50 protein-coding genes (1 of these 50 running past the window's edge) are annotated in these 57,671 nt (G+C 71.6%); 31 read left to right on the top strand and 19 right to left on the bottom strand.

Annotated features, from left to right (window positions below):
- Both hrpB and ABD269_RS19905 read right to left on the bottom strand, forming a co-directional pair.
- Window positions 1–1,989, bottom strand: the 5' portion of a protein-coding gene (gene hrpB / locus ABD269_RS19910; protein ID WP_344119594.1) for an ATP-dependent helicase HrpB. 582 nt of this gene lie to the left of the window's left edge; the window shows 1,989 of its 2,571 coding nt (coding positions 1–1,989); it begins with the start codon at window positions 1,987–1,989; the stop codon falls past the left edge of the window.
- 61 nt (window positions 1,990–2,050) lie between these two features.
- Complete coding sequence (locus ABD269_RS19905) at window positions 2,051–2,854, bottom strand: class I SAM-dependent methyltransferase (protein ID WP_301888184.1); 804 nt, start codon at window positions 2,852–2,854, stop codon at window positions 2,051–2,053.
- Between the two features lie 439 nt (window positions 2,855–3,293).
- Between ABD269_RS19905 and rpsA the strand changes: the two genes are divergently transcribed.
- The 6 genes from rpsA (at window position 3,294) to ABD269_RS19875 (ending at window position 8,107) form a co-directional block, all read left to right on the top strand.
- Window positions 3,294–4,802 (top strand): 30S ribosomal protein S1, encoded by a 1,509-nt coding sequence (rpsA, locus tag ABD269_RS19900; RefSeq protein ID WP_116211170.1) that lies wholly within the window; start codon window positions 3,294–3,296, stop codon window positions 4,800–4,802.
- 192 nt (window positions 4,803–4,994) lie between these two features.
- Entirely contained in the window at window positions 4,995–5,939 is a 945-nt protein-coding gene (locus ABD269_RS19895; RefSeq protein ID WP_301888185.1) for a PAC2 family protein, read from the top strand.
- A gap of 25 nt (window positions 5,940–5,964) precedes the next feature.
- Window positions 5,965–6,573, top strand: coding sequence for a dephospho-CoA kinase (gene coaE, locus ABD269_RS19890; RefSeq protein ID WP_344119591.1), 609 nt, complete (start codon window positions 5,965–5,967; stop codon window positions 6,571–6,573).
- Window positions 6,574–6,694: 121 nt separating this feature from the next.
- Window positions 6,695–7,009, top strand: coding sequence for a hypothetical protein (locus tag ABD269_RS19885; RefSeq protein WP_344119590.1), 315 nt, complete (start codon window positions 6,695–6,697; stop codon window positions 7,007–7,009).
- Window positions 7,006–7,779: a hypothetical protein gene (locus ABD269_RS19880; protein WP_344119589.1), complete on the top strand. Its 774-nt coding sequence runs from the start codon at window positions 7,006–7,008 to the stop codon at window positions 7,777–7,779. The genes ABD269_RS19885 and ABD269_RS19880 overlap by 4 nt, the downstream gene beginning before the upstream one ends.
- Window positions 7,772–8,107, top strand: a complete 336-nt coding sequence (locus ABD269_RS19875) for a hypothetical protein (RefSeq protein ID WP_344119588.1) — start codon at window positions 7,772–7,774, stop codon at window positions 8,105–8,107. The genes ABD269_RS19880 and ABD269_RS19875 overlap by 8 nt, the downstream gene beginning before the upstream one ends.
- A gap of 38 nt (window positions 8,108–8,145) precedes the next feature.
- Here ABD269_RS19875 and ABD269_RS19870 read toward each other — a convergent pair whose 3' ends face one another.
- The 4 genes from ABD269_RS19870 to ABD269_RS19855 form a co-directional block, all read right to left on the bottom strand.
- Entirely contained in the window at window positions 8,146–8,427 is a 282-nt protein-coding gene (locus ABD269_RS19870; protein ID WP_344119586.1) for a DUF6343 family protein, read from the bottom strand.
- A 55-nt stretch (window positions 8,428–8,482) separates the two neighbouring features.
- Entirely contained in the window at window positions 8,483–9,913 is a 1,431-nt protein-coding gene (locus ABD269_RS19865; RefSeq protein WP_344119585.1) for a WGR domain-containing protein, read from the bottom strand.
- Window positions 9,914–10,034: 121 nt separating this feature from the next.
- Window positions 10,035–10,601 carry a methylated-DNA--[protein]-cysteine S-methyltransferase gene (locus tag ABD269_RS19860; RefSeq protein ID WP_425572938.1) on the bottom strand — a complete coding sequence of 189 codons (567 nt, stop codon included), beginning with the start codon at window positions 10,599–10,601 and terminating at the stop codon, window positions 10,035–10,037.
- Window positions 10,602–10,724: 123 nt separating this feature from the next.
- Window positions 10,725–11,654, bottom strand: a complete 930-nt coding sequence (locus ABD269_RS19855; RefSeq protein WP_344119584.1) for a glycerophosphodiester phosphodiesterase — start codon at window positions 11,652–11,654, stop codon at window positions 10,725–10,727.
- A gap of 79 nt (window positions 11,655–11,733) precedes the next feature.
- On the opposite strand from ABD269_RS19855, the gene uvrB reads away from it, so the two are divergent.
- The 4 genes from uvrB to ABD269_RS19835 all read left to right on the top strand — a co-directional run bounded on the left by uvrB (window position 11,734) and on the right by ABD269_RS19835 (window position 17,739).
- A complete protein-coding gene (gene uvrB / locus ABD269_RS19850; protein ID WP_344119583.1) occupies window positions 11,734–13,857 on the top strand; it encodes an excinuclease ABC subunit UvrB in 2,124 nt (707 codons plus the stop codon).
- Window positions 13,858–14,003: 146 nt separating this feature from the next.
- Window positions 14,004–14,582 (top strand): TerD family protein, encoded by a 579-nt coding sequence (locus ABD269_RS19845; protein ID WP_116211158.1) that lies wholly within the window; start codon window positions 14,004–14,006, stop codon window positions 14,580–14,582.
- Between the two features lie 131 nt (window positions 14,583–14,713).
- A complete protein-coding gene (locus ABD269_RS19840; RefSeq protein WP_344119581.1) occupies window positions 14,714–16,585 on the top strand; it encodes a TerD family protein in 1,872 nt (623 codons plus the stop codon).
- Window positions 16,586–16,752: 167 nt separating this feature from the next.
- Entirely contained in the window at window positions 16,753–17,739 is a 987-nt protein-coding gene (locus tag ABD269_RS19835; protein WP_301888202.1) for a TerC family protein, read from the top strand.
- Window positions 17,740–17,757: 18 nt separating this feature from the next.
- Here ABD269_RS19835 and ABD269_RS19830 read toward each other — a convergent pair whose 3' ends face one another.
- The 3 genes from ABD269_RS19830 to ABD269_RS19820 all read right to left on the bottom strand — a co-directional run bounded on the left by ABD269_RS19830 (window position 17,758) and on the right by ABD269_RS19820 (window position 20,629).
- Entirely contained in the window at window positions 17,758–19,041 is a 1,284-nt protein-coding gene (locus tag ABD269_RS19830; protein WP_344119748.1) for an MFS transporter, read from the bottom strand.
- A 232-nt stretch (window positions 19,042–19,273) separates the two neighbouring features.
- Window positions 19,274–19,930, bottom strand: coding sequence for an MBL fold metallo-hydrolase (locus tag ABD269_RS19825; RefSeq protein ID WP_344119578.1), 657 nt, complete (start codon window positions 19,928–19,930; stop codon window positions 19,274–19,276).
- A 9-nt stretch (window positions 19,931–19,939) separates the two neighbouring features.
- Complete coding sequence (locus ABD269_RS19820) at window positions 19,940–20,629, bottom strand: maleylpyruvate isomerase family mycothiol-dependent enzyme (protein WP_344119576.1); 690 nt, start codon at window positions 20,627–20,629, stop codon at window positions 19,940–19,942.
- Between the two features lie 177 nt (window positions 20,630–20,806).
- On the opposite strand from ABD269_RS19820, the gene uvrA reads away from it, so the two are divergent.
- Window positions 20,807–23,788 carry an excinuclease ABC subunit UvrA gene (gene uvrA / locus ABD269_RS19815; protein WP_344119574.1) on the top strand — a complete coding sequence of 994 codons (2,982 nt, stop codon included), beginning with the start codon at window positions 20,807–20,809 and terminating at the stop codon, window positions 23,786–23,788.
- 135 nt (window positions 23,789–23,923) lie between these two features.
- On the opposite strand, the gene ABD269_RS19810 is transcribed toward uvrA, so the two are convergent.
- The gene (locus ABD269_RS19810; protein ID WP_344119572.1) at window positions 23,924–24,859 is read right to left on the bottom strand and encodes a carbohydrate kinase family protein; all 936 of its coding nucleotides are present in this window, start codon (window positions 24,857–24,859) and stop codon (window positions 23,924–23,926) included.
- Between the two features lie 136 nt (window positions 24,860–24,995).
- On the opposite strand from ABD269_RS19810, the gene ABD269_RS19805 reads away from it, so the two are divergent.
- On the top strand, window positions 24,996–25,448 hold the full coding sequence (locus ABD269_RS19805) for a Rieske (2Fe-2S) protein (protein WP_344119569.1): 453 nt from the start codon (window positions 24,996–24,998) through the stop codon (window positions 25,446–25,448).
- Window positions 25,449–25,474: 26 nt separating this feature from the next.
- On the opposite strand, the gene ABD269_RS19800 is transcribed toward ABD269_RS19805, so the two are convergent.
- Entirely contained in the window at window positions 25,475–26,422 is a 948-nt protein-coding gene (locus ABD269_RS19800; RefSeq protein ID WP_301888210.1) for a hypothetical protein, read from the bottom strand.
- Between the two features lie 230 nt (window positions 26,423–26,652).
- On the opposite strand from ABD269_RS19800, the gene ABD269_RS19795 reads away from it, so the two are divergent.
- The 14 genes from ABD269_RS19795 to pgi all read left to right on the top strand — a co-directional run bounded on the left by ABD269_RS19795 (window position 26,653) and on the right by pgi (window position 43,753).
- On the top strand, window positions 26,653–27,282 hold the full coding sequence (locus tag ABD269_RS19795) for a papain-like cysteine protease family protein (RefSeq protein WP_301888212.1): 630 nt from the start codon (window positions 26,653–26,655) through the stop codon (window positions 27,280–27,282).
- A 4-nt stretch (window positions 27,283–27,286) separates the two neighbouring features.
- A complete protein-coding gene (locus ABD269_RS19790) occupies window positions 27,287–28,138 on the top strand; it encodes a hypothetical protein (protein ID WP_344119565.1) in 852 nt (283 codons plus the stop codon).
- 198 nt (window positions 28,139–28,336) lie between these two features.
- The gene (gene uvrC / locus ABD269_RS19785) at window positions 28,337–30,322 is read left to right on the top strand and encodes an excinuclease ABC subunit UvrC (protein WP_344119563.1); all 1,986 of its coding nucleotides are present in this window, start codon (window positions 28,337–28,339) and stop codon (window positions 30,320–30,322) included.
- Between the two features lie 139 nt (window positions 30,323–30,461).
- The gene (rapZ, locus tag ABD269_RS19780; protein WP_344119561.1) at window positions 30,462–31,394 is read left to right on the top strand and encodes an RNase adapter RapZ; all 933 of its coding nucleotides are present in this window, start codon (window positions 30,462–30,464) and stop codon (window positions 31,392–31,394) included.
- The gene (locus ABD269_RS19775) at window positions 31,391–32,431 is read left to right on the top strand and encodes a gluconeogenesis factor YvcK family protein (protein WP_301888217.1); all 1,041 of its coding nucleotides are present in this window, start codon (window positions 31,391–31,393) and stop codon (window positions 32,429–32,431) included. The genes rapZ and ABD269_RS19775 overlap by 4 nt, the downstream gene beginning before the upstream one ends.
- A complete protein-coding gene (gene whiA / locus ABD269_RS19770; protein ID WP_116211143.1) occupies window positions 32,422–33,429 on the top strand; it encodes a DNA-binding protein WhiA in 1,008 nt (335 codons plus the stop codon). Before ABD269_RS19775 ends, whiA begins: the two co-directional genes overlap by 10 nt.
- Window positions 33,430–33,588: 159 nt before the next feature.
- Window positions 33,589–36,549 (top strand): M14 family metallopeptidase, encoded by a 2,961-nt coding sequence (locus ABD269_RS19765; RefSeq protein ID WP_344119557.1) that lies wholly within the window; start codon window positions 33,589–33,591, stop codon window positions 36,547–36,549.
- Between the two features lie 121 nt (window positions 36,550–36,670).
- A complete protein-coding gene (gene gap / locus ABD269_RS19760; RefSeq protein WP_301888219.1) occupies window positions 36,671–37,675 on the top strand; it encodes a type I glyceraldehyde-3-phosphate dehydrogenase in 1,005 nt (334 codons plus the stop codon).
- A gap of 124 nt (window positions 37,676–37,799) precedes the next feature.
- The gene (locus ABD269_RS19755) at window positions 37,800–39,011 is read left to right on the top strand and encodes a phosphoglycerate kinase (protein WP_344119554.1); all 1,212 of its coding nucleotides are present in this window, start codon (window positions 37,800–37,802) and stop codon (window positions 39,009–39,011) included.
- 6 nt (window positions 39,012–39,017) lie between these two features.
- The gene (gene tpiA / locus ABD269_RS19750; protein WP_301888221.1) at window positions 39,018–39,794 is read left to right on the top strand and encodes a triose-phosphate isomerase; all 777 of its coding nucleotides are present in this window, start codon (window positions 39,018–39,020) and stop codon (window positions 39,792–39,794) included.
- Between the two features lie 114 nt (window positions 39,795–39,908).
- On the top strand, window positions 39,909–40,139 hold the full coding sequence (gene secG, locus ABD269_RS19745; RefSeq protein ID WP_301888223.1) for a preprotein translocase subunit SecG: 231 nt from the start codon (window positions 39,909–39,911) through the stop codon (window positions 40,137–40,139).
- Window positions 40,140–40,323: 184 nt separating this feature from the next.
- Complete coding sequence (locus ABD269_RS19740) at window positions 40,324–40,659, top strand: RNA polymerase-binding protein RbpA (protein WP_079110552.1); 336 nt, start codon at window positions 40,324–40,326, stop codon at window positions 40,657–40,659.
- Between the two features lie 146 nt (window positions 40,660–40,805).
- Window positions 40,806–42,044, top strand: a complete 1,239-nt coding sequence (locus ABD269_RS19735; RefSeq protein ID WP_344119746.1) for an MFS transporter — start codon at window positions 40,806–40,808, stop codon at window positions 42,042–42,044.
- A 56-nt stretch (window positions 42,045–42,100) separates the two neighbouring features.
- Window positions 42,101–43,753 (top strand): glucose-6-phosphate isomerase, encoded by a 1,653-nt coding sequence (gene pgi / locus ABD269_RS19730; RefSeq protein ID WP_301894526.1) that lies wholly within the window; start codon window positions 42,101–42,103, stop codon window positions 43,751–43,753.
- 97 nt (window positions 43,754–43,850) lie between these two features.
- Here pgi and pgl read toward each other — a convergent pair whose 3' ends face one another.
- The 5 genes from pgl to tkt are packed head-to-tail and all read right to left on the bottom strand — an operon-like array spanning window position 43,851 to window position 50,455.
- Entirely contained in the window at window positions 43,851–44,633 is a 783-nt protein-coding gene (pgl, locus tag ABD269_RS19725; RefSeq protein WP_301888228.1) for a 6-phosphogluconolactonase, read from the bottom strand.
- Complete coding sequence (gene opcA, locus ABD269_RS19720) at window positions 44,630–45,688, bottom strand: glucose-6-phosphate dehydrogenase assembly protein OpcA (RefSeq protein WP_344119550.1); 1,059 nt, start codon at window positions 45,686–45,688, stop codon at window positions 44,630–44,632. The genes pgl and opcA overlap by 4 nt, the downstream gene beginning before the upstream one ends.
- A complete protein-coding gene (gene zwf, locus ABD269_RS19715) occupies window positions 45,685–47,214 on the bottom strand; it encodes a glucose-6-phosphate dehydrogenase (protein WP_301888231.1) in 1,530 nt (509 codons plus the stop codon). The genes opcA and zwf overlap by 4 nt, the downstream gene beginning before the upstream one ends.
- A gap of 1 nt (window position 47,215) precedes the next feature.
- Window positions 47,216–48,331 (bottom strand): transaldolase, encoded by a 1,116-nt coding sequence (gene tal, locus ABD269_RS19710; protein WP_301888232.1) that lies wholly within the window; start codon window positions 48,329–48,331, stop codon window positions 47,216–47,218.
- A 36-nt stretch (window positions 48,332–48,367) separates the two neighbouring features.
- Window positions 48,368–50,455 (bottom strand): transketolase, encoded by a 2,088-nt coding sequence (gene tkt / locus ABD269_RS19705; protein ID WP_344119546.1) that lies wholly within the window; start codon window positions 50,453–50,455, stop codon window positions 48,368–48,370.
- Between the two features lie 441 nt (window positions 50,456–50,896).
- Between tkt and ABD269_RS19700 the strand changes: the two genes are divergently transcribed.
- The 3 genes from ABD269_RS19700 (at window position 50,897) to ABD269_RS19690 (ending at window position 53,343) form a co-directional block, all read left to right on the top strand.
- Window positions 50,897–51,838, top strand: coding sequence for a heme o synthase (locus ABD269_RS19700; RefSeq protein ID WP_301888235.1), 942 nt, complete (start codon window positions 50,897–50,899; stop codon window positions 51,836–51,838).
- A 23-nt stretch (window positions 51,839–51,861) separates the two neighbouring features.
- Window positions 51,862–52,212 (top strand): hypothetical protein, encoded by a 351-nt coding sequence (locus tag ABD269_RS19695; protein WP_344119543.1) that lies wholly within the window; start codon window positions 51,862–51,864, stop codon window positions 52,210–52,212.
- An 84-nt stretch (window positions 52,213–52,296) separates the two neighbouring features.
- Window positions 52,297–53,343 (top strand): amidohydrolase, encoded by a 1,047-nt coding sequence (locus ABD269_RS19690; protein WP_344119541.1) that lies wholly within the window; start codon window positions 52,297–52,299, stop codon window positions 53,341–53,343.
- Here ABD269_RS19690 and ABD269_RS19685 read toward each other — a convergent pair.
- From ABD269_RS19685 to ABD269_RS19675, 3 genes are all read right to left on the bottom strand, one after another.
- Window positions 53,316–54,305 carry a COX15/CtaA family protein gene (locus ABD269_RS19685; RefSeq protein WP_344119539.1) on the bottom strand — a complete coding sequence of 330 codons (990 nt, stop codon included), beginning with the start codon at window positions 54,303–54,305 and terminating at the stop codon, window positions 53,316–53,318. The genes ABD269_RS19690 and ABD269_RS19685 overlap by 28 nt on opposite strands.
- A 65-nt stretch (window positions 54,306–54,370) precedes the next feature.
- The gene (locus tag ABD269_RS19680) at window positions 54,371–55,162 is read right to left on the bottom strand and encodes an ABC transporter permease (RefSeq protein ID WP_344119537.1); all 792 of its coding nucleotides are present in this window, start codon (window positions 55,160–55,162) and stop codon (window positions 54,371–54,373) included.
- Window positions 55,159–56,130 (bottom strand): ABC transporter ATP-binding protein, encoded by a 972-nt coding sequence (locus ABD269_RS19675; RefSeq protein ID WP_344119534.1) that lies wholly within the window; start codon window positions 56,128–56,130, stop codon window positions 55,159–55,161. Before ABD269_RS19675 ends, ABD269_RS19680 begins: the two co-directional genes overlap by 4 nt.
- A gap of 198 nt (window positions 56,131–56,328) precedes the next feature.
- On the opposite strand from ABD269_RS19675, the gene ABD269_RS19670 reads away from it, so the two are divergent.
- Complete coding sequence (locus ABD269_RS19670; protein WP_301888244.1) at window positions 56,329–57,147, top strand: helix-turn-helix transcriptional regulator; 819 nt, start codon at window positions 56,329–56,331, stop codon at window positions 57,145–57,147.
- The coding region (locus ABD269_RS19665) for a Fe-S cluster assembly protein SufB (RefSeq protein ID WP_486387810.1) at window positions 57,144–57,671 on the top strand (528 nt) is incomplete at its 3' end. The genes ABD269_RS19670 and ABD269_RS19665, both read left to right, overlap by 4 nt.

Below are 57,671 nucleotides of genomic sequence, written 5' to 3'. Positions count from 1 at the left end.
CAGTCCTTCGAGCAGGGCCTCCCGTACGAGCGAGGGGTCCGGGGCGGGCAGCGGGCGGGCGGTCAGTTCCACCGCCCCCAGGCGTTCGACCGACCGCGCGACCACGTCGCGCCGCTCCTCGGACCAGCCGACCTCCTCGCCCTGCCGGAAGAGGGCCCCGGCCGCCTCCCGGGCGGTGTCCTCGTCGATCAGAGCGCCCAGCGTCACCCGCGCCGACGCGGCCGTCACGGGCCGGTCGGCCACGGCGATCGCCAGCCACTGCCCGCTGCGCAGCCGCGACCCGGCACCCAGCTCGGCGCCCGTGCCCGACACCATCAGATACGCGCCCTCGCCGCGCGCCCGCGCCACCCGCTCGGGAAACGCGAGCGCGGCGACGAGCCCGGCGACGGCGTCGTCACCCGGCGCCGCGCCGCCGCTGCGGTCCCCGCCGCCCTGTGCGGAAGGCCGCGGCGAGGACTGACCGGCTTCCCCGGCCGCACCCCGTGCCGCGGTCTCCAGGCGGCGGGCTTCCGCGCGCCAGCGGGCCGCGTACGCGTCGCCGCCGCGGCGGGCCGTGCGCCAGGCGGCCGCGAGGTCGTCGCCGTACTCGCGCGGCGGCTCCTCGCTCAGCAGGGCCACCACCTCGGCCGCGCGGCGCGCGCCCACCTCGCGCGCCCCGTCCAGCAGGGCGCGCGCCAGCCGGGGGTGGAGGCCCAGCCGGGCCATGCGGCGGCCGCGGTCCGTGGGCCTGCCGTCGGCGGTGACCGCTCCCGTGGCCGTCAGCACGTCGCGCGCCGCGGCCATCGCCCCGGCCGGCGGAGGGTCGAGGAGCGCGAGGCCGGACGCGTCGGGGTCGCCCCAGCACGCCGCCTGGAGGGCGAACGCCGTCAGGTCCGCGACCGTGATCTCCGCCGCCGGGAACCGCGGCAGCCGCGCGTCGTCGGCCTCCGTCCAGCAGCGGTACACCGCGCCCGGCGCCTCGCGCCCGGCCCGGCCCGCGCGCTGCCGGGCGGCGGCCCGGGACGCCCGTACGGTCGTGAGAGCGCTCAGCCCCCGCGCGTGGTCCACGCGCGGCTCGCGCGCCAGGCCCGCGTCCACCACGACGCGTACGCCCGGGACGGTCAGGCTGGACTCGGCCACCGAGGTCGCCAGCACCACCCGGCGGCCCCCCGAACCGCCCGCGAGGACCGCGTCCTGCACGGCGGCCGGGGCCCGCCCGTGCACCTGGAGAACCTCGGCGCCCAGCGCCTCGGGCCCGCCGAGCCGCCCGGCCACCCGCGCGATCTCGCCGACGCCGGGCAGGAAGCACAGCACGTCACCCGGCCGTTCCCGCAGGGCCCGGCGCACCACGCCCGCGACGTGCTCCAGCAGGGCGGGGTCCACCCGCATCCCGTGCGGCGGCCGTACGGGGCGCTCCGGCGGTGCCCACACCACCTCCACCGGGTGCGAGATCCCTTGCGCCTCCACCACGGGGGCGTCGCCCAGCAGCCGGGACCAGCCCTCGGCGTCGGTGGTGGCGGAGGCCGCGACCAGCCGCAGTTCGGGCCGGAGGGCATCCCGTACGTCCAGGAGGAACGCGGCGGCCGTGTCGGCGTCCAAGTGCCGCTCGTGGCACTCGTCGAGGATCACGGTGTCGACGCCCGCGAGTTCGGGGTCGCGCTGGAGGCGTTGCAGGAGGACGCCGGTGGTGACGACCTCGACCACGGTCCGCGGGCTCACCCGCCGCTCGCCGCGCACCGTGAAGCCGACCCGGTCGCCGACGGCCTCGCCCAGCAGCCAGGCCATGCGCCGGGCGGCGGCGCGGGCCGCGATCCGGCGGGGCTCGGCGACGACGACGCGCCGGTGCGGGCCGCCGGCCGGCAGCCCGGCGAGGACCAGCGGCACCAGCGTCGTCTTGCCCGTGCCGGGAGGCGCGCACAGCACGGCCACCCCGCGCTCGTCGAGCGCGCGGGCGAGGTGGGGCAGGGCGGTGCGTACGGGCAGCCGGCCGAGGGCGTCGGTGTGGATCACACGCCCCAGTCTCGCCCAGGCCCGCGCGCCCCCGGAAAACGCGGCACCCGCGAGCGCCCGCTCAGTCGCGCTCGCACACGAAGATCGCCGTGCCCGGGATCAGATGGCCGCGCAGCGGGGACCAGCCGCCCCACTCCTGTGTGTTCCACGCGGGCCACTCCGGCTCCACGAGGTCCACCAGGCGGAAGCCGCCGGCGACCACGTCCCGCACCCGGTCGCCGATCGTGCGGTGGTGCTCGACGTAGACGGCGCGGCCGGACTCGTCCTGCTCCACATAAGGGGTGCGGTCGAAGTAGGAGGCGGCCACCGAGAGCCCCTCGGGCCCCGGTTCGTCCGGGAACGCCCAGCGGACGGGGTGGGTGACGGAGAAGACCCAGCGCCCGCCGGGCCGCAGCACCCTGCGCACCTCGCGCATCACCCGCACCGGGTCGGCGACGAAGGGCACGGCGCCGTAGGCCGAGCACGCCAGGTCGAAGGAGCCGTCGGCGAAGGGGAGGGCGGTCGCGTCGGCCTCCACCAGCGGCACGCCGCCGCCGATGCGCAGGGCGTGCTGGAGCTGGCGGTGCGAGAGGTCGAGGGCCACGGGCCGCGCGCCCTGTGCCGCCAGCCAGCGCGAGCACTGGGCCGCGCCCGCGCCGATCTCCAGGACGTCGAGCCCTTCGAGCCCGCTCGCCGGTCCCAGCAGCGCCGCGTCGGCCTCGTCGAGGCCCTCCGGCCCCCAGACGAAACGGTCGTCGCCGAGGAAGGCGCCGTGCTCGGTCTGGTATTCGTCGGCGTTGCGGTCCCACCAGCCACGGCTGGCCCGGCTGCTCTCCGCCTCGCCGGTGGCCCGCCGGGTCGCTTCCGGCTCGTACTCATGGATCATTTGGACGGCTGTGTCCTTGGCGATAGTGGTTCGTCGAGGTTTGTCGTATCTTCTATGCGCCTGGTCGGCGCCTGAGCGTAAAGCTACGGGGTGCGGCAGGCCCCGCGTGGCCTCGCGAAACATAAGTTGTGCCCGATGTGGGCGTTTCGTCCCGGGTGTGCGTCTTCGCGCATTGACCGTGCCTCGTCGCCCCCGTATGCTACAAGTTGCGCTGCGGGCCTGCGCGCCTCAGACATAGCAGGTCGCGCTCGCACTTGTTGTATGTCCCCTCGGTTGTCGAGGCGCTTTCGACCTTCCTCGAGAGCCTTCGGGAGATCTTCGGATCCCCCGAGGTCTCCGGATGGTGCGCCTCCAAGGCTGTCCGGCTTCGGCGGTGCGATACGGGTTCTCGGCGTAGCAGTACCTACGACTCACTGTCCGTACCGGAGCCTTTACCCACATGACGAGCAGCACCGAGACCACCGCCACCACCCCGCAGGTTGCGGTCAACGACATCGGTAACGAGGAAGCCTTCCTCGCCGCGATCGACGAGACGATCAAGTACTTCAACGACGGCGACATCGTCGACGGCGTCATCGTGAAGGTCGACCGGGACGAGGTCCTGCTCGACATCGGTTACAAGACCGAGGGTGTCATCCCCTCCCGCGAGCTCTCGATCAAGCACGACGTCGACCCGAACGAGGTCGTCAAGGTCGGCGACGAGATCGAGGCCCTGGTTCTCCAGAAGGAGGACAAGGAAGGCCGCCTGATCCTCTCGAAGAAGCGCGCCCAGTACGAGCGCGCCTGGGGCACCATCGAGAAGATCAAGGAAGAGGACGGGATCGTCACCGGTACCGTCATCGAGGTCGTCAAGGGTGGTCTCATCCTCGACATCGGCCTCCGCGGCTTCCTCCCGGCCTCCCTGGTCGAGATGCGTCGCGTCCGCGACCTCCAGCCCTACGTGGGCAAGGAGCTCGAGGCCAAGATCATCGAGCTGGACAAGAACCGCAACAACGTGGTCCTGTCCCGCCGTGCCTGGCTGGAGCAGACCCAGAGCGAGGTCCGCCAGACCTTCCTCACCACCCTGCAGAAGGGTCAGGTGCGCTCCGGCGTCGTCTCCTCCATCGTCAACTTCGGTGCCTTCGTGGACCTGGGCGGCGTCGACGGTCTCGTCCACGTCTCCGAGCTGTCCTGGAAGCACATCGACCACCCGTCCGAGGTTGTCGAGGTCGGCCAGGAAGTCACCGTCGAGGTCCTCGACGTCGACATGGACCGCGAGCGCGTCTCCCTGTCGCTCAAGGCGACGCAGGAAGACCCGTGGCAGCAGTTCGCCCGGACCCACCAGATCGGTCAGGTCGTCCCGGGTAAGGTCACCAAGCTCGTTCCGTTCGGTGCGTTCGTCCGCGTCGACGAGGGCATCGAGGGCCTGGTCCACATCTCCGAGCTGGCCGAGCGCCACGTGGAGATCCCGGAGCAGGTCGTCCAGGTCAACGACGAGATCTTCGTCAAGGTCATCGACATCGACCTCGAGCGCCGCCGCATCAGCCTCTCGCTGAAGCAGGCCAACGAGTCCTTCGGTGCCGACCCGTCCGTGGTCGAGTTCGACCCGACCCTGTACGGCATGGCCGCGTCCTACGACGACCAGGGCAACTACATCTACCCCGAGGGCTTCGACCCCGAGGCCAACGACTGGCTCGAGGGCTACGAGAAGCAGCGCGAGGAGTGGGAGCGCCAGTACGCCGAGGCGCAGCAGCGCTTCGAGCAGCACCAGGCGCAGGTCATCAAGTCCCGCGAGGCCGACGAGCAGGCCGCCGCGGAGGGTGCTGCCGCTCCGGCCGCCGCCTCCACCGGTGGCAGCAGCGTCTCCGGCGGTTCGTACTCCTCGGAGTCGGCCGACAACTCCGGCGCCCTGGCGTCGGACGAGGCGCTCGCCGCGCTCCGCGAGAAGCTGGCCGGCGGCCAGAGCTGAGGCTCCGACCGACAGCTGACAGCTGACTGAACAAGGCCCGTTCCCCCTGGGGAGCGGGCCTTGCTCATGCCCTCGTCCATGTCCTCGCGGCCCCGCGGAGTGTGTCCGCACTGTGTCGTCATCCGGCCGCCGGGAATGGGCCGGGCCTCCACGGGCGTTCCCCCGTACGGAACATGAGGAGGAGCGGTCACTGTGTTGGATCCGCAGGGTTTGTACGAATGGGAGCCCAAGGGGCTCGCCGTAGCCGACCTGGCCTTGGCCCAGGACACGGCCGGCCTGGTCATGCTCTACCACTTCGACGGTTACATCGACGCGGGGGAGACCGGCGAACTGATCGTCGACCGGCTGCTGGACGGCCTGCCGCACCAGGTGGTCGCCCGCTTCGATCACGACCGGCTCGTCGACTACCGCGCCCGCCGCCCCCTGCTGACCTTCCAGCGCGACCGCTGGAGCGCCTACGAGGCCCCGAAGATCGAGCTGCACCTGGTGCAGGACGCCACCGGCGCGCCCTTCCTGCTGCTCGCGGGCCCGGAGCCGGATGTGGAGTGGGAGCGCTTCGCGGCCGCGGTGGGGCAGTTGGTGGAGCGGCTCGGCGTGCGGCTGTCCGTCAACTTCCACGGCATCCCCATGGGCGTGCCGCACACCCGCCCGGTCGGCATCACCCCGCACGGCAACCGCACCGACCTGATGCGCGGCCACCGCAGCTTCTTCGACCAGGCGCAGGTGCCCGGCAGCGCCGAGTCGCTCGTCGAGTTCCGGCTCGCGGAGGCGGGCCACGACGTCCTCGGTGTCGCCGCGCACGTGCCGCACTACGTCGCCCGCTCGCCCTACCCCGATGCCGCGCTGACCGCCCTCGAAGCGGTCACCGCCGCCACGGGCCTGGTGCTGCCGAACGCCGCGCACGCGCTGCGCACCGAGGCGCTGCGGACGCAGGAGGAGATCGAGCGTCAGATCGGCGAGGGCGACGAGGAACTGGTCGCCCTGGTCCGGGGCCTTGAGCACCAGTACGACGCGGTGGCCGGCTCCGAGACGCGCGGCAATCTCGTCGCCGAGCCCGTCGAGCTGCCGTCCGCCGATGAGCTGGGCGCCGAGTTCGAGCGTTTCCTGGCCGACCGGGAGGGCGACGGCGGTCACTGAACCGCCGCCCGCTACCGTAGGGCCCATGCTGACGGTGGGTCTCACGGGTGGAATCGGCGCGGGCAAGAGCGAGGTGTCACGGCTGCTCGCCTCCTACGGGGCGGTGGTCGTGGACTCCGACAAGATCGCGCGTGAGGTGGTCGAGCCGGGCACGCCGGGACTCGCCGCCGTCGTCGCCGAGTTCGGGCCGGAGGTCCTGACCGCCGAGGGCGCCCTGGACCGCGCCCGGCTGGGTACGGTCGTCTTCGCCGACCCGGAGCGGCTGGCCGCCCTGAACGCCATCGTCCACCCCCTCGTGCGGGCGCGCTCCGCCGAGCTGTCGGCGGCGGCCGCGCCCGACGCGGTCGTCGTCCACGACGTGCCCCTCCTTGCCGAGAACGGCCTGGAGGCCCTCTACGACCTGGTCGTCGTCATCGACGCCGGTACGCGGACCCGCCTCGAGCGGCTCGTGCGGCTGCGGGGCATGACCCCCGACGAGGCGAACGCCCGCATGGCGGCCCAGGCGACGCGCGAACAGCGCCTGGCCGTCGCCGACTTCGTCATCGACAACGACGGCCCGCTGGAGGCGCTGGCCCCGCAGGTCGAGAAGGTCTGGGCGCAGCTGCGGGAGCGCGCCGCGCACGGCACGGAGTAGGGCAAGCCCCCGGGGTGGTCAACTCCCCGTTCGGGTGAGGGAGTTCAGCGGCTGTGGCGCGTGGTGCGTTAGCATGCGGCCGCGTCGAACCGGTCCCGGCTACGGAAGCGAACTCCCCCGCATGGTCTTGTCTGTTTCAGCAACGCGGCTGCACGGCTTCTCCTCTCTGCTGCGCAGGGCAGCGGACGACGCGGTCGAGGCGCGCGGCTATGTGCGGAGGCACGGCGCCATCGGTTCGACCGAGCAGGGCCTGCTGACCAGGGTCATCGATCTGCACGGCGACCTGGCGGACACCGTGGCGGCGGCGATGGGGCGGCTGGAGCGCGTCCTGCGGGAGTCGGCCGACGAGGTCGACCGGGCGGCCGGCGGCTACCGGGCGTCGGATCTGCGGGAGGCGTCGCGGATGGACGCCGCCCGCCGGAAGGTGCGGCAGTGACCGCCGGTACCGAGTTCAGGGACGTGGTCCGGCCCACCGACTGCCTCCGGCCCCCTGGCCCGCCCGAGGATTTCACCTCCCCGATCGATACGCTCAATGCCGCCGGGGATCTGGTCAGCCCGTCGTTCTGGATGTCCAAGGTGCTGGATTTCGCCCTCGCCCTCGACCCTCTGGAGGAGGGCAGGAAATACTTCGCCGGGGACTGGGAGGCGTACGCGCGAAGTGCCGAGGCGTGGGCGAACCTCGCCGGATTCTGCGAGGGACTCGCCACCAATATCGAGTCCGGGAACCACCTGCTGAGCGGGGCGTGGCAAGGGGAGGCGGCGGCCGCCGCCGACGTCTATTTCGCCTCCCTCTGCGGGAAGCTGCGCGCCATCAAGGGCTCGCTGGAGACCATGCACACGGAATACCTCGTGGCAGCCCACGGGGTCTCGATGACCGGTGAGGCCGTCGCGCAGCTGATGGGCCTGATCGGGGACGCCGCGGCGACGGCCGCCATCGCCTGGGCCGCGGGCGGGCTGACGGCCTGGACGGGATGGGGCGCGGGCGTCGGCTACGGCCTGGCGGCCACCGAGATCCTGCGGATCTGCGACCTGTGGGGCGAAGTGACCAAGACGGTCAACATGCTGCAGATGAGAATCGACGCGGTGTACGGACAACTCGCCGACATCGGCGCCGAATTGGCGGGCGTGCTCGACGACTTTCCGCAGCCGCCCTCCCGGCCGTACAGCTGCCCGGCGGCCGGGGACGACGGGAGCGGCCATGGGTGAACAACACGTCGGGCACGAGGCGTTCCTGGCTCCGGGCCGCGACCGGGCGCAGGCACGCGCTCTCCGGCGGTCGCTCCGGGACATGGCGGACGGCGGCGCCGGGGAGATCCTCCAGGAAATGGCCCAGGACGTCCTTTCGGGGCGGATCGGGCTGCGGGAGGCCCTGCGCGTGGGGCCGTACGCCACCGCGCTCACCGAACGGGTGCGGGCCGCCCAGGCGGAATGGGAGGCGATGCCCGCGGCCGAGCGCGAGCGGCACATGGCCGAAGCCCGCCGGTACCTCGCGGCAGAAGGCGACGGCGGAGCGGCCGGATCCGGCAGCGCGTGACTACCGGGGCCCGCCCGCTGTGAGGGCGGGCCCCGGCGCTATCGGGGTCCGCCCCCTCGCCGTGTGCCCCGCACCGGTTCGTACGGCGGCACGTCTCGCCCCGGCTGGAAGTGCGGGCCCTGGCGTATGTGCCGGATGACCAGGCCCAGATCCACGGCGGTCACCACCACCAGCACCGCGCAGGCCACCGCCCACCCCGGATGCCCGGCCATCGCGAAGAGCACGGTCCCGGCGACGGCCCAGACGAGCCCCCACGCGGCGAGCCCGCACCGCAGCCGCAGGGGGCTGCGGGCGTTCATGGGTTCATTGCCGGTACGCATCGCACACCATCTCCCACTACCAGCATCCACCCGGCCGGGCGGTGGCGGGCGGCCGTCAGACCAGGCGCCTGATCTCGCCGCGGACGCGGTAGAAGCCGCCGGTGGCGGGGGTGAGGGCGTCCACGACGTAGCGGGCGCCCGGCCGGCGTATGTGGCGGGGGAACTGGACGTTCCAGCTGGGGTCGTGGCCGGGGGAGACGGCGTGGACGCGGACGCGGCCGGACTCCTGGACGCATTCGACCACGATGCCCGTGCCGGGGACGGTGGTGATCGTGGCGACCGTGGCCGCGGGGGTGTAGGTGGGCACGGCGGCGGCCGACTTGATGTCCACGGGGACGGGGACGCTGCCGGACCGGGCGTCGGCGATGGCGGCCTCACCGGCGTCGATGCAGACCAGGGAGCCGTCGGTGGTGACCATGTAGAGCCGCTCGTCGAGATACTGCATGGACAGGGCGGAACCGCCGCCCGTGCCGAGCTTCCACAGGCGGGTGCCGTCGGCCGCGAAGCAGTAGACGGACGAGGCGGAGTCGCCCGCGAAGACGTAGCGGCCGCCGGGGGTGGTGGCGCAGGAGTAGACCGCGGAGTCGCAGGCGTAGGTGGCCTCCACGGCGCCGGTGGCCTTCGCCAGGCGCTGGACGACGCGGCGGCCGGTGCCCGCGTAGACGGAGTGGTCCTCCTGCCAGCCGAAGAGCACGGCACCCGAGGTGGCGGTGTGCCACAGCTCGCCGCTGCCGTCGGGGGCGTAGGCGGTCACTCCGGCGGTGTGGCCGTGATAGACGGCGTGCTCGTCACGGCGCACCATCCAGGCGTTGGAGCCGGTGCTTCTGCGTGACCACTGGTGCTCGTCCTCGTGGTCGATGACGGTCAGTCCGCCGTTGCGGTCCGCGACATTGAGGATGCCCTCGCGGATGTCCAGCCAGAAGATGTCGACGTCCGAGGCGATCTCGTAGGCGGCGAACGGGAGCTTGGAGGAGAGGTCGTAGACGGTGCCGTCGTCACAGCCCGCGTAGATCCAGAAGTCGTCCGCCACCAGGCACTTGACGCCGTCGGGCAGCCGGTAGTGGGCCAGCACCTCGCCGTCGTGGCCGAGGGCGTGGACGTCGCCGGACTGGTTGCCGACCCAGGCGCGGTCCTCGTCGATGTGGATGCCGAACGCGGAGGATCCCGTGCGGAACCGCCAGAGCACCGGGGCGACCGCGCGCGCAGTGGAGGGCGCCGAAGTGACCTGACGGCATGTCACCGGGCGGGCGGCGCGCTGTCCTTGCACCGCCGGCGCATAGCCCTTGCGGACCTTCTCCCCTATCTTCCTCGCCGCGGCGGCCCGGGCCTTCTCCTCGGTCGGGAAGGTGGAGCTCTGCGCCTGTCCCGCGCCGCCGATCCGTCCGTAGCGCACCGAGACGGTCGTGCCGTCGACGGACACTTCGTAGAACTTGTGTGCCCCGCCGTCGTCCTGCGACAGCTCCAGATACGTTGTGGTTCCGGCCATGGCACGCCCCCTCTCCGGATCGGCCGCGGTGGCCGGTCCAACTGCCTGGAACGCTAGGGGCTGCCACTGACAATCGATCTTCGACTGCCCGGGGCGGAAAGGGGCACAAGGCCCGTAACGGCTAGAAAAGCGGCTCGGGGAGCACTCCTTCGAGTGACAGCAGAGCCCTCTTGATCTCCAGCCCGCTGCCGAATCCGCCGAGACCGCCATTGCTCTCGATGACGCGGTGGCAGGGCACCACGACGGGCAGCGGATTGCTCCCCATCGCCACGCCCACGGCCCGCGCGGCCCCGCGCTCGCCGACGCGGTCGGCGAGGTCCTGGTAGCTGACCACCGTGCCGTACGGGACCCGGGCGGCCAGCTCGCGCAGCACCCGCCGGTTGAACCCCGACGTCAGCGACCAGTCCAGCGGCACCGAGAACGTCTCGCGGCGGCCGGCGAAATACGCGGTCAGCTCGGCCGCCGCCTCCGCGAGGAGCTCGTGCGCGGCGGAGGGCGGGGACGCGGGCCCGGTCCCGAGACGGCGCGTGAGCCGGTCGACGGCCTCGGCCGCCGTCCTCTCGTCGGCGCGGAAGGCCACCTCCAGCAGTCCCTCCCGCGTCGCGGCGATCCCCAGAGGGCCGATGGAGACCTCCACCGTCGTCCAGGCCCATTCCCGCGCCCCGGCTTGCGGGTTCGTCTGTTCCACGTCCGTCACACGGCCCAGCCTAGAACGTTCCCGTCACACGGGCCACGGGCGTTTCCCGCCATCTCGCCGGGACGACCCACGGCCGGGGAAGCAGGCCCTTCGCATGCGGGAAATGCCGTCCGCTTAGAGGAAGTCCAGAGCCGTCCCGACGAAGGAGAACGGCGAGTCCGCCGTCGCGGGCTCGTCCTCCTCGGCCAGCGCCGCCTCCACGACCTGCGGGGCGTTGCTGATCACCGCGTCCACCCCCATGCGGGCCAGCGCGACGGCCCGGTCACCGTCGTCGACGGTCCACGCGGACACCTCGAGCGGCCTCCCGTGCGGCCCCTTCACCGCGTGGACGGAGCGCACCCACCCGGCGGTGACGCCGCGCTGGCTCGGGTTGATCTGGTCGGCGAACCCCGCGTACGCCCGGAGGTCCGCCGCCTTCGGCGCGCCCAGGAAGCCCGTCCGCACGTCCGGGCGCAGCCTGTGGAAGGTCCGCAGGGAGCGCGCGTCGAAGCTCTGGACGACCAGGTCGTGCCGGACGCGCGCCGGGCCGAGCCATCCGGAGCCGCGCAGCTCGGCCACCAGCTGCCGCTCGATGCCCGGGTAGCGCGCCGGGTCCTTGATCTCCAGCAGCAGCCGCTGGCGGTTGTGCTCGACGCGCCGGAGGTAGCGCTTGAGCGTCGGCACCCGCTCCCCGGCGAACCTGCGGTCGAACCAGCTGCCCGCGTCCAGCTTCTCGACCTCCGCGAGGGTGAAGTCCGCGACCTTCCAGGGCGCGCGGCCGGGAAAGCGCCGCTCGACGTCGGTCGTCCGCCGCAGGGTGGTGTCGTGCAGGACGACCAGCGCGCCGTCCCTGGTGCGCTGGACGTCGTTCTCCACCCAGCGGACGCCCAGGCCGGCGGCCGTGTCGATCGAGGCGAGGGTGTTCTCCGGCGCCCGCACGGGGACGCCCCGGTGACCGATGGTGACCGGGATCCGCCCGGCGGCCCGCGCCGGTGGCACCCCGAACAGCAGTGCCGCCAGACAGACGAGGGCACCGGTCGCGGCGGGGACGGGGCGGACGCGCATGCGGGCTCCTCGCTCAGGGATACGGGGGCGGATCTCCCGGTGCCCGGCCGTTGTCAGTGGGGGGTCGTACGGTGGATCCATGCGGCCCGTATCGAAGATCGAACGCAAGGTGGCGCCTTTCGAGGTCGTCAGCCCCTTCCAGCCCAGCGGCGACCAGCCCGCGGCCATCGCCGACCTGGAGCGGCGCATCCGTGCGGGCGAGAAGGATGTCGTGCTGCTCGGCGCGACCGGCACCGGCAAGTCGGCGACCACCGCGTGGATGATCGAGAAGCTCCAGCGGCCGACCCTGGTGATGGCACCCAACAAGACCCTCGCAGCCCAGCTCGCGAATGAGTTCCGGGAGCTTCTGCCCAACAACGCGGTGGAATATTTCGTCTCCTACTACGACTACTACCAGCCCGAGGCGTACGTACCGCAGTCGGACACCTACATCGAGAAGGACTCCTCCATCAACGAGGAGGTCGAGCGGCTGCGCCACTCGGCGACGAATTCGCTGCTCACCCGGCGTGACGTCATCGTGGTCGCCTCGGTGTCCTGCATCTACGGCCTCGGTACGCCGCAGGAGTACGTCGACCGGATGGTCCCGCTCAGGATCGGCCAGGAGGTCGACCGCGACGAGCTGCTGCGCCGCTTCGTGGAGATCCAGTACACCCGCAACGACGTGGCCTTCACCCGGGGCACCTTCCGGGTGCGCGGCGACACCATCGAGATCTTCCCGGTCTACGAGGAGCTCGCCGTCCGCATCGAGATGTTCGGCGACGAGATCGAGGCCCTCTCCACGCTCCACCCGCTCACCGGCGAGGTCATCTCCGACGACCAGGAGCTCTACGTCTTCCCCGCCAGCCACTACATCGCCGGCGCCGAGCGCATGGAGAAGGCCGTCGCGGGGATCGAGGCCGAGCTGGCGGAGACCCTCGCCCGGATGGAGAAGCAGGGCAAGCTGCTGGAGGCGCAGCGGCTGCGCATGCGCACCACGTACGACATCGAGATGATGCGGCAGATCGGCTCCTGCTCCGGCATCGAGAACTACTCGCTGCACATGGACGACCGCGAGCCCGGCTCCCCGCCCAACACCCTGCTCGACTACTTCCCCGAGGACTTCCTCCTCGTCATCGACGAGTCGCACGTCACCGTCCCGCAGATCGGCGCGATGTACGAGGGCGACGCCTCCCGCAAGCGCACCCTCGTCGAGCACGGCTTCCGGCTGCCGTCGGCCATGGACAACAGACCGCTGAAGTGGGAGGAGTTCGTCGAGCGCATCGGGCAGACCGTCTATCTCTCGGCGACGCCGGGGAAGTACGAGCTGTCGCGCTCCGACGGCTTCGTGGAGCAGATCATCCGGCCCACCGGCCTCGTCGACCCCGAGGTCGTCGTCAAGCCGACCGAGGGTCAGATCGACGACCTGGTGCACGAGATCCGCAAGCGCACCGAGAAGGACGAGCGCGTCCTGGTCACCACTCTCACCAAGAAGATGGCCGAGGACCTCACCGACTACTTCCTGGAGCTGGGCATCCAGGTGCGCTATCTGCACAGCGACGTCGACACGCTGCGCCGCGTGGAGCTGCTGCGCGAGCTGCGCGCCGGTGAGTACGACGTCCTGGTCGGCATCAACCTGCTGCGCGAGGGCCTCGACCTGCCCGAGGTGTCGCTCGTGGCCATCCTCGACGCCGACAAGGAGGGCTTCCTGCGCTCGGGCACCTCCCTGATCCAGACCATCGGCCGTGCCGCGCGCAACGTCTCCGGCCAGGTCCATATGTACGCGGACAAGGTCACCCCCGCGATGGAGAAGGCCATCGAGGAGACCAACCGCCGCCGCGAGAAGCAGATCGCGTACAACAAGGAGCGCGGCATCGACCCGCAGCCGCTGCGGAAGAAGATCGGCGACATCGTGGCCTCCCTCGCCCGGGAGGAGATCGACACCAGGGAACTGCTGGGCTCGGGCTACCGCAAGGGCGACAAGGGGAAGGCCCCCGTCCCGACGGCGGCCGCGGGCAAGGGCGGCGCCAAGGCGAAGGGCAAGGCCAAGGCCGTCGTGGCGACGGACCGTCCGGCCGCCGAACTCGCCCAGCTCATCGAGGACATGACCGACCGCATGCGGGCCGCCGCCGCCGAGCTCCAGTTCGAGGTGGCCGCGCGGCTCCGTGACGAGGTGGGCGAGTTGAAGAAGGAGCTGCGCCAGATGAAGGAGGCGGGCCTCGCCTGACGGCGGCCGGGGCGCGCGGCCCGGGATGTTGCAAGACCGCCACAAAAGGGCGCCCGGGCGGTGAGGCCGCCCGGGGCACTGCATAGGGTCGGCCGGGGAGGCCGTGCGGACGCGCGGCCATGGGAAAGAACGAGAAGGGACTGCGCGTGACGGTCAACTTGTCCAAGGGTCAGGGCATCAGCCTGCAGAAGGCCGACGGGGGCACCCTGACCGCGGTACGGATGGGGCTGGGCTGGCAGTCCGCACCCCGCCGCGGACTGTTCGGGTCGCGCACCAAGGAGATCGACCTCGACGCGTCGGCGGTGCTCTTCGCCGACGGCCAGCCGGTGGACGTGGTCTTCTTCCGTCACCTGGTCAGCGACGACGGCTCGGTCCGGCACACCGGTGACAACCTGGTCGGCGGCGCGGGCAAGGGCGGCGACGACGAGGCGATCCTCGTCGACCTCCAGCGCGTCCCCGTGCACATCGACCAGATCGTCTTCACGGTGAACTCCTTCACAGGCCAGACGTTCGCCGAGGTGCAGAACGCGTTCTGCCGCCTGGTCGACGAGACCACCGGGCAGGAGCTCGCCCGCTACACCCTCGACGGCGGCGGCCCGTACACCGCGCAGATCATGGCCAAGGTGCACCGCGCGGGTGCCGGGTGGCAGATGACCGCGATCGGTACGCCGTCCAACGGCCGTACCTTCCAGGACCTCATGCCGGCGATCCTGCCGAGCCTGTAGGGCGCACCGGCGGAAGCGATCGACCGGGCCCGGCGGAGCATGCCTCCGCCGGGCCCGCGACGCGCGGCGAGTCACGACACGTGCGGCCGGGGACGGCGCCGCGCGGGCACACATCACAAGGGGGCGCAGGCATGACGGCCGAGTTGGTGCGGGGGCAGAACCACCCGCTGGCGGAGACCCGACTGGAGATCCGGGTCTCGGCGGCCGACGCGATCGTGGCGGGTGCCACGCTCGGTGACGCCGACGGCAGGGTGGCCGGCGCGCGGAGCGTCGCGCACCCCGCTTCGCACAAGCTTCCCGGCCTTGAGGTGTCCCGGCAGGCCGCGGCCGAGCACCGGCTGGCCGTCGACCTGGGCGCGCTCGCGGAGTCCGTGCACCACGTCAACGTCCTGCTGGCCCTCCCGGACGGCGTGGGCGGCCCGGCCCGCTTCGGCGCGATGGCCGCGCCGTTCGTCGCCGTCACCGGCCTCGACGGGAGCGAGGTCGCCAGCTACACGGTCACCGGCCTCGGCTCCGAGTCGGCGGTCGTCGCCCTGGAGCTGTACCGCAGGCAGGGCGGCTGGAAGGTGCGCGCCGTCGGCCAGGGGTACGCGGGCGGCCTGGCCGCGATGCTGCACGACCAAGGCCTTGAGGACGCCACGGGCATGGCGGCCGCCATCAACGAGGCGGTCACCCAGGGCATGGCCCGGTCCGTCGCGCCCCCGCAGGCGCCCGCCGCGCCGGCTTCCGACCCTGCTCCGCAGGCGGCGCGGAGCGGCCGTGTCAGCTACCGGCACCCCGGCCGGCAGGCATCCGCTCCCGCCGCCGCTCCGGAGCCCGCAGCGGGCGCCCCGGCCCCCGCCGTGGCCCCCTCCGGGCCGGACCGGCCCGCGCCGCCCGTCGCCGGGGACGCCACCGGCTGGACGCTGGACGAGCGGCTCTACAACCAGGTGTGGGGCATGTTCGAGGACCTGGCGCGCTCGGCCGCCGCGTACCGCAGCGCCGTCGACTTCGCGGAGTCGCGCCTGGAGCGCGAGCTGGACCAGGTGCTCTCCGACCCGCTGACCCGTGTCGGGCCCGAGGCGGACGCCGCCCGCGACCGGGCGCGCGCCAAGCGGACGGACCTGGTCGAGCAGGCGCGCGCCGTCCTCGACCGCGACCTCGCCCAGCTGGCGGCCGAGTCCGAGGTCGTCGAACACGCCCTGCCGCCCGCCTTCGCCCGCTGGGACAGCCCCGTCTGGCAGGGGTACCAGCTCCCGCTGGAGACGCCCCTGGCGCTGCGGTTGGGGGATCTGCACCTGCCGGAGCGCACGGACCTGCGGATCCCCATGCTGGTGCGGCTGCCGCTTGAGCGCGGGCTGTGGATCGACAGCGGGCGGCCGTCCGGCCCCGAGGCGGGCCTGCTGGACGCGGACGAGCTGTGCGGGCGGGCGATGGAGACCGCGGTCGCCCACGCGGCCCGGCTGCTGGCCGTCCACCCGGTCGGCGACTTCACGGTGCAGGTCATCGACCCGGCGGGGGCCGCGGGTGCGGCGCTCGCGCCGCTGCTGGCCTCCGGGGCGCTGCGCGAGCCTCCCGCACCCGGGGCGCAGGGCGTGTCCGCGGTCCTGGACCGGCTGACGCAGCGGGTCGACCTGGTGCAGATGGCGGTCCGCAGCGGTGCCGCGGACGCCCTGCCGCCCGACCTCGACACCGCGGAGCAGCTGCTCGTCGTCAACGACTTCCCGCACGGCTTCGACGACCGGGGCGTGACCCAGCTGCGCTATCTCGCGGACGAGGGGCCGTCCGTCGGGGTGCACCTGATGATGGTCGCCGACCGCGCCGACGCCCGGGCGTACGGGCCGTTGCTGGACCCGCTCTGGCGCGCCCTGCTGAGGATCACCCCGGTCGCCGACGACCACCTCGCCGACCCCTGGGTCGGGCACACCTGGACGTACGAGCCGTCCGTGGTGCCGCGGGGGAGCGATGTGCTGCGGCAGGTGCTCAGGCAGGTGGGGCAGGCCCGCCAGGCTTATGGCCTCTAGTCGGGGGCGCCTCATTACGGACCTCTGACCAGGGCTTTTGGTTTTTCTTTTACCCTTCCTTGGGTCTTCCTGTACTGTTTTTGGTACGGAGGCGCCCGTGGTGTACCCCCGGTGCTCCTCCGGCAGCGACGACGCTGACAGTTGCCGTATGACGTGCCGGAGGAACAGTGGATGTCTCCCTGACCCTGTGGGTGCTGACCATTCTCGGTCTGTGCGCCCTCGTCGCCGCCGATTTCTTCATCGGCGGCCGCAAACCCCATGAGGTGTCCCTCAAGGAAGCGGGCATCTGGACCGTCGTCTGGGTCGCCCTGGCCGGGCTCTTCGGGCTCGGGCTCCTGCTCTTCGGCGGGGGCGAGCCCGCGGGCGAGTTCTTCGCGGGCTTCATCACCGAGAAGTCGCTGAGCGTCGACAACCTCTTCGTCTTCGTGCTGATCATGGCGAAGTTCGCGGTGCCGTCGATCTACCAGCAGCGCGTCCTGATGGTCGGCGTGCTGATCGCCCTCGTCCTGCGGGCCGTCTTCATCGGCGCCGGTGCGGCGATCATCGCCAACTTCTCCTGGGTCTTCTACATCTTCGGCGCCTTCCTCATCTGGACCGCCTGGAAGCTCATCCAGGAGGCGCGGAGCGACGAGGAGGAAGAGGAGTTCGAGGAGAACCGCTTCCTCAAGCTGGTCGAGAAGCGCTTCCCCTCGACGGACCGCTACCACGGCACCAAGCTGTTCGTCGTCGAGAACGGCAAGCGCCTGATGACGCCGATGCTGATCGTCATGCTGGCCATCGGCACCACCGACGTGCTCTTCGCGCTGGACTCGATCCCGGCGATCTTCGGCCTCACCCAGGACCCGTACATCGTCTTCACGGCCAACGCCTTCGCCCTCATGGGCCTGCGGCAGCTGTACTTCCTGATCGGCGGACTGCTGAAGAAGCTGGTCCACCTCTCGTACGGCCTGTCGGTGATCCTCGGCTTCATCGGCGTCAAGCTCGTCCTGCACGCCCTGCACGAGAACGGCGTGGGAGTGCCCGAGATCAGCATCCCGGTCTCGCTCGGCGTCATCTGCGCGGTGCTCGTCGTCACCACGGTCACCAGCCTCCGCGCCTCGAAGAAGCAAGCGGCCGCCGAAGCGGCGGCCGCGGACGACAGCGCCCGGGTCTGAGCCCCGGCCGGGCCCGGCTCAGGCGGGCGCGCCCTCGACGACCGGCTCCGGGCCGGTCGCCGGGCGCGTCTCCGGCAGCAGCGCGAAACAGCCCAGGCCGAGCAGGGCGAGGGCGGCCAGATAGGCCGCCACGCCCCAGGGCGGGCCGTCGCCGCGGGCGACCGTGGTCGCGACGAGCGGGGTGACGGCGCCGCCCAGCACCCCCGCGAGGTTGTAGCCCACGGCCGCGCCCGTGCAGCGCACCCGCGGCTCGTACAGCTCGGGGAGATAGGCCGCGATGACGGCGAACACGGTTGTGAACGCCAGCGTCGCGCCCAGGAAGCCGAGCACCATCCACACCGGACGCCCGGTGTACAGCAGGGCGATCAGTGGAACCGTCCAGAGCGCCATGGCGAAACAGCCCGCCAGACACAGCGTGCGGCGCCCGTAGCGGTCGCCCAGGAGCGCGAACGCCGGGGTGACCAGCGCCGACACCGAGACCGCCGCCATGATGCAGCCGAGCATGACCGTACGGCCGACGCCGAGCCGCTCGGTGGCGTAGGCCAGGGACCAGGTGGTGACCGAGTAGTAGAGGGCGTACGCGACGGTCAGGCCCCCGGCGGTGAGCAGGACGAGCCGCCAGTGGTCGCGCACGACCTCGGCGAAGGGCAGCTCTGCCTGGGTGCCGTGGTCGGCCAGCTCGCGGAACTCCGGGGTCTCGGCCAGCCGGGCGCGCAGCAGCAGCCCGCCCACCGCGAGGACGCCGGCGAACCAGAACGGGACCCGCCAGCCCCAGGAGCGGAACTGCGCGTCGGTGAGCGTGGCCGACAGGGTGAGCGTGATCCCGTTGGCGATCAGGAAGCCCACGGGCGGACCGATCTGGGGCACGCTCGACCACAGGGCCCGCCGGCCCGGGGGAGCGTGCTCGGCGGTCAGCAGCACGGCACCGCCCCACTCCCCGCCGAGCCCGAAGCCCTGCGCGAACCGCAGGACGACCAGCAGGACCGGGGCCGCGACGCCGATGGTGCCGTAGGCGGGCACCAGACCGACCGCGACGGTCGCGATGCCCGTCAGCAGCAGGGACATGATCAGGACCGGGCGGCGGCCGCGCCGGTCGCCGATGTGGCCGAAGAACACCGACCCGAGCGGACGCGCGACGAACCCGGCCCCGAAGGTGCCGAAGGCCGCGAGCGTGCCGACGAGCGGTGAGACCGTCGGGAAGTACAGCGGGCCGAGAACGAGGGCCGCGGCGGTGCCGTAGACGAAGAAGTCGTAGAACTCGATGGCGGTGCCCACCAGGGACGCGGCCGCCAGGCGGAGCATGGCCGGTGGGCGTTCGTCCGGGGAACGGTCGGATCGCATGCAGTGCCCAACTTCCGGTGGGCGCGGCAGGCAACGGGCGTGCGGGGGTGCGGCCGGGGGCGCGCGAGGAGACCCGCCGCGGCCGCCTGTGGCGGCGCCGCACGACCTGGGAATCGGTAAGGACCGTCGGCCATGGCCGACGGTCCTTACCGATCCGTTCGCCTGCGGGCTGCCGCCCTGTCCGCGCCCGGGGTCACCAGCCGCGGGCGCGCCACTCCGCGAGGTGCGGGCGCTCGGCGCCGAGCGTGGTGTCGGCGCCGTGCCCCGGATAGACCCAGGTCTCGTCGGGGAGCTGCCCGAAGAGCTTGGTCTCGACGTCGCCGAGGAGGCTCGCGAACGCCTTCGGGTCGTCGTGGGTGTTGCCGACGCCGCCCGGGAAGAGGCAGTCGCCGGTGAACAGGTGCGGGTGGCCGTGCGGGTCGTCGTAGACCAGGGCGATGCTGCCCGGGGTGTGGCCGACGAGGTGGCGCGCGGTCAGCTCGATGCGGCCGACGCGGATCGTGTCGCCGTCCTCGACCGGTACGTCCGTCGGCACGGGGATGCCCTCGGCATCGTGGCGGCCCGCGTAGGTGCGGGCGCCGGTGGCGTCCACGACCTCGCGCAGCGCCTGCCAGTGGTCGCCGTGGCGGTGCGTGGTGACAACTGAGGCGATGCCGCTGTCCCCGATCAGGCCGATCAGGGTGTGCGGCTCGGCGGCGGCGTCGATCAGCAACTGCTCGTCCGTCGCGCGACAGCGCAGCAGATAGGCGTTGTTGTTCATCGGCCCGACCGCGACCTTCGAGATCATCAGGTCGGTCAGCTCGTGCACATCCGCCGGGCCGCCGACCTTCACCGCTCCGCTGTACGTCATGACTTCAGCCTATAGCGGGGGGAGTGCCGGGAGCGGGGCGCCGCCGGTGTCCAGGCCCGCACCCTTGTCGCCGCGGCCCGCGAGCCAGCCCAGCAGGGCGGGGGCGGTGCCCGTGACGGTGACCGCCGGGCCCTCCGGGCCGCCGGTGTGCCACTGGCGGCCGTCGGGCGCCGTGAGGGTGACGGGCGGCAGTCCGGCGTTGCCGGAGAAGCGCTCCGCGAGGTACGCGATCTGGCGGCCGGTGAACTCCTCCGGGAGGTCCTCCAGCCCGTAGCCGATGTTCAGGTCGACGTGGTGCAGTTCGACCTCGATCAGGCGGCGGAAGGGGACCCGCGCGGCCGCGTCGGTCACGCCGTTGCGCAGGGTCACGGTGCGGGTCCAGTCGGCATCGGCACCGGCGGCCTCCAGGAAGCGCTCCGCGCTCTCCCGCAGGTCGGCGAGCTGGACGTCCAGGGGGCGGGGGGCGCCGCTCCCGATGCCCGCCTCACGGGCCTCGGCACTCGCGTACATGGGCAGGCCGTCGAGGACATTGGCCAGGGCGTCCGCGTTGCGGGCGAGGTGGGCGAACACGTGACCACGGGTCCAGCCGGGGAGGCGTGACGCTTCGGCGACGGCGCCGTTGTCCAGTTTCGCGACCGCGCCGAGGAGCCGGTCGGTCGCTTCACGTACAGATGCCAGGTCGTGCACATGATCAATCATGCGGCGACGATAGCGCCGCCACTCGTCCGGGTGAAGTCGGACGACTCCGACCGTAATTCGAATGTGCGTGCTATAGGCTCGTGTGTGGCATCGGATCCGACATCCGCGCGGCGCCCCCCATACCCTGGGTCGGGGGTGCGGCGCATCCCATCGCTCTCAAGAAAGGTGCCGACCGGCGTGGCTGACCGTCTCATCGTCCGTGGCGCTCGCGAGCACAACCTCAAGAACGTCTCGCTCGACCTCCCCCGTGACTCGCTCATCGTCTTCACGGGGCTCTCCGGGTCGGGCAAGTCGTCCCTCGCGTTCGACACGATCTTCGCCGAGGGGCAGCGTCGTTACGTCGAGTCCCTCTCCTCCTACGCACGGCAGTTCCTCGGGCAGATGGACAAGCCCGACGTGGACTTCATCGAGGGCCTGTCCCCGGCCGTGTCCATCGACCAGAAGTCGACCTCGCGCAACCCGCGCTCCACGGTCGGCACCATCACCGAGGTCTACGACTACCTCCGCCTGCTCTTCGCCCGCATCGGCAGGCCGCACTGCCCCGAGTGCGGGCGGCCCATCTCCCGCCAGTCGCCGCAGGCGATCGTGGACAAGGTCCTTGAGCTGCCCGAGGGCAGCCGCTTCCAGGTGCTCTCCCCGCTGGTGCGCGAGCGCAAGGGCGAGTTCGTCGACCTCTTCGCCGACCTCCAGACCAAGGGCTACAGCAGGGCCCGGGTCGACGGCGAGACCATCCAGCTCTCCGACCCGCCCAAGCTCAAGAAGCAGGAGAAGCACACCATCGAGGTGGTCATCGACCGCCTCACCGTCAAGGACAGCGCCAAGCGCCGGCTGACCGACTCGGTCGAGACCGCCCTGGGCCTCTCCGGCGGCATGGTGATCCTCGACTTCGTCGACCTCGCCGAGGACGACCCCGAGCGCGAGCGGATGTATTCCGAGCACCTCTACTGCGCGTACGACGACCTGTCCTTCGAGGAGCTGGAGCCGCGCTCCTTCTCCTTCAACTCCCCCTTCGGCGCCTGCCCCGACTGCACCGGCATCGGCAGCCGGATGGAGGTCGACCCGGAGCTGATCGTCCCCGACGAGGACAAGTCCCTCGACGAGGGCGCGATCAACCCCTGGTCGCACGGCCACACCAAGGACTACTTCAGCCGCCTCGTCGGCGCCCTGGCCGACGAGCTCGGGTTCCGTACGGACATCCCCTGGGCCGGGCTGCCCCTGCGGGCCAGGAAGGCGCTCCTCAACGGCCACAAGACCCAGATCGAGGTGCGCTACCGCAACCGCTACGGCCGCGAGCGCGCGTACACCACCGCCTTCGAGGGCGCCGTGCCCTTCGTCAAGCGGCGCCACTCCGAGGCCGAGAGCGACTCCAGCCGCGAGCGCTTCGAGGGCTATATGCGCGAGGTGCCCTGCCCGACCTGCGAGGGCACCCGGCTCAAGCCGATCGTGCTCGCGGTCACCGTGCAGGGGCGGTCCATCGCCGAGGTCGCCGCGATGTCGATCAGTGAATGCGCCGACTTCCTGCGGGAGATGAAGCTCACCGGCCGCGAGAAGAAGATCGCCGAGCGGGTCCTCAAGGAGGTCAACGAGCGGCTGAAGTTCCTGGTCGACGTCGGCCTGGACTACCTCTCGCTCAACCGCGCCGCGGGCACCCTCTCCGGCGGCGAGGCCCAGCGCATCCGGCTCGCCACCCAGATCGGCTCCGGCCTCGTCGGCGTCCTCTACGTGCTGGACGAACCGTCCATCGGCCTGCACCAGCGCGACAACCACCGCCTCATCGAGACGCTCGTGCGCCTGCGCGACATGGGTAACACCCTCATCGTCGTCGAGCACGACGAGGACACCATCAAGGTCGCGGACTGGGTCGTGGACATCGGCCCCGGCGCGGGCGAGCACGGCGGCAAGGTGGTGCACAGCGGTCCGTTGAAGGACCTGCTGCGCAACAAGGAGTCGATGACGGGGCAGTATCTCTCCGGCAAGAAGGCCATCGCCACCCCGATCGAGCGGCGCCCCGTCGACCTCGACCGGCAGCTGACGGTGCGCGGAGCCCGGGAGAACAACCTCCAGGACATCGACGTGTCCTTCCCGCTCGGCGTGTTCACGGCCGTCACCGGCGTCTCCGGCTCCGGCAAGTCGACGCTCGTCAACGACATCCTCTACACCCACCTGGCCCGCGAGCTGAACGGCGCCCGCGCCGTTCCCGGCCGGCACACGCGCGTGGACGGCGACGACCTCGTCGACAAGGTCGTCCACGTCGACCAGTCGCCCATCGGCCGTACGCCGCGCTCCAACCCCGCGACGTACACAGGCGTCTTCGACCACGTCCGCAAGCTCTTCGCGGAGACGATGGAGGCGAAGGTGCGCGGCTATCTGCCGGGCCGCTTCTCCTTCAACGTCAAGGGCGGCCGCTGCGAGAACTGCTCCGGCGACGGGACCATCAAGATCGAGATGAACTTCCTGCCGGATGTGTACGTTCCGTGCGAGGTCTGCCACGGTGCGCGCTACAACCGGGAGACCCTGGAGGTGCACTACAAGGGCAAGTCCATCGCCGAGGTGCTGGACATGCCGATCGAGGAGGCGCTCGACTTCTTCGAGGCCGTGCCGACCATCGCGCGGCACCTGCGCACCCTGCACGAGGTCGGGCTCGGCTACGTCAGGCTCGGGCAGTCCGCGCCCACGCTCTCCGGCGGCGAGGCCCAGCGCGTGAAGCTCGCCAGCGAGCTGCAGAAGCGCTCCACCGGCCGCACGGTGTACGTGCTCGACGAGCCCACCACCGGGCTGCACTTCGAGGACATCAGCAAGCTGATCTCGGTGCTGTCGGGTCTGGTCGAAAAGGGCAACAGCGTCATCGTCATCGAGCACAACCTCGACGTCATCAAGACGGCCGACTGGGTCGTCGACATGGGCCCGGAGGGCGGCAGCGGCGGTGGCTACGTCATCGCGGAGGGCACGCCGGAAGCGGTTGCTTCTGTGCCGGACAGTCACACGGGCAAGTTCCTGCGGGAGTTGCTGGGGGAGCGGGTGAGTGATTCGGCGCCGGTGGCGCGGGCGCGGGCGAAGAAGGCGCCTGTGAAGAAGGCGCCCGTGAAGAAGGCTGCCGCGAAGAAGACTGTCGCGGCGAAGGCTCCGGCGAAGAAGGCCGTTCGGGCGCGGAAGGCGTAGCCGCCTGCGGCGGGCTTGTTCCCCAGCCCCGCCCCTTCCCGAAACTGGGGGCAAGCCCCCAGACCCCCGAAGCACGCTTCGCGCGCTGTCCTCAAACGCCGGACGGGCTGGATTCGCTGGCTACGGTCCGCGAAATCAGCCCGTCCGGCGTTTGAGGACGCTCCCGCAGGGAGCTCCCGCCGCAGGCGGCAACGGCTCCGCCCCCGCGTGTGTGCATGCGAGTGCCGCCGCGTGGGCCGCGAAGCGCAGGACGTCCGGCCAGGGCACCGTGTCCAGCGCCCCGCGCGACAGCGCACCCCGCTCCGCCAGTCCATGGAGCAGCGCCGCGTTCACCGTGTCGCCCGCGCCGATCGTGTCCACGACCTCGACCGCGGGGGCCGGGACCGAGTGGCGGGTGCCGGACCGGGTGTGGACGGACAGGCCCGCCGCCCCGTGTGTGACGACCACCGCGGCGGGGCCTTCTGTCAGCCACTGCTCCGGGGAGCCGCCCAGCCACCGGGCGTCCTCCTCGGACAGCTTCAGCAGGGTCACATGGGGCAGCCAGGAGCGGAAGCGGGCGCGGTAGGCGGACGCGTCGGGGATCAGGCCCGCCCGGACATTGGGGTCCAGGAGCGTGAACACCCCGCGCTCCGCCTCCCTGCGCAGCAGCGCCTCGTACGCGCTCGCGCCCGGCTCCAGCACCAGTGAACAGGTGCCCAGGCACAGTGCCGACACCGTCTCCGGCAGCGGCCCCGGAAGCTCGAACAGGCGGTCCGCGGTGCCCTCCGCGTAGAACGCGTAGCCCGCGGAGCCGTCCGCGCCGACGTCGGCCACCGCGAGCGTCGTCGGCTCCGGCCCGCGCTGCACCAGTGAGACATCGACCCCCGCCGCCCGGAGCCCGGCCAGCAGCGCCTCGCCGAAGCCGTCCGCCGACACCCGGGAACAGAAGGCGGCGGGCGCGCCCAACCGCCCGAGCGCCACAGCGGTGTTGTACGGGCCGCCGCCACGCCGCGGCAGCAGTGCGGGGAGCACGCCGTCCCCGGCTTCTCCCGGCACCAGGTCGATCAGGGCCTCTCCGGCTACGACGATCACGAGGAGCATCCTTTCCCGGCCGCTTCCTGCCGGGCCCAGCCTGCCATGTCGCCGCCCGACCCGAGGGGCCTCAAGCGGAATTCTGGGTGCCGGTAGGGTCGACGCGTCGTATCCGCAGTTCACCGTTGGAGCACCCATGACAAGCCCCGCCCCCGAGGCTTCTGCCGCCTTCCCCATGGACCGCCGCACCGCGCTGCGAGGCGCCGCGCTGGCAGGCGCCGCCGGGCTCGGCGTCACGGCGTGCTCGGGCGGCGGTCCGGGCGGCGCCAAGGGCGCGGCCACCCCCACGGCCCCGGTGGACCTCGGGGCCCCGGCCGATGTCCCGGTCGGCGGGGCGCGGCTCTACCGCGAGCAGCGCCTGGTCGTCTCGCAGCCCGCCAAGGGGGAGTACAAGGCGTTCAGCGCGGTGTGCACGCACGCCGGCTGTGTCGTCGACAAGATCGAGGACGGGAAGATCAGCTGCCCGTGCCACGGCAGCAAGTTCGACCCGGCCACCGGCAAGGTCCTCCAGGGCCCGGCCGGCGCGCCCCTGCCCGCCGTCCCGGTCAAGCTGGCCGACGGCAAGCTGATCGCGGGCCCGGACGCCTGACGGGGCACCGGCGAGGGCCGGGCCGCTCACGACCAGTCCCAGGCGATCCCCAGGATCCCCGGGCGCACCCCTTGTTCCACCAGATGCACCCCGCGGTGCCGCCCCGCCAGCGTCAGCTCCTGCTGCCCGGCGCGCGGCGCCCCCGCGGAGCTCTGGGCGAACCTGCGGCAGCGCACCGGCAGCGCCGCGCCGTCGAAGCGGACCTGGAGGACGTACTGCCCGCCCGCGAAGCTGAACCCCCGTACGTACTCGCTGCTCGGCCCGGCCGTGCCGTCCTCGAAGCCGTAGCCGAAGACGTAGGTCTCCCCGGCCCGCAGCCGGGTGTCGAAGAGCAGCTCGGCCACGAGGACACCGGCCCTGGCGTGCCACCGCACGCGCCCCACCCGGCAGTTCTCGGTGGCCCGCACCGCCACCTGCCCGGGGTCGCAGCCGGTGTCCCCGTGATGGATGGCGACATAGCGGTCCACACCGTCCCGGTGCGCGCGGACGACGTGCTGCGAGTCGCGCTCCAGGAGCTCGCGCCCGGCGCCGATCAGGACCCGTTCCAGATGGCAGACGGTGTGCAGACCGCCGTCGGCCGGTGACTCCAGCTCCGCCAGCAGCCGTTCCAGCGCGCGCGACTCCTCGACCAGGGAGCGGTACGAGCGGGCGGCGGGCCGTTCCGCCCCGGTGCGCGGCTCCAGGGGTTCGAGGAGCCGGGTAAGGGACTGCGGGGGGAGCTCCAGGACGTCCTCCAGCATGCGCACCGCACGCAGCGACTCGGGCCGCTGGGGCCGCCGCGCGCCCTGCTGCCAGTAGCTGAGGCTCGTCACCCCGACCCGTACGCCGCGCTGCGCGAGCCGGTGCTGCACCCGGTGCAGGGCGAGCCCGCGCACGGACAGCGCGGTCCGCAGCGCCAGGTGGAACGGCCCGGTGCGCAGGGCCTGCGCCAGTTCGTTCTCGGCCGCATCGGTCGGTATGCCGCTCTGTGCCATCCGCTCGCCCCTCTGTGAATATTCACCGGTGGCAGGAGCGGTCCGGGCCACTGGACCGATGTGATCCTCTTGGCCGGGCACCGGCCGTTCACACCCGGTTCGCGCTGTTCACACCGTCGGCTCACCCAGCATTGAAACCTGTTGACCAGTCACTGACAACACCCTGATGCTCCTGATCAGCGTCCGGACGCGCTCCTCCGTTTCAACCCCCCGCCTCGGGAGGAACGTCCATGTCCCGTGCATCGGCACAACAGAAAAAGACCGGAAAGAGCCGTATACGCGGCAGACGGCTGTCCGTCGCCGCACTGGTCGCCTCCGCACTGCTCGCCGTCCCCACCACGGCGAGCGCCGCGACGGGCGGCAACCAGCCGGGTCTCGCCGCGTCGAAGAAGCTCAACATCACCATGCAGGCCCAGCAGAAGACCAATTGGTGCTGGGCGGGCTCCGGCAACACCATCGCCACCTGGTTCGGGCGCAACTACAGCCAGAACCAGTTCTGCAACGCCGCCTTCAACCGGCAGCAGGGCACGGAGTGCCCCAACAACCAGGCCACCCTGGGCAATGTGCAGAACGCCCTCGACTGGGCGGGCATCAACTCCGGCTCGTACGTGACCGGCTGGCTGCGCTACTCGACCGTGCAGAGCGAGATCAGCGCCAACCGGCCCGTGGAGACCCGCATCCAGTGGTCCTCCGGCGGCGGCCACATGCACGTCCTCTACGGGTACGACGACTCCGACAGCTGGGTCTACTGGGGCGACCCGTGGCCGTCCAACAACCGCTACAACTGGGCCTCGCACAGCTGGTACGTCAACAACGACCAGTTCTCCTGGACCCACTCGCTCTACCGGATCGGGGCGTGAGGACATGAGCACGCACACCAGGAAGAACGCAGCCCGCGCGGCGGCCGCCGGAGCGCTCACCGCGGCCCTCCTCGGCCTCGCCCCCCTCGCGCACGCCGACGGCAACCCGGTCCCCGCCCCCCTCGCCCCGCCCGCCGCGGGAATCGCGGCCGCGCACGACGCGGCGGCCGCCCCCACGACGCTCGACACCCTCTCCCGCTTCTTCGCCCGCGACGGAGCCGTCGCCAAGGCCAAGGCGCAGCCGAGGATCGACGGCGCGACGGTGCCGGTCTACACGCTCGCCCCCGAGTTCGTGGCGGGCAAGACAGGTGCCCCGGTGGCCAAGCTCGAATTCCTCGCCAGCGAGGCGGTCTCGGCCGACGGGCAGAAGGCGTCGGTGTGGACGGTGAAGGACGGGAGCGCCTGGAAGGTCGTCAACATCGCCACCGGCGACGACGAGACGCGCTACGCGGCCGAGGGCGCGAAGAAGCTCGGCGGCGGCACCGTCTTCCGCGAACCGCAGATCGACGCCTGGTACGTCCAGCGCGGCGACCGGGTCCTGCCGCTCGACGAGGACGCCACCCGGGCGATCGGCGCCGAGGGCACCACCGTCGACAGCTACCGGGCCCGCGTCCACCGGGCGTACGGCGACAAGCTGCCGGGCTCCGCGTACGCCCGGCAGGGAATGGCCGGCGGCTACGCGGAGAAGCCGGCCGGCGGGACGGCGGAGAGGACGGCAGAGGTCCGGACGGCGTCCGCGGCGCGGACCGGCGCGGGGAGCCCGCTGAACGCGGCCTCCACCGCGACGGCCGCGGGCGCGGCCCTGGCCCTCGGCGCCTCCGCCCTGGTGGTCCGCCGGAGGCGGCGCCGCGGCTGACCGCGGCCCGCCGGCGGGCCGCGCCGACGCGGCCCGCACCGGACCACCCGCACCAGGGGGCGGCCCCACAACGCTCCCGCTCCGGCCCCGGCGCGCACTCGCCGGGGCCGGAGGCGTGACGCCCGCCGACGGCCCGGAACTGGTGCCCGCCACGGCTGGACGACGGAGTTGTCACTGCCCGCAAGTAGGGTGTGTGACATGGCCGACCCCAGCAGCTACCGACCCAAGCCGGGACAGATCCCCGACTCGCCGGGGGTCTACAAATTCCGTGACGAGCACGGCCGCGTGATCTACGTCGGGAAGGCGAAGAGCCTGCGCCAGCGGCTCTCCTCGTACTTCCAGGATCTCGCCGGCCTGCACCCGCGCACGCGCACCATGGTCACCACCGCGGCCTCCGTCGAGTGGACCGTGGTCTCCACCGAGGTCGAGGCGCTCCAGCTCGAATACTCCTGGATCAAGGAGTACGACCCGCGCTTCAACGTCAAGTACCGCGACGACAAGAGCTACCCCTCCCTCGCCGTCACCCTGAACGAGGAGTTCCCGCGCGTGCAGGTCATGCGCGGCCCCAAGAAGAAGGGCGTGCGCTACTTCGGCCCGTACGCCCACGCCTGGGCGATCCGCGAGACCGTCGACCTGATGCTGCGCGTCTTTCCCGTACGCACCTGCTCCGCCGGGGTGTTCAAGCGCTCCGCCCAGATCGGCCGCCCCTGTCTGCTCGGCTACATCGGCAAGTGCTCCGCCCCGTGCGTCGGCCGCGTCACCCCCCAGGAGCACCGCGAACTCGCAGAGGAATTCTGCGACTTCATGGCCGGGCGTACCGGCGCGTACATCCGCCGTTTGGAACAGCGGATGCACGATGCCGCCGAGGAGATGGAATACGAGAAGGCGGCCAGGCTCCGCGACGACATAGAAGCGCTCCGCCGCGCCATGGAGAAGAGCGCGGTGGTGCTCGCCGACGCCACCGACGCCGACCTGATCGCCGTCGCAGAGGACGAGCTGGAAGCCGCCGTGCAGATCTTCCACGTGCGCGGCGGACGGGTGCGCGGCCAGCGCGGCTGGGTGACCGACAAGGTCGAGGCCGTCGACACCGCGGGCCTGGTCGAGCACGCACTCCAGCAGCTCTACGGCGAGGAGAAGGGCGACGCCGTCCCCAAGGAGGTCCTCGTCCCCGCCCTGCCGGACCCGGTCGGACCCGTCGGCCAGTGGCTCACCGAGCGCCGCGGCTCCCGGGTCGACCTGCGCATCCCGCAGCGCGGCGACAAGAAGGACCTGATGGCCACGGTCCAGCGCAACGCCGCGCAGGCCCTCGCGCTCCACAAGACCAAGCGCGCCTCCGACCTCACCACCCGCTCCCGCGCCCTGGAGGAGATCGCCGAGGCCCTCGGCCTGGACTCCGCCCCGCTGCGCATCGAGTGCTTCGACATCTCCCACCTCCAGGGGCAGGACGTGGTGGCGTCCATGGTCGTCTTCGAGGACGGCCTCGCCCGCAAGAGCGAGTACCGCCGCTTCCAGATCAAGAGCTTCGAGGGGCAGGACGACGTCCGCTCGATGCACGAGGTCGTCGGCCGCCGCTTCCGCCGCTATCTGGCGGAGCAGCAGAAGGCGGGGGAGTGGTCCGAGGAGAACGCCGTCGAGGAGGACGGGGACGGCCCCGTCCGCACCGAGGACGACCGGCCCAAGCGGTTCGCCTATCCGCCGCAGCTCGTCGTGGTCGACGGCGGGCAGCCGCAGGTCGCCGCCGCCCGGCGGGCCCTGGACGACCTCGGCATCAGCGACGTGGCCGTCTGCGGCCTCGCCAAGCGCCTCGAAGAGGTCTGGCTGCCCGACGACGACGATCCCGTCGTCCTGCCGCGTACCAGCGAGGGCCTCTACCTCCTCCAGCGCGTCCGGGACGAGGCACACCGCTTCGCGATCTCCTACCAGCGCAGCAAGCGCGCCAAGACCATGAAGGCCGGTCCGCTCGACGACGTCGCCGGCCTCGGGGAGACCCGCAAGCGGGCGCTGATCAAGCACTTCGGTTCGGTCAAGCGGCTGCGGGCCGCGACGGTCGAGCAGATCTGCGAGACGCCGGGCATCGGCCGCAAGACGGCCGAGACGATCGCCGCCGCACTCGCCGCGACGGCGCCGCCGGCCCCTGCCGTCAACACCGCGACAGGCGAGATCATGGACGATGCGGAGGAATGATGGACGTGGACGCCCACGGCATCGGCCGGCGGCCCGAGGCCGGGCGGCGAACGCCGTCCCGGTCACGGACACCGGGAGACCGCAGTATGAGAAGACGGCGCCGCGCCCGCGGCACCGTCCGCAGAACGGGGGTAGCAGCATGACCGGGACCGATCGAGACGGAGCACAGGTGAGTACGGGCACGACGGCGGACGCGGCCGGTGAGGCGGCGGGCATCCCCGAACTGGTGATCATCTCCGGCATGTCGGGGGCGGGCCGCAGCACCGCCGCCAAGTGCCTGGAGGACCTCGGCTGGTTCGTCGTGGACAACCTGCCGCCCGCCCTGATCCCCACCATGGTGGACCTCGGCGCCCGCTCGCAGGGCAACGTGGCCCGGATCGCCGTGGTCGTGGACGTCCGCGGCCGCCGCTTCTTCGACAACCTCCGGGAGTCCCTCGCGGACCTCGCCGCCAAGAAGGTCAAGCGCCGCGTGATCTTCCTGGAGGCCTCCGACGACGCCCTGGTGCGCCGCTTCGAGTCCGTGCGCCGCCCGCACCCCCTCCAGGGTTCCGGGCGCATCGTCGACGGCATCGCCGCCGAGCGCGACCTGCTGCGCGAGCTGCGCGGCGACGCCGACCTGGTGATCGACACCTCCAGCCTCAACGTCCACGAGCTGCGCGCCAAGATGGACGCCCAGTTCGCGGGCGAGGAGGAGCCGGAGCTGCGGGCCACCGTCATGTCGTTCGGCTACAAGTACGGCCTGCCCGTCGACGCCGACCTCGTGGTCGACTGCCGCTTCCTGCCCAACCCGCACTGGGTCCCCGAGCTGCGCCCCTTCACCGGGCTCAACGAGGAGGTCTCGGGCTATGTCTTCAACCAGCCCGGCGCCAAGGAGTTCCTCGACCGCTACACCGAGCTGCTCCAGCTGATCGCCGCGGGCTACCGCCGCGAGGGCAAGCGCTATGTGACCATCGCGGTCGGCTGCACCGGCGGCAAGCACCGCTCGGTGGCGATGTCCGAGAAGCTCGCCCACCGCCTGGCCTCGGAGGGTGTCGAGACCGTGGTCGTCCACCGGGACATGGGGCGCGAGTGACCGGCCGCACGTTCCGGCTGCGCCGCGGCCGCAGGCTCGTCCCCGCCCGGGCGGGTGGCCGGGCCGGCCGCGGCGCACAGCCCAAGGTCGTCGCCCTCGGCGGCGGCCACGGTCTGTCCGCGTCGCTGGCCGCCCTGCGCCGGATCACCGGCGACCTGACCGCCGTCGTCACCGTCGCCGACGACGGCGGCTCCAGCGGCCGGCTCCGCGACGAGCTGGGCGTGCTGCCCCCCGGCGACCTGCGCAAGGCGCTCGCCGCGCTGTGCGGCGACGACGACTGGGGCCAGACCTGGGCCCGGGTCATCAAGCACCGCTTCGCCAGCGAGGGCGACCTGCACGGACACGCCGTCGGCAATCTGCTGATCGTCGCCCTGTGGGAGCAGCTCGGCGACCACGTACAGGCCCTGGACCTGGTCGGCAAGCTCCTCGGCGCGCACGGCCGGGTGCTGCCCATGTCCGCGGTGCCGCTGGAGCTCCAGGCGCTCGTCCGGGGCCACGACCCGGCCGAGCCCGAGGCGATCAGCACCGTGCGCGGCCAGGCCACCGTGGCGCTGACCCGCGGCGAGGTGCAGTCCGTGCACGTCGTGCCGGAGGACCCGCCCGCCGTGCCCGAGGCCGTGGAAGCGGTCCTCGACGCCGACTGGGTGGTGCTCGGGCCGGGCTCCTGGTTCTCCTCCGTGATCCCGCACCTGCTGGTGCCCGAGCTGCTCGAAGCGCTCCAGCAGACCAAGGCCCGCCGGGTGCTCTCGCTGAACCTCGCGCCGCAGCCCGGCGAAACCGATGGCTTCTCCCCGCAGCGTCATTTGGAGGTTTTGGCCCGACACGCCCCTAAACTCGCCCTGGACGTGGTGCTGGCCGACGAGGCCGCCGTGCCCGACCGGCAGAGCCTCACCGACGCCGCCAAGCGCCTGGGGGCCGCGGTCGAGCTGGCGCCGGTCGCCTCGCCCGACGGCTCCCCGACGCACGACCCGGAGCTGTTGGCCGCCGCGTACGACCGTATTTTTCGGATGCATGGAAGGATCGGCCCATGGCGATGACGGCAGCGGTGAAGGATGAAATCTCCCGGCTCCCCGTCACCCGGACCTGCTGCCGGAAAGCGGAGGTCTCGGCGATCCTGCGGTTCGCGGGCGGGCTGCACCTGGTCAGCGGGCGCATTGTGATCGAGGCGGAGCTGGACACCGGGATCGCGGCCCGACGGCTGCGCAAGGACATCCTGGAGATCTTCGGGCACACCTCCGACCTGGTGGTGATGGCCCCCGGCGGGCTGCGCCGCGGCAGCCGGTACGTGGTGCGGGTGGTGGCGGGCGGTGACCAGCTGGCCCGCCAGACCGGCCTGGTCGACGGCCGCGGCCGGCCGATCCGCGGGCTTCCGCCGCAGGTGGTCTCCGGTGCCACGTGTGACGCGGAGGCCGCCTGGCGCGGCGCCTTCCTGGCCCACGGCTCGCTCACCGAGCCCGGCCGCTCCTCCTCCCTGGAGGTGACCTGCCCCGGGCCCGAGGCGGCGCTGGCGCTGGTCGGGGCGGCCCGCAGGCTGCAGATCGCGGCCAAGGCGCGCGAGGTGCGCGGCGTGGACCGGGTGGTCGTCCGGGACGGTGACGCGATCGGCGCGCTGTTGACGCGCCTGGGTGCGCATGAATCCGTGCTCGCCTGGGAGGAGCGGCGGATGCGCCGCGAGGTGCGGGCCACGGCCAACCGCCTCGCCAATTTCGACGATGCCAATCTGCGCCGCTCGGCGCGCGCCGCGGTCGCCGCGGGCGCCCGGGTCCAGCGCGCGCTGGAGATCCTCGGCGAGGAGGTCCCCGAGCACCTCGCCGCCGCGGGCCGGCTGCGCATGGAGCACAAGCAGGCCTCCCTGGAGGAGCTGGGCGCCCTCGCCGACCCGCCGCTGACCAAGGACGCCGTCGCCGGCCGGATCCGGCGGCTGCTGGCGATGGCCGACAAGCGGGCCCAGGACCTGGGCATCCCGGGCACGGAGTCGAACCTCTCGGACCTCTCCGACCTCTCGGAGGAGCTCGCCGAGGGCATGGTCGGCTGACCCGGATACCCCGGGAAACCGGGGACCCCCGATCCTGAGCGCCGGGCGGGCCGGTCTTTCCGGCCGTCCGGCGCTCGATGCCCCGTTGACATGATCATGAGCGTTTCATCAGCCTTGCGTGCGTGCATCCGATGTGCCGGACCACAGCAAGGGGGGCTCATGAGACGCAGGGCGAGATCGTTCCTCGCGGCCGCTTCGCTGGTGATCGGCGGGCTGGCCGCCGCACCCTTCGCACACGCGCAACCCGCTCCGCGCACCACCGCCGACGGCGGCACCCTCTCCGTATGGACCGCCAAGGTCACCTCCGCGCAGATCCCGCTGCTGCTCGCGGCGGGCATCGACGGCCATGAGCTGGGCGAGCGGGTCACCGTCGGCCACAGCGCACCGGTCGAGCTGACCCTCACCGGGACCCAGGCCGCGGACTTGCGCCGACAGGGCGTGGACCTCACCGAGAAGCGCGTCCCCGAGAAGACCCTGGAGCGGATCGAGGCCGCCGGTGACGGAGTCTTCCGCCCGTACGGGCCCAAGGGCGGCCTGGAGGAGGAGATCGTCAACACCGGGCGGGCGCACCCCGGCCTCACCAAGGTCGAGAGCATCGGCAAGACCGTGCGCGGCCAGGACATTCTGGCCCTGAAGGTCACCAAGGACGCCGGGCACACCCGCGACGGCGCCAGACCGGCCGTGCTCTACATGTCCAACCAGCACGCCCGCGAGTGGATCACGCCCGAGATGACCCGGCGGCTGATGCACCACTACCTCGACGGCTACGGCAAGGACGACCGGATCACCAGGCTGGTCGACCGCTCCGAGCTGTGGTTCGTGCTCTCCGCCAACCCCGACGGCTACGACTACACCTTCCGGAGCCCGGACACCCGCCTGTGGCGCAAGAACCTGCGGGACAACAACGGCGACGGAAAGATCACCTCCGCGGACGGCGTCGACCTCAACCGCAACTTCCCCTACAAATGGGGCTACGACAACGAGGGCTCGTCCCCCGACCCGGCCTCCGAGACCTACCGCGGGCCGTCCCCCGCCTCCGAGCCGGAGACCCGCGCCCTGGACGCCTTCGAGAAGCGCGTCCACTTCACCTACGCCGTCAACTACCACTCCGCGGCCGAGCTGCTGCTCTACGGCGTCGGCTGGCAGGTCGCCACGCCCACCCCGGACGACGTCCTCTACAAGGCGCTCGCCGGCACCCCGGAGAATTCCGCGATCCCCGGCTACCGCCCCCAGCTCTCCTCCGAGCTCTACACCACCAACGGCGAGGCCGACGGCCACGCGGCCAACGTCAACGGCACGATGATGTTCACCCCGGAGATGTCGACCTGCCAGACCGCGGCCAAGGGCGACCCCGACCACCGCTGGGACCCGGCCGACTGCCGCTCCTCCTTCACCTTCCCCGACGACGAGAAGCTGATCCAGCGGGAGTTCACCAAGAACCTCCCCTTCGCGCTCTCCGTCGCCGAGACCGCCGCCAACAAGGCGGGCGACGACCGGCCGGTCTCCTCCGTCGGCCTGAGCGCACCGGACTTCACCCCCGACACCTTCACCACCTCCTACGCGCGCGGCGAGGAACAGGACGTCGCCGTCACCGCCCGCAAGAGCCTGCGCGACAAGCGCCTCAACTACCGCGTCGACGGCGGCCGTACGCACACCGCGCCGCTGGAGGCGTGGGAGGGCGGCAAGCGCTACGGCGGCCGGGACAACCTCCGCTTCGACCAGTACCGCGCCCAGGTCGAGGGCGCCGACCCCGGATCAACCGTCCAGGTCTGGTTCACCGGCCGTACGCGCGACGGCAAGCCCACCGCCGGCGAGCCGTTCACGTACACGGTCGCGAAGCGCCCCCGCGCCGACACCCTCGTGCTCGCCGACGAGGGCGGCACGACGGCCGCCCGCAACGTGGACGTCTACACCAAGGCCCTTGCCGACAACGGCCGCAAGGCCGCCGTCTGGGACGTCGCACGGCAGGGCGCGCCCCACGCGCTCGGCGTGCTCGGCCACTTCGGGACCGTGGTGTGGTACTCCGGCGCGAACCGGCCCGGAGGCGACACCCTGCTCGCCGTGCGCGACTTCATCAACGCCGGGGGCAAGGTCGTCGCCGCCGGGACGCAGGCGGGCGGCAGCGCGCGGGTCGGCCCGGCCGACACCGACGACTTCAGCCAGTACTACCTGGGCGCGGGCGGCCGCGTCTCCGAGCCCGGGCCGCCGCGCTTCGACGGCGCCGGCAAGCTCAAGGGCACCTCGGCCGACCTCACCGGCGCGCCCGGCAGCCCGCTCACCGCGGCGGGCGCCTACAGCTCGATCTCCGACGAGCTGCCGCCCGCGGACTTCCCGCAGTTCCGCAGCGCGCCCGCCGGCGACTACACGGGCATGCGGTCCCCCTTCCAGCCGTACGAGGGATCCTGGATGGCAGCCGCCCGGCACCAGGACAACGCCTGGATGCGGCTGTCGCGCACGGTCGACCTCACCGGCGCGACCGCGGCCGACAAGCCGGCGCTGGGGCTGTGGCTCAGCCACGACACCGAGCAGGGCTACGACAACGCCGTCCTGGAGGCGCACACGGTCGGCCGGGACGACTGGACCACCCTGCCCGACGCCCGGGGCGGCACCACCGACAAGGTGCCCGCCGACTGCGACTCCCTCCTCCGGCTGCACCCCTTCCTTGCCCACTACCTCACGCTCCGTGGCAGCTCCTGCGCCGGGCAGGGCACCACCGGCGCCTGGCACGCCTTCACCGGCTCCTCCGACGGCTGGCGGCAGGTCTCCTTCGACCTGAGCGCCTTCGCGGGCAGGAAGGCCGAGGTGGTCCTCTCCTACGTCACCGACCCGGGCACCGGGGGCCGCGGCGTCTTCGCCGACAACACCACCCTCACCATCGGCGCCACCGCACAGCCCACCGAGGGCTTCGAGTCCTCCCTGGGCCCCTGGAGCGTGCCCGGACCGCCTGCCGGCAGCCCCGGAAATACGGGCGACTGGGCGCGCTCTCAGGAGTTCGTCCACTTCTCCGCGGCGGTCACCACCCGGGACACGGCACTGCTGGGTTTCGGTCTCGAACACGTATCAAATGGGAAGGCGCGCGCTCGTCTGCTCGGCAATGTGTTGCACGCCATTGACAGCTGACGTGTGAGGGGTCCGCCAATGTCACGTCCCCCTGCTGTTGGAGGTAGGGTCAGTGGTGGTCGGGGACATCCCATACAGCTCGCCGGGTGACAGACCGGCACACCAACGAGGAGATCGGTTCGTGACGATCCGCGTAGGCATCAACGGCTTTGGCCGTATCGGTCGTAACTACTTCCGCGCGCTGCTGGAGCAGGGTGCGGACATCCAGATCGTCGGTGTCAACGACCTGACCGACAACGCCACCCTGGTCCACCTGCTGAAGTACGACACCATCCTGGGTCGTCTGAAGCAGGAGGTCAGCCACACCGACGACTCGATCACCGTCGGTGACATGACCTTCAAGACGATGGCCGAGCGCGACCCGGCGAACCTGCCGTGGGCCGAGCTGGGCGCCGACATCGTCATCGAGTCCACCGGCATCTTCACCAAGAAGGCCGACGCCGCGAAGCACATCGCGGCCGGTGCCAAGAAGGTCCTGATCTCCGCGCCCGCCAAGGACGAGGACATCACGATCGTCATGGGCGTCAACCAGGACAAGTACGACGCGGCCAGCCACCACGTCATCTCCAACGCCTCCTGCACCACCAACTGCGTGGCGCCGATGGCCAAGGTTCTCGACGAGAACTTCGGCATCGTCAAGGGCATGATGACCACGGTCCACGCGTACACCAACGACCAGCGGATCCTGGACTTCCCGCACTCCGACCTGCGCCGCGCCCGCGCCGCCGCGGAGAACATCATCCCGACCTCGACCGGTGCCGCCAAGGCCACCGCGCTGGTCCTCCCGCAGCTGAAGGGCAAGCTGGACGGCATCGCCATGCGCGTCCCGGTCCCGACCGGCTCGGTCACCGACCTGGTCCTCGAGCTCGACCGCGAGACCAGCAAGGAAGAGATCAACGCCGCCTTCCAGAAGGCCGCCGAGGGTCAGCTCAAGGGCATCCTGGAGTACACCGAGGACGCGATCGTCTCCTCCGACATCGTGAACTGGCCGGCCTCCTGCACCTTCGACTCCTCCCTGACCATGGTCCAGGGCAACCAGGTCAAGGTCGTCGGCTGGTACGACAACGAGTGGGGCTACTCCAACCGCCTGGTCGACCTGACCGTCTTCGTCGGCGGCCAGCTCTGATCTTCGCCCGACTCGCACAGTCGTAGGCAACAGAGATGTAAGGGACAGGGCTCGTACGACGCGATGGAGCGTCGTACGAGCCCCGTCTCATGACTGACCCTTACGGAAGTCACGGAGTCACTGCATGAAGACGATCGACGAACTTCTCCAGGACGGTGTCGAGGGCAAGCGGGTCTTCGTCCGCGCCGACCTCAACGTGCCGCTCGACGGGACCACCATCACCGACGACGGCCGCATCCGCGCCGTCGCCCCGACGATCGCCAAGCTCGCCGCCGCGGGCGCGAAGGTGATCGTCGCCTCGCACCTGGGCCGCCCCAAGGGCGCCCCGGACCCCGTGTTCTCGCTCGCTCCCGCCGCCGTGCGGCTCGGCGAGATCCTGGGCAAGAATGTCTCGTTCGCCACCGACACGGTCGGTGACAGCGCGAAGGCCACCGTCGCCGCACTGGCGAACGGCGAGGTCACGCTGCTGGAGAACCTCCGTTTCAACGCGGGCGAGACCAGCAAGGACGACGCGGAGCGCGGCGCTTTCGCCGATCAGCTCGCGTCGCTTGCCGACCTCTATGTGGGTGACGGCTTCGGCGCCGTGCACCGCAAGCACGCCTCGGTCTTCGACCTCCCGGCGCGCCTCCCGCACGCCGCGGGCGACCTGATCGCCACCGAGGTCGGCGTCCTGAAGAAGCTGACCGATGACGTCGCGCGCCCGTACGTCGTGGTTCTCGGCGGTGCCAAGGTCTCCGACAAGCTGGGTGTCATCGACAACCTGCTGGAGAAGGCCGACCGCATCCTCATCGGCGGCGGCATGTCCTACACCTTCCTCAAGGCCAAGGGCCACGAGGTCGGCATCTCCCTGCTCCAGGAGGACCAGATCCCGGTCTGCCTGGAGTACCTGGCCCGGGCCGAGAAGCGCGGCGTGGAGTTCGTCCTCCCCGTCGACGTCCTGGTCTCGGCCGACTTCCCGGACCTGAAGACCAAGGCTCCGGCCAACCCGGAGACCGTCTCCTCGGACGCCATCCCGGCGGACAAGGAGGGCCTGGACATCGGCCCGAAGACGCGCGAGCTCTACGCCGCGAAGCTCGCCGACGCGGGCACCGTCTTCTGGAACGGTCCCATGGGCGTCTTCGAGCACCCCGACTACGCCAACGGCACCAAGGCCGTCGCCCAGGGCCTCCTCGACAGCGAGGCCTTCACCGTCGTGGGCGGTGGCGACTCCGCCGCCGCCGTGCGCATCCTGGGCTTCGACGAGAACGCCTTCGGCCACATCTCGACCGGCGGCGGCGCCAGCCTCGAATACCTCGAGGGCAAGACGCTCCCCGGCCTCGCCGCACTGGAGGACTGAACCACCGTGAGTGAACGTACCCCGCTGATGGCGGGCAACTGGAAGATGAACCTCAACCACCTCGAGGCCATCGCACACGTCCAGAAGCTCTCCTTCGCGCTCGCCGACAAGGACTACGACCACACCGAGGTCGCCGTCCTGCCGCCCTTCGTGGACCTGCGCTCGGTGCAGACCCTGGTCGACGGCGACAAGCTCAAGATCAAGTACGGCGCCCAGGACCTCTCGGCGTACGACTCCGGTGCCTACACCGGCGAGATCTCCGGCGCGATGCTGTCCAAGCTCAAGTGCTCCTACGTGGCCGTCGGCCACTCCGAGCGCCGCCAGTACCACGGCGAGACCGACGAGGTCTGCAACGCCAAGGTCAAGGCCGCCTACCGGCACGGGATCACCCCGATCCTCTGCGTCGGCGAGGGCCTGGAGGTCCGCAAGGCCGGCGCCCAGGTCGCGCACACCCTCGCGCAGGTCGACGGCGCCCTGAAGGACGTCCCGGCCGAGCAGGCCGAGAGCATCGTCATCGCCTACGAGCCCGTCTGGGCCATCGGCACCGGCGAGGTCGCCACGCCCGAGGACGCGCAGGAGGTCTGCGGTGCGATCCGCGGCCGCCTCGCCGAGCTCTACGGCCGCGAGCTGGCCGACAAGGTGCGCATCCAGTACGGCGGCTCCGTCAAGTCCGGCAACATCGCCGCGATCATGGCGCAGCCGGACGTCGACGGCGCCCTGATCGGCGGTGCCGCGCTGGACGTGGACGACTTCGTCAAGATCGTCCGCTTCCGCGACCAGTAAGCGAGCTATGACGACGGGTGCTCCCCGTCGTACCCTGTCGGGGCCGGGACCGGTGTTTATCAGCCGCCCGGCCCCTCACCGTTCCAGTCCGAGAGAGTTGGTCCAGCCGTGGTCATGGGGTTCTCGATCGCCCTCATCGTCTTCAGCCTGCTGATGATGATGCTGGTGCTCATGCACAAGGGGAAGGGCGGCGGCCTGTCCGATATGTTCGGCGGCGGCATGCAGTCCTCGGTCGGCGGCTCCTCGGTCGCCGAGCGGAATCTCGACCGGATCACCGTCGTGATCGGTCTGCTGTGGTTTGCGTGCATTGTCGCACTCGGCCTGCTGATGAAGCTCGATAGCTGACGCACCGTCGTGGACGCGGCCTATCATTGAGGTCGCGTCCTGGCGGCCGGGCTGTAACTCCTGCCACTGGACGCGCGTTGGGCCTTACGTAGACTGGGGCGCCCGCAGCGGAGGCCTTTCTTCGACCCCGCGGCGCAGCCGCTATTTGGCACCGTGCAGCACCATCACGCAGGGAGTTACGACCGTGGCAAGTGGCAACGCGATCCGAGGAAGTCGGGTCGGAGCGGGGCCGATGGGAGAGGCCGAGCGCGGCGAGTCCGCACCTCGCCTCCGCATCTCCTTCTGGTGCTCGAACGGGCACGAGACGCAGCCGAGCTTCGCCAGCGACGCACAGGTGCCGGACACCTGGGACTGCCCGCGCTGCGGCTTCCCGGCCGGCCAGGACCGGGACAGCCCGCCCGACCCGCCCCGCACCGAGCCGTACAAGACCCACCTCGCGTACGTCCGGGAGCGGCGCAGCGACGCGGACGGCGAGGCGATCCTCGCCGAGGCGCTCGCGAAGCTCCGCGGGGAGATCTGAAACGGCACCACCGACCGAAGCGGCCCGGCCGCGCACCTGAGAAGGCGCGCAGCCGGGCCGTTGTCAGTGGTGGCCGCTACGGTCTTCGGCAGAGCCATCCTTGAGGGGGAATCGTGGCGGCGGTCGAGGAACCTAAGGTCGTACCGATCACATCAACGCACGGGAGCCGGGCGGAAGTTCGGGGCGGCTTCGGGCGGCTGTGGTCGGCGGCCGTCGTCTCGCGCCTCGGTGACGCGCTGCGCGGCGCCGCGCTCCCGCTGCTCGCCGTCTCCCTCACGGACTCGCCGCTGCTCGTCTCGCTGGTGACGGCGAGCGGCTTCCTGCCCTGGCTCCTCTTCGGACTGCTGGGCGGCGCGGTCGCCGACCGGGTCGACCAGCGGCGGGCGATGTGGACGGTGGACGTGCTCCGCGGCGCGCTGGTCGCCGCCTTCGCGGCCGCCGTCGCCCTCGGGCACGCCACGATCGGGCTCCTGATCGCGCTCGCCTTCCTCCTCACCACCCTGCAGACCCTCTTCGACAACGCGGCCACCGCCCTGCTGCCCGCCGTGGTGCCCCGGGACGGGCTCGGCAGGGCCAATGCCCGGCTGATGACCGGGCAGCAGATAGCCGGGGCGTTCCTGGGCGCGCCCCTGGTCCCGGTGCTGCTCGCCGTGGGCGCCGCGATGCCCTTCGCGGTGGACGCCACCACCTATCTGCTGGCGGCCGCCCTCGTGGCGACCCTGCGGATACCGGCGCCCGCGCGGGAGCCGCGCCCGGCCGGGCGCACGCTCCGCCAGGAGATGGCCCAAGGTCTGCGGGCGCTGTGGCGCGACGGCACGCTCCGCGCGCTGTGCGTGTCCACCACGCTCTGCAACGTGGCGATCGGGGCGCTCATCGCGACCCTGCCGCTGCTGGTCACCGGATGGCTGCACGGCGGCCACGGAGGCTACGCGGCCACCCTCGCCGCGTACGGCGTGGGCGGGGTCGCCGGAGGGCTGTCGGCGGGCCGGCTCGTGGAGCGCTTCGGGCCGGTGCGCAGCATACTGCCGGTCGGGGTCCTCCAGACGGCCTGCCTGGTGGCGCTCGGTACGGTGCGCGAACTGCCGGTCGCCGTCGTCGCCCTGGGCCTCTTCGGCTTCTCCGGCATGGTCTGGAACGTCACCCAGACGACGCTGATGCAGCAGCGCGCCCCGGAGGGGATGCTCGGGCGGATCAGCGCCGCCTTCCGCACCCTCGCCGTCGCCGGGGCGCCGTTCGGGGCCCTGGCCGGGGGAGCGGCCGCCACCGCATGGGGGCTGAACACCCCCATGCTCCTGGCCTCGGCCCTGCTCGCGCTCGCGGTCCTCGCCCTGCTGCCCGCGGTGGACCGCGCCGGACACGGCACGACATCTCATACCGCGCTCTGATCACATAGGTTGGAGACCGCCGGGGCAGCTACGAGAAGAATGGGCTGATGTCCGAGATGAACGCAGAGGGCCACAGCAGGCTCGACCAGAGGCCTGAGTGGAATGCGCTGACCAAGCACCGGGAAGAGCTCGGGGAGGTGCACCTGCGAGAGCTGTTCGCGGAGGATCCGCAGCGGGCCGGGCGCTTGACGCTCACCGTCGGCGATCTGCACGTCGACTACTCCAAGCACCTGGTCACCGACGAGACGCTGCGCCTGCTGCGCGAGCTGGCGGCGTCGGCCGGGGTGGCGGAGCTGCGGGACGCGATGTTCCGCGGCGAGAAGATCAACACCACCGAGGACCGCGCCGTGCTGCACACCGCGCTGCGCGCCCCCGAGTCGGCGGTGATCAGGACGGACGGCGAGAACGTCGTCCCGGCGGTGCACGCCGTGCTGCTCAAGATGCAGGTCTTCACCGACCGGGTGCGTTCCGGTGACTGGAAGGGCCACACCGGGAAGCCCATCAAGAATGTCGTCAACATCGGCATCGGCGGCTCCGACCTCGGTCCGGCGATGGCCTACGAGGCGCTGCGCGCCTACACGGCCCGCGACATGACGTTCCGTTTCGTCTCCAACGTCGACGGCGCGGACCTGCACGAGGCCGTCCGGGACCTCGACCCGGCCGAGACGCTGTTCATCGTCGCCTCGAAGACCTTCACCACGATCGAGACGATCACCAACGCCACCTCGGCGCGCAACTGGCTGCTGACGGGGCTGGGGGCGGGCGAGGAGGCCGTCGCCAAGCACTTCGTGGCGCTGTCGACGAACGAGGAGAAGGTCACCGAGTTCGGCATCGACCCGACCAACATGTTCGAGTTCTGGGACTGGGTCGGCGGCCGCTATTCGTACGACTCGGCCATCGGGCTGTCCCTGATGCTCGCGATCGGCCCGGACCACTTCCGGGAGATGCTCGCCGGCTTCCACCTGGTCGACGAGCACTTCCGGTGCGCGCCGCCCGAGGAGAACGTCCCGCTGCTGCTGGGCCTGCTCGGCGTCTGGTACGGCAACTTCCACGGCGCGCAGTCGCACGCGGTGCTGCCGTACAGCCACTACCTGTCGAAGTTCGCGGCCTATCTCCAGCAGCTCGACATGGAGTCCAACGGCAAGTCCGTCGACCGCGAGGGCAACCCCGTCAACTGGCAGACCGGGCCGGTCGTCTGGGGCACGCCGGGCACCAACGGGCAGCACGCCTATTACCAGTTGATCCACCAGGGCACGAAGCTGATCCCGGCGGACTTCATCGGCTTCGCCAAGCCGGTGGAGGACCTGGCGCCGGGGCTGGTCGCCCAGCACGACCTGCTGATGGCCAATCTCTTCGCCCAGGGGCAGGCGCTCGCCTTCGGCAAGACCGCGGAGGAGGTCGCCGCGGAGGGCGTCCCGGCGGAGCTCGTCCCCCACAAGACGTTCCGGGGCAACCACCCGACGACGACGATCCTCGCGAGCGAGCTGACTCCGTCGGTGCTGGGGCAGTTGATCGCGCTCTACGAGCACAAGGTGTTCGTCCAGGGCGCGATCTGGAACATCGACTCCTTCGACCAGTGGGGCGTCGAGCTGGGCAAGGTGCTCGCGAAGCGGGTGGAGCCGGCGCTCACCGGTGGCGCCGAGGTGCCCGGCCTGGACGCGTCCACGGCGGCGCTGGTCGCCCGCTACCGCGAGCTTCGCGGGCGCTGACCCGTACATCGCCGAACGCCGGACGGGCTGAATTTCGCGGACCGTAGTCCGCGAAACCAGCCCGTCCGGCGTTTGAGGACACCGCGCGTCAGTGCGGTCAGGGCGAAGCCGGCGGGTACAGGCTCCGCGGCAGCTGTGCCGCCGCAGCGCGGTCCAGCAGCCACAACGTCCGGCGCGAGCCGTACGCACCCGAAGCGGGTGCCTGCACCTCACCCGCACCCGACAGCGCCATCGCGACCGCGTTCGCCTTGTCCTCGCCCGCCGCGAGGAGCCAGACCTCGCGGGCCGCGCGGATCGCCGGGAGGGTCAGCGAGACCCTCGTCGGCGGCGGCTTCGGCGCGCCGTGCACCCCGACGACCGTGCGCTCGGTCTCCCGCACGCCCGGCAGCTCGGGGAACAGCGACGCCACATGCGTGTCCGGGCCGACGCCCAGGAGCAGGACGTCGAAGGACGGCACGGGGCCATGGTCCTCGGGCCGGGCGGCCGCCGCGAGTTCGGCCGCGTAGGCCTCCGCCGCGGCGTCCGCGTCGTTGCCGTACCGGTCACCGGCCGGGGGCATCACATGCACCCGGGCGGGGTCCAGCGGCACCGAGTCCAGGAGCGCGGCGCGCGCCTGGGTCACATTGCGCTCGGGGTCGCCCTCGGGCAGGAAGCGCTCGTCGCCCCACCACAGGTCCAGCCGCGACCAGTCCACCGCGTCGCGCGCGGGCGCCTCGGCGAGGGCCGCGAGCAGCCCGTTGCCGTTGCGCCCGCCCGTGAGGACGACGGAGGCGGAGCCCCGCGCGGCCTGCGCGTCCACGATCTTCGTGATCAGCCGGGCCGCCGCGGCCTGCGCCATCAGCTCCTTGTCCCGGTGGACGACGATCTGCGGAGCACTCACTTGCCGGCCGCCTTCTTGCTGTTTGCCTTCTTGGCGGGCGCGGGCGCGGCCTTGGCCTCGGCGGCGTCCGCTTCCGGAGCCTCCGTGGCCGCCTCGGCCGGCTTCGGGGCCGCGGGTGCGGCCGCCTTGGCCTCGCCGAGCCGCTCCACGCCGTACTTCAGCGCCGACTCGTAGGTGTCGTCCGGGTCGAGCCGCCGGAGCTCCTCCGCGAGGAGCTCCGAGGTGTCGCGCCGCTGGAGCGCCACCGCCCGGTCCGGCTGGCCCGGCATGGAGAGCGTGGCCAGGGAGCCGTCGGGGCGGTCCAGGGTGACCGGGCCGTTCCTGGTCTCCAGCCGTACGGCCGTGAGGCCCGGCCCGTCCGAGACGGTCCGGCTGACCGGCACGCCCAGGCGGTCGGCGAGCCACATCGCGAGCAGCTCGCCGCTCGGGTTGTAGCCCTCGCCCTCCACGTCGGCGGAGAGGATCTCGACCTGCTGCTGGTCCAGTGCGGCCGCGAGCATCGAGCGCCACGGCGTGATCCGGGTCCAGGCCAGGTCGGTGTCGCCCGGGGTGTAGTGCGCGGCGCGGGCCGAGAGCTCCGAGAGGGGGTCCTCGGCGGCGTAGGCGTCGGTGACCCGGCGCTGGGCGAGCGAACCCAGCGGGTCCTTCTCCGGGTTGACCGGGGAGCCCACCGGCCACCAGACGACCACGGGGGCGTCGGGCAGCAGCAGCGGCAGCACGACCGACTGGGCGTGGTCGATGACGTCGCCGTAGAGCCGCAGCACCACGGTCTCGCCGGTGCCCGCGGAGGTGCCCACCCGGACCTCGGCGTCGAGGCGGGCCTTGGCGCGGTCGCGCGGCGACCGGCTGACCCGCTTGACGACGACGAGCTTGCGCGAGGGGTGCTCGCGGGAGGCCTCGTTGGCCGCCTTGAGCGCGTCGTAGGCGTGCTCCTCGTCGGTGACGATGACCAGGGTGAGCACCATGCCGATGGCGGGGGTGCCGATGGCGCGCCGGCCCTGGACCAGCGCGTTGTTGATCTTGCTGGACGTGGTGTCCGTCAGGTCGATTTTCATGGCCGGCGCCAGCTCCGTCCGTCACGTGCGAGCATCTCGTCCGCCTCGATGGGGCCCCAGGTGCCGGCCTGGTAGGACGCGGGCTTGCCGTTGGATTCCCAGTACTGCTCGATCGGGTCGAGGATCTGCCAGGACAGCTCGACCTCCCGCAGGCGCGGGAAGAGGTTGGCGTCGCCGAGCAGCACATCGAGGATGAGCCGTTCGTACGCCTCCGGGCTGGACTCGGTGAAGGACTCGCCGTAGGCGAAGTCCATCGAGACGTCCCGGACCTCCATCGAGGTGCCCGGCACCTTCGAGCCGAACCGCATGGTGACGCCCTCGTCCGGCTGCACCCGGATGACCAGGGCGTTCTGCCCCAGCTCCTCGGTGGCGGTGTGGTCGAAGGGCGAGTGCGGAGCCCGCTGGAAGACGACCGCGATCTCGGTGACACGGCGGCCGAGCCGCTTGCCCGTGCGGAGGTAGAAGGGGACGCCCGCCCAGCGGCGGTTGTCGATCTCCAGCTTGATCGCGGCGTAGGTGTCGGTCTTGGACGCCGGGTCGATGCCGTCCTCTTCGAGGTAGCCGACGACCTCCTCGCCACCCTGCCAGCCGTGCGCGTACTGCCCGCGGACGGTCTCCTTGCCGAGGTCCTTGGGCAGCCGGACGGCGCCGAGCACCTTGGTCTTCTCCGCGACCAGCGCGTCCGCCTCGAAGGAGGCGGGCTCCTCCATGGCGGTCAGCGCCAGCAGCTGGAGCAGGTGGTTCTGGATGACGTCTCGGGCGGCGCCGATGCCGTCGTAGTAGCCCGCGCGGCCGCCGATGCCGATGTCCTCGGCCATGGTGATCTGCACGTGGTCGACGTACGACCGGTTCCAGATCGGCTCGAAGAGGGTGTTGGCGAAGCGGAGCGCCAGGATGTTCTGGACGGTCTCCTTGCCCAGGTAGTGGTCGATCCGGAAGACCTCTTCGGGCGGGAAGACCTCGTGGACGATCCGGTTGAGCTCCTGGGCGGAGGCCAGGTCGTGGCCGAAGGGCTTCTCGATGACGGCGCGCCGCCAGGAGCCGCCCTTCTTCTGCTCGGCCAGCCCGTGCTTCTTCAGCTGCTGGACGACCTTGGGGAAGAACTTCGGCGGAACGGACAGGTAGAAGGCGAAGTTGCCGCCCGTGCCCTGCGCCGCGTCGAGTTCGTGGATGGTGGACTTGAGGGTCTCGAACGCCACGTCGTCGTCGAAGTCGCCCTGCACGAACCGGCAGCCCTGCACCAGCTGCTGCCAGACCTCCTCACGGAAGGGCGTGCGCGCGTGCTCCTTGACGGCGTCGTGCACGATCTGGGCGAAGTCCTCGTTCTCCCAGTCGCGGCGCGCGAAGCCGATGAGCGAGAAGCCCGGCGGCAGCAGCCCCCGGTTCGCGAGGTCATAGACCGCGGGCATCAGCTTTTTCCGGGACAAATCGCCCGTGACGCCAAAGATGACCAGGCCCGACGGCCCCGCGATACGCGGGAGCCGTCGGTCCTGAGCGTCACGCAGCGGATTGCTGCTTGTGCTCAACTCACGCCTCCGGGGCGAGGCGCTTGAGCTCCGCCTCGGTGGACTGAAGAAGGTCGTTCCACGACTGCTCGAACTTCTCGACGCCCTCGTCCTCCAGGAGCTGGACGACGTCGTCGTACGAGATGCCCAGCTTCGCGATCGCGTCGAGCTCGGCCTTGGCCTGCTCGTACGTGCCGCGCACCGTGTCGCCGGTGATCTGCCCGTGGTCGGCGGTGGCCTCCAGGGTGGCCTCCGGCATGGTGTTGACCGTGTTCGGGGCGACCAGGTCGTCCACGTACAGCGTGTCCTTGTAGGCCGGGTCCTTGACACCGGTCGAGGCCCACAGCGGACGCTGCTTGTTGGCGCCGGACTTCTCCAGGGCGGCCCAGCGGTCGGAGGAGAAGACCTCCTCGTACGCCTGGTAGGCGAGGCGGGCGTTGGCCAGGGCGGCCTTGCCGCGCAGCGCCTTGGCCTCGTCGGTGCCCAGCGCGTTCAGGCGCTTGTCGATCTCGCTGTCCACGCGGGACACGAAGAAGGACGCGACCGAGTGGATCAGCGACAGGTCCAGGCCGGCGGCCTTGGCCTTCTCCAGACCGGTCAGGTAGGCGTCCATGACCGCGCGGTAGCGCTCCAGGGAGAAGATCAGCGTGACGTTGACGCTGATGCCCTTGCCGATCACCTCGGCGATGGCCGGGAGGCCCGCCTTGGTGGCCGGGATCTTGATCAGGGTGTTGGGGCGGTCCACCAGCCAGGCCAGCTGCTTGGCCTCGGCCACGGTGGCCGTCGTGTTGTGCGCCAGGCGCGGGTCGACCTCGATGGAGACCCGGCCGTCCTGGCCGTCGGTCCGGTCGAAGACCGGGCGCAGGATGTCGGCGGCGTCACGGACGTCCGCCGTCGTGATCATGCGGATCGCCTCGTCCACGGTGACCTTGCGGGCCGCGAGGTCGGTGAGCTGCTGCTCGTAACCGTCGCCGCCGGAGATCGCCTTCTGGAAGATCGACGGGTTGGTGGTGACACCCACGACGTGGCTCTGGTCGATCAGCTCGGCCAGGTTGCCGGACGTGATGCGCTTGCGGGACAGGTCGTCCAGCCAGATCGCGACGCCTTCGTCGGAGAGGCGCTTGAGTGCGTCTGTCATCGGGATTGCATCTCCTACTAGTGGTGGGCGGTCGCGTCAGCGACGGTTGGCGTCGACGTGCTCGATCGACTCGCGGGCGGCGGCCACGACGGCCTCGGAGGTCAGACCGAACTCGCGGTAGAGGATCTTGTAGTCCGCGGAGGCGCCGAAGTGCTCCAGCGAGACGATCCGGCCGGCGTCGCCGACGTACCGGTGCCAGGTCAGGCCGATGCCCGCCTCGACGGCCACGCGGGCCTTGACGTCCGGCAGCAGCACACCGTCGCGGTACGCCTGGTCCTGCTCCTCGAACCACTCGACGGAGGGCATGGAGACCACGCGGGTCGGGATGCCCTCGGCCTGGAGCACGTCACGGGCCTCGACGGCCAGCTGGACCTCGGAGCCGGTGCCGATCAGGATCACCTGCGGCCGGCCGCCCTCGGCCTCGAAGAGGACGTAACCGCCCTTGGCGGCGCCCTCGTTGGCCTCGTACGTCGGGACGTTCTGGCGGGTCAGGGCCAGGCCGTGCGGCGCCGGGTTCGCGGTGTGGCGCTTGGTGATCTCGCGCCAGGCGATCGCCGTCTCGTTGGCGTCGGCCGGGCGGACCATGTTCAGGCCCGGGATGGCGCGCAGCGCGGCCATGTGCTCGACCGGCTGGTGGGTCGGGCCGTCCTCGCCGAGACCGATGGAGTCGTGCGTCCACACGTAGGTGACCGGCAGCTTCATCAGGGCGGCCAGGCGGACGGCCGGGCGCATGTAGTCGGAGAACACCAGGAAGGTGCCGCCGTACACACGGGTGTTGCCGTGCAGCGCGATGCCGTTCATGGTCGAACCCATGGCGTGCTCGCGGATGCCGAAGTGGATCGTGCGGCCGTACGGGTTCGCCTCGGGGAGCGGGTTGCCCACCGGGAGGAACGAGGACGACGGGTCGATCGTGGTGTTGTTCGAGCCGGCGAGGTCGGCGGAGCCGCCCCACAGCTCGGGGATCACGCCGCCCAGCGCCTTGAGGACCTCGCCGGACGCCTTGCGGGTCGCGACGTCCTTGCCGGCCGGGAAGACGGGGAGCGCGTGCTCCCAGCCGTCGGGCAGCTCGCCCGCGGCCATGCGGTCCAGGACGGCGGTGCGCTCCGGGTTGGAGGTGCGCCACTCCTGGAGCTGCTTCTCCCAGGTCGCGTGGGTCTCGCGACCGCGGTCGACGACCTTGCGGACGTGGGTGAAGATCTCGTCCTCGACCTGGAAGGTCTGCTCCGGGTCGAAGCCCAGGACGCGCTTGGTCGCGGCCACCTCGGCATCGCCGAGCGCCGAGCCGTGCGAGGCCTCGGTGTTCTGGGCGTTCGGGGCGGGCCAGGCGATGATCGTGCGCGCGGCGATGATCGAGGGACGCTCGGTCTCCTCCTGCGCCGCCTTCAGCGCCGCGTAGAGGGCCTGGACGTCGAAGTCGCCGTTCTCGGCCTGCTCGATGCGCTGGACGTGCCAGCCGTACGCCTCGTAGCGCGCGAGGACGTCCTCGGAGAAGGCGGTCTCGGTGTCGCCCTCGATCGAGATGTGGTTGTCGTCGTACAGCGCGACGAGGTTGCCGAGCTTCTGGTGACCGGCCAGCGAGGACGCCTCGGCGGAGATGCCCTCCTCCAGGTCGCCGTCGGAGACGATCGCCCAGATGGTGTGGTCGAACGGGGAGGCGCCCTTCGGGGCCTCCGGGTCGAACAGGCCGCGCTCGTAGCGGGCGGCCATCGCCATGCCCACGGCGTTGGCGATGCCCTGGCCCAGCGGGCCGGTGGTGGTCTCGACACCACGGGTGTGGCCGTGCTCCGGGTGGCCCGGGGTCTTGCTGTCCCAGGTGCGGAACGACTTCAGGTCCGCGAGCTCCAGGCCGTAACCGGCCATGAAGAGCTGCACGTAGAGCGTGAGGCTGGTGTGACCGGGGGAGAGGACGAACCGGTCCCGGCCCACCCAGTCGGCGTCGCTCGGATCGTGCCGCATCAGCTTCTGGAACAGCAGATAGGCGGCGGGAGCGAGGCTCATGGCCGTGCCCGGATGGCCGTTGCCGACCTTCTGCACGGAGTCCATGGCCAGGACGCGGGCGGTATCGACGGCCCGCTGGTCCAGTTCGGTCCACTCGAGGTCTGTTGTGGTCGGCTTGGTGCTCACCCTCGGTTCAGGGCTCCTCTCCACATGTTTCGATTGCCGGGGGCGGTATGTTCCGCCACGACGCGGCGCTGTCGAGCCTACCCCGCAGGGGCGCGCGCCTTTTCGACACGCAGTCGGCTGCCCGACCCGACGTCCCGCGCAACCGGATCCGGATGGCGAAGATTCCCGTCGCGGGTGCGACGGCCATGGTTCCAGCCTGCCGGGGAGGCCGCCGGGGCGCCTCCTGAACGGGGCCACCGTGTCATGTTCCCAGGAGGCCCGACCCGATGCGCGGGCATCGGGGATCCGGCCCGGATCGGGTCCGCTACGGTCCCAACACGACCCCACCCCGGCGGAGGCCGGGGTACCCCCTACGTCTAGAGTGGCGTGGTAAGCGCAAGCCTTTTCCGGGTTTCTTCCTTCCCGAGGTGCTTGCTGGCCTTATCTCTGTCAGGGGTGTGCGTGACGGCCGTCGAATCCCGTCCTGCGGGGGTGCTCGCGGAGAGCCCCGGTCACCGGCCGTTCGGGGCCCGTGCCAAGGCGTTCGTGGCGTTGACCAAGCCGCGGGTCATCGAGCTGCTGCTCATGACGACCGTGCCGGTGATGTTCCTCGCCGCGGAGGGCGTGCCCGACCTGTGGCTCGTGCTGGCGACCTGCATCGGCGGCTATCTGTCCGCCGGTGGCGCCGGTGCGTACAACATGTACATCGACCGGGACATCGACGCGCTGATGGACCGCACGTCGCAGCGGCCGCTGGTCACCGGCATGGTCTCGCCCCGGGAGTGCCTGGTCTTCGCGACCGCCCTGACCGTCGGCTCCACCGTCTGGTTCTGGTATCTGGTCAACCCGCTGTCGGCGATGCTGTCGCTCGGGGCCAACGCCTTCTACGTCGTCATCTACACGATGCTGCTCAAGCGCCGCACCGCGCAGAACATCGTCTGGGGCGGCATCGCCGGCTGCATGCCCGTCTTCATCGGCTGGTCCGCGGTCACCGATTCCGTCTCCTGGGCCTCGCTGGTCCTCTTCCTGGTCATCTTCTTCTGGACGCCGCCGCATTACTGGCCGCTGTCGATGAAGGTCAAGGACGACTACGAGCGGGTGGGCGTGCCGATGCTGCCGGTCACCGCGGGCAACAAGGTGGTCGCCCGGCAGATCGTCCTCTACAGCTGGGTGATGGTCGCCGTCTCGCTCTCGCTCCAGCCGCTGGGCTACACCGGCTGGTTCTACACGGTCGTGGCCGCCGCGCTCGGCGCGTTCTGGCTCAAGGAGGCGCACGCGCTCCAGAGTCGCGCCAAGGCCGGTATCACCGGGGCGAAGCTCAAGGAGATGCGCCTCTTCCATTGGTCCATCACCTATGTGTCGCTGCTCTTCGCGGCAGTGGCCGTGGATCCCTTCCTACATTAATTACCGGTCGGTAGCATCTGCTTATGGCAGACACCACGCAGGCCGCAGAGACCGCACTCGACGCACGGGCCGCCCGCAGGGCCGCCCGGCTCGCCCGGCAGATCACCGCCTTCGCCAAGAGCCACGGCGGCAGCGCCGAGGGCCAGCTGGCACACATCGGCCGCGGCAGCACCCGGATCGCCCTCGTCGGCGCCAACGGCGAGTGGGGCAACCTGGTCGCCCCGTCCATGCCCATGGCGCAGAAGGCCGTCGAGCTCGCCGGCATCACCTTCCACGAGGACTTCGACGGCGAGTTCGCCGCCAAGGTCCGCACCGGCCCGTACGAATGGTCCCGTATGGCCGGCATCCAGCTCGGCGGCCCCAGCAATAACTGACGGCCCCCTCGCCCGTTAGACCCGCCGGGAGCGGCCACCTCGGTGCGCCGCCCGGGGGTTCGGCACGGGGGGACGAGGGCGCGGATGGACGGCATGCCGCCGATCGTGGATCAGCACAGCCACGGCACGGTCCACGGCGAGCTGGGGCTCGGCGCCTTCGAGACGCACCTCGCCGCCGCCGCGGGCTCCACCGGCCCCGCACCGCCCGGCACCACCTTCTTCGACAGCCCCGCCGGCCTGGCCGTACGCCGCTGGTGCCCGCCCCTGCTCGGCCTGGAACCGCACTGCGCGCCGGTCCGCTATCTGGCGCGGCGACGGGAACTGGGCGCCTACCGCGCCGGGCGACTGCTGCTGCGCGGCGCGGGAATCGGCACCTTCCTGCTGGAGTCCGGGGCGCCGGGCGTCCTCACCTCGGCCACGGAGCTGGCGTACGCGGCCGACGGGCGCGCCCACGAGGTCGTACGCCTCGAACCGCTCGCCGAACAGGTCGCCGACACCTCCGGCAGCGCCGGATCCTTCACCGCCTATGTCACCGAGGCGCTGTGGGTGGCCGCCCGGAGCGCCACCGCGTTCGCCTCCGGGATCCGCTCCTGCGACGGGACGCCGCCGGAGCCGCCCGAGGTCCTCAGGGCCGTCGATCGCTGGCTGCGCACCCGCAGGACGGGCGGGCCGCTGGACGAGCCCGTGGTCGCCTGTCATCTGCTGTGGACGGCGGTCGCCACCGGGCTGCCCGTACAGCTGCACTGCCCCGACCCGCGCCGTGTGACGCGCTTCCTGCGCGCCACCGAGGGGCTGGGAACCGATCTGGTGCTGCTGCCCGACCCCTGGCACCACCGGCAGGCCGCACGGCTCGCAGCGGGCTTCCCGCACGTGTACGCGGACGTGGGCACCCGGCCCGAGGAGAGCCTGGCCGAAGCGCCGTTCGGCAAGCTGCTGTTCTCCACCGGCGCGCGGGCGCTGGCCGAGCTCTATGTGGTCGGCGCCCGGACCTTCTCGCAGGCCATGGGGCGGCTCATGGACGACTGGGTCGCCGAGGGGGTGTGCCGGTGGGCGGAGGCGGGGCGGATCGCCTCGCTCGTCGCCGCCGGCACCGCCCGCAGGGTCTACCGGCTGGGGACGGAGGCCGTCTGAAGCGCGTCGTGCTCACCGGCGGGGGCGGGCACGGAGGCGAGTTCACCGCGGTCGCGCAGCGACAGGAAGACGCGCAGGACGGCGATCCACACGATGCAGGAGCCGAGCATGTGGGCACCCACGACCAGCTCCGGCTGGCCGGTGAAGTACTGCACGTACCCTATGACGCCCTGGAGCATCAGCACGACGAACAGCTCGGTGACCCGGCGGCTCGGCGCGGCGGCCGCCTTGACGGCCCGCAGGGTGAACCACAGGGCGACGGTCAGGCCGACCACGATGAACACGAAGTCGACGTGCAGCTGCGTGAGCTCACGCCAGTTCAGCGGGATCCGGTGGACGTCCTTGGAGGCGTCGCCCGCGTGCTTGCCCGCACCGGTGACCACGGTGCCGACCACGATCAGCACGGCGCTCGCGACGACCAGCAGCCAGCTCAACTGCCGCACCGGACGCGCCACCCGGTCACGCGGCTCCGCGTCACCCTCACGGGTGCGCTGCCACATCACCACGGCGACCGTCAGCAGCGCGGTGGACAGCAGGAAGTGGGAGCTGACGATGTACGGGTTGAGGCCCGTCAGCACCGTGATGCCGCCGACGACCGCGTTGCCCATGACGATCCAGAACTGCGCCCAGCCCAGGCGGGTCAGCGACCGGCGCCGCGGCTCACGCGCGCGTGCCGCGATGATCGCGAGCCCGACGACACCGCACAGGACGTACGTCAGCATGCGGTTGCTGAACTCGATGACACCGTTGATGCCCATCGCACGCGTGGGCGTCAGGCTCTCGTCGGTGCACGTCGGCCACGTCGGGCAGCCGAGCCCCGACTGGGTCAGACGGACCGCGCCACCTGTCACCACGATGACCACGGCCATGACCACACAGGCGAGCGCGGCCCGCTGGACGAAGCGCGCGGAGGGCTGCCAGCGGTCGGCGATCAGCTGGAGGGGGTTCATCGAATTCGGCACGGAGTCATCGTAAGGGCCCGCTTGTGCATGGATTCACGAGGGGGGTGCGTGGCGAATTGCCCGGCTCACTCCCACCGGAAGAAGCGCGCCGCCGCGCCCAGCCCGAGCACCGCCCAGACCGCGAGGACGCCCAGGTCGGCCCACGGCATGCCCGCGCCGTGCTGGAGCACGTCCCGCAGGCCGCCCGAGAGCGCCGAGATCGGCAGCAGGTCCAGCACCGACCGGGCGGCGGCCGGGAACTTGTCCAGCGACACGATCACCCCGCCGCCGACCAGCAGCAGCAGGAAGACGAGGTTCGCCGCGGCGAGCGTCGCCTCGGCCTTGAGCGTGCCCGCCATCAGCAGGCCAAGACCGGAGAAGGCCGCCGTGCCGAGCACGAGCAGCAGGACGACGGCGAAGGGGTTGCCGTGCGGCGACCAGCCCAGCGCGAACGCGATCACCGTCAGCAGGACGATCTGGAGCACCTCGGTCACCAGCACCGAGCAGGTCTTCGCGGTCATCAGCCCCCAGCGCGGCAGCGGGGAGGCACCGAGCCGCTTCAGCACGCCGTAACGGCGCTCGAAGCCGGTCGCGATGGCCTGGCCGGTGAAGGCCGTCGACAGCACCGCCAGCGCCAGGATGCCGGGCGCGAGGAAGTCGACGGCCTCGCCCTCGCCCGTGTCGACGATGTCGACCGAGCTGAAGAGCACCAGCAGGAGCGTCGGGATGACGACGGTCAGCAGCAGCTGCTCGCCGTTGCGCAGCAGCATCCGGGTCTCCAGCGCGGCCTGCGCGCGGATCATCCGGCCCAGCGGCGCGGCACCGGGCTTCGGCGTGAACGTGCCGGTGTTCGTGCTCGTACTCGCGTCCGCGCTCATGCCCGCAGCTCCTTGCCGGTCAATTCCAGAAAGACGTCCTCCAGCGTGTGCCGTTCCACCGCTATGCGGTCCGGCATGACCCCGTGCTGCGCGCACCATATGGTGACCGTCGCCAGCAGCTGGGGGTCGATCTTGCCGCTGACCCGGTACGTGCCGGGCGTCAGCTCCACCGCGGCGGAGTCGGCGGGCAGGGCCTTGAGGAGCGAGGCGAGGTCGAGCGCGGGGCGGCCGCTGAAGCGGAGCGTGTTCTCGGCGCCGCCGCGGCACAGCTCCTCGGGGCTGCCCTGGGCGATGACCTTGCCGCTGTCGATGATGGCGACGTCGTCCGCCAGGGTCTCGGCCTCGTCCATGTAGTGCGTGGTCAGGACGACGGTGACGCCGTCCTGGCGCAGCTCGCGCACCAGGTCCCAGGTCGCGTGCCGGGCCTGCGGGTCGAGGCCGGCCGTCGGCTCGTCGAGGAAGACGAGCTCGGGGCGGCCGACGACGGCCATCGCCAGGGAGAGGCGCTGCTGCTGCCCGCCGGACAGCCGCCGGTAGGCGGTGCGCCCGCAGCTCTCCAGGCCGAGCCGTTCGATCAGCATGCCGACGTCGAGGGGGTGGGCGTGCAGGGAGGCGGTGTGCCGCAGCATCTCGTCCGCGCGGGCGCCCGCGTAGACGCCCCCGCTCTGGAGCATCACGCCGATCCGCGGGCGCAGCGCGGCCGCGTCGGCGACCGGGTCGAGCCCGAGCACCCGGACGGTGCCCGCGTCGGGCCGGCGGTAGCCCTCGCAGGTCTCGACGGTGGTCGTCTTGCCCGCCCCGTTGGGGCCGAGCACGGCGGTGAGGGAGCCGCGGGCGACGGACAGGTCGAGGCCGTCGACGGCGGTTTTCGCCCCGTACTGCTTCACCAGCCCGCGGACCTCGACCGCGGGCTCACGGCCGGGGGGCGGGGGGACGGCCGGGCTGTCCCCCGGGAAGACGCTGCGCATGGCGGGAAGTCTACGAACCCGGCGGCGCCGCGGACCGCCCCGGGGTGCGGGACTTCCCCGGACTTCCGGACGATCTCGGCTGCGGCCCGGCGGACGATCTTGGCAGTGGCGGTTAGGTGACCCTTAGTGATCGAGGCCACCGGCGGGTGGCCCGGGCGAGGCTTGTCCGTCTCCGGGTAATTACGCAACAATGGTGTTGTGAAATACGCGAGCGAGGCTCCGCAGGACCCCGCGGCCCAGTCGGCCGCCGGGGCCCACACGCCTGCTCCGGTGCCCGCGCGCGACGAGGAGCGCGTCCACGACGACCAGCGCGGCACCCGCAACCGCGTCGCCAGGTCCATCCTCGACCACGGTCCGTCCACCGCGGCCGAGCTGGCCCTGCGCCTGGAGCTGACCCAGGCCGCGGTCCGCCGCCACCTCGACACCCTCGTCGCCGAGGGCGTCGTCGAGCCCCGCGAGAAGCGGGTCTACGGCGCGCGCACGCGCGGCCGCCCCGCGAAGGCGTTCGCGCTCACCGACTGCGGCCGCGACGCCTTCGACCAGGCCTACGACAAGCTGGCCGGTGACGCCCTGCGCTGGATCGCGCAGGCCGCCGGCGGGGGCGAGATGGGCGAGGCCGCGGTCGCGGCCTTCGCCCGTGCCCGGATGGCCGCACAGGCCGAGGGCTATCGCAAGGCCCTGGAGGCGCTGCCCGACGGAGCCCCCGAATCCCGCACGGAGGCCCTTGCCAGGGCATTGACCGAAGACGGGTACGCTGCTACGGCGCGTAGCGCGCCGGTCGGCGAACAGCTTTGCCAGCACCACTGCCCGGTCGCCCATGTCGCCGAGCAGTTCCCGCAGCTGTGCGAGGCGGAGACCGAGGTCTTCTCCCGCCTGCTCGGGACGCATGTGCAGCGTCTTGCCACCATCGCCCACGGCGACGGTGTGTGCACGACGTTCATCCCGCGCAGCAAACCGCGGCGCACCACCAAGACCACCACAGCATCCGCCAGCACGGCCGGGAGGAACCCCGCATGACTCTCCCCACGGAGACTGCCCACCCTGAGCTCGAAGGCCTGGGCACGTACGAGTACGGCTGGGCCGACTCCGACGTGGCCGGTGCCACGGCCAAGCGCGGTTTGTCGGAGGAGGTCGTCCGCGACATCTCGGCGAAGAAGTCCGAGCCGGAGTGGATGCTCAAGCTGCGTCTGAAGGGCCTGAAGCTCTTCGAGAAGAAGCCCATGCCGACCTGGGGCTCCGACCTCTCCGGCATCGACTTCGACAACATCAAGTACTTCGTGCGTTCCACCGAGAAGCAGGCCGCTTCCTGGGAGGACCTGCCCGCGGACATCAAGAACACCTACGACAAGCTGGGCATCCCGGAGGCGGAGAAGCAGCGCCTGGTCGCCGGTGTCGCCGCGCAGTACGAGTCGGAGGTCGTCTACCACCAGATCCGCGAGGACCTGGAGGAGCAGGGCGTTCTCTTCCTGGACACCGACACGGCGCTGAAGGAGCACCCGGAGATTTTCCAGGAGTACTTCGGCACGGTCATCCCGGTGGGT

Source organism: Streptomyces blastmyceticus, assembly GCF_039521185.1.
In the GTDB taxonomy this organism is placed as follows: Bacteria; Actinomycetota; Actinomycetes; order Streptomycetales; family Streptomycetaceae; genus Streptomyces; species Streptomyces blastmyceticus.
This window is presented reverse-complemented; position numbering and strand designations above follow the sequence as displayed.

Bases quoted from the DNA above. Each gene is read 5' to 3' on its own strand.
- ABD269_RS19905 (WP_301888184.1), bottom strand. From the start codon at position 2,854: ATGATCCATGAGTACGAGCCGGAAGCGACCCGGCGGGCCACCGGCGAG.
- rpsA (WP_116211170.1), top strand. From the start codon at position 3,294: ATGACGAGCAGCACCGAGACCACCGCCACCACCCCGCAGGTTGCGGTC.
- coaE (WP_344119591.1), top strand. From the start codon at position 5,965: ATGCTGACGGTGGGTCTCACGGGTGGAATCGGCGCGGGCAAGAGCGAG.
- ABD269_RS19885 (WP_344119590.1), top strand. From the start codon at position 6,695: ATGGTCTTGTCTGTTTCAGCAACGCGGCTGCACGGCTTCTCCTCTCTG.
- ABD269_RS19875 (WP_344119588.1), top strand. From the start codon at position 7,772: ATGGGTGAACAACACGTCGGGCACGAGGCGTTCCTGGCTCCGGGCCGC.
- ABD269_RS19870 (WP_344119586.1), bottom strand. From the start codon at position 8,427: ATGCGTACCGGCAATGAACCCATGAACGCCCGCAGCCCCCTGCGGCTG.
- ABD269_RS19865 (WP_344119585.1), bottom strand. From the start codon at position 9,913: ATGGCCGGAACCACAACGTATCTGGAGCTGTCGCAGGACGACGGCGGG.
- ABD269_RS19855 (WP_344119584.1), bottom strand. From the start codon at position 11,654: ATGCGCGTCCGCCCCGTCCCCGCCGCGACCGGTGCCCTCGTCTGTCTG.
- uvrB (WP_344119583.1), top strand. From the start codon at position 11,734: ATGCGGCCCGTATCGAAGATCGAACGCAAGGTGGCGCCTTTCGAGGTC.
- ABD269_RS19840 (WP_344119581.1), top strand. From the start codon at position 14,714: ATGACGGCCGAGTTGGTGCGGGGGCAGAACCACCCGCTGGCGGAGACC.
- ABD269_RS19830 (WP_344119748.1), bottom strand. From the start codon at position 19,041: ATGCTCCGCCTGGCGGCCGCGTCCCTGGTGGGCACCGCCATCGAGTTC.
- ABD269_RS19825 (WP_344119578.1), bottom strand. From the start codon at position 19,930: ATGACGTACAGCGGAGCGGTGAAGGTCGGCGGCCCGGCGGATGTGCAC.
- ABD269_RS19820 (WP_344119576.1), bottom strand. From the start codon at position 20,629: ATGATTGATCATGTGCACGACCTGGCATCTGTACGTGAAGCGACCGAC.
- ABD269_RS19805 (WP_344119569.1), top strand. From the start codon at position 24,996: ATGACAAGCCCCGCCCCCGAGGCTTCTGCCGCCTTCCCCATGGACCGC.
- ABD269_RS19800 (WP_301888210.1), bottom strand. From the start codon at position 26,422: ATGGCACAGAGCGGCATACCGACCGATGCGGCCGAGAACGAACTGGCG.
- ABD269_RS19795 (WP_301888212.1), top strand. From the start codon at position 26,653: ATGTCCCGTGCATCGGCACAACAGAAAAAGACCGGAAAGAGCCGTATA.
- ABD269_RS19790 (WP_344119565.1), top strand. From the start codon at position 27,287: ATGAGCACGCACACCAGGAAGAACGCAGCCCGCGCGGCGGCCGCCGGA.
- uvrC (WP_344119563.1), top strand. From the start codon at position 28,337: ATGGCCGACCCCAGCAGCTACCGACCCAAGCCGGGACAGATCCCCGAC.
- rapZ (WP_344119561.1), top strand. From the start codon at position 30,462: ATGACCGGGACCGATCGAGACGGAGCACAGGTGAGTACGGGCACGACG.
- whiA (WP_116211143.1), top strand. From the start codon at position 32,422: ATGGCGATGACGGCAGCGGTGAAGGATGAAATCTCCCGGCTCCCCGTC.
- ABD269_RS19765 (WP_344119557.1), top strand. From the start codon at position 33,589: ATGAGACGCAGGGCGAGATCGTTCCTCGCGGCCGCTTCGCTGGTGATC.
- ABD269_RS19755 (WP_344119554.1), top strand. From the start codon at position 37,800: ATGAAGACGATCGACGAACTTCTCCAGGACGGTGTCGAGGGCAAGCGG.
- secG (WP_301888223.1), top strand. From the start codon at position 39,909: ATGGGGTTCTCGATCGCCCTCATCGTCTTCAGCCTGCTGATGATGATG.
- pgi (WP_301894526.1), top strand. From the start codon at position 42,101: ATGAACGCAGAGGGCCACAGCAGGCTCGACCAGAGGCCTGAGTGGAAT.
- opcA (WP_344119550.1), bottom strand. From the start codon at position 45,688: ATGAAAATCGACCTGACGGACACCACGTCCAGCAAGATCAACAACGCG.
- tal (WP_301888232.1), bottom strand. From the start codon at position 48,331: ATGACAGACGCACTCAAGCGCCTCTCCGACGAAGGCGTCGCGATCTGG.
- ABD269_RS19695 (WP_344119543.1), top strand. From the start codon at position 51,862: ATGGCAGACACCACGCAGGCCGCAGAGACCGCACTCGACGCACGGGCC.
- ABD269_RS19690 (WP_344119541.1), top strand. From the start codon at position 52,297: ATGGACGGCATGCCGCCGATCGTGGATCAGCACAGCCACGGCACGGTC.
- ABD269_RS19680 (WP_344119537.1), bottom strand. From the start codon at position 55,162: ATGAGCGCGGACGCGAGTACGAGCACGAACACCGGCACGTTCACGCCG.
- ABD269_RS19675 (WP_344119534.1), bottom strand. From the start codon at position 56,130: ATGCGCAGCGTCTTCCCGGGGGACAGCCCGGCCGTCCCCCCGCCCCCC.